At 37.0% G+C, this 57,671-nt stretch carries 50 protein-coding genes and 1 riboswitch (1 of these 51 only partly in view); of the genes, 35 read left to right on the top strand and 15 right to left on the bottom strand.

Translation table 11 applies throughout. The features are described 5' to 3' along the window. Positions 1–79 precede the first annotated feature (79 nt). From KHA95_RS03445 to KHA95_RS03410, 8 genes are all read left to right on the top strand, one after another. The gene (locus KHA95_RS03445; protein WP_213136044.1) at positions 80–1,975 is read left to right on the top strand and encodes a BglG family transcription antiterminator; all 1,896 of its coding nucleotides are present in this window, start codon (positions 80–82) and stop codon (positions 1,973–1,975) included. A gap of 285 nt (positions 1,976–2,260) precedes the next feature. Next, on the top strand, positions 2,261–3,676 hold the full coding sequence (locus tag KHA95_RS03440) for a glycoside hydrolase family 1 protein (protein WP_213136043.1): 1,416 nt from the start codon (positions 2,261–2,263) through the stop codon (positions 3,674–3,676). A gap of 88 nt (positions 3,677–3,764) precedes the next feature. Next, the gene (locus KHA95_RS03435) at positions 3,765–4,604 is read left to right on the top strand and encodes a PRD domain-containing protein (protein ID WP_213136042.1); all 840 of its coding nucleotides are present in this window, start codon (positions 3,765–3,767) and stop codon (positions 4,602–4,604) included. Between the two features lie 138 nt (positions 4,605–4,742). Further along, positions 4,743–6,617 (top strand): beta-glucoside-specific PTS transporter subunit IIABC, encoded by a 1,875-nt coding sequence (locus KHA95_RS03430; protein ID WP_213136041.1) that lies wholly within the window; start codon positions 4,743–4,745, stop codon positions 6,615–6,617. A gap of 292 nt (positions 6,618–6,909) precedes the next feature. Beyond that, positions 6,910–7,758 (top strand): MBL fold metallo-hydrolase, encoded by an 849-nt coding sequence (locus KHA95_RS03425; RefSeq protein ID WP_213136040.1) that lies wholly within the window; start codon positions 6,910–6,912, stop codon positions 7,756–7,758. 31 nt (positions 7,759–7,789) lie between these two features. Then, the gene (locus KHA95_RS03420) at positions 7,790–9,142 is read left to right on the top strand and encodes a PTS transporter subunit EIIC (protein ID WP_213136039.1); all 1,353 of its coding nucleotides are present in this window, start codon (positions 7,790–7,792) and stop codon (positions 9,140–9,142) included. Between the two features lie 761 nt (positions 9,143–9,903). Then, positions 9,904–11,028, top strand: a complete 1,125-nt coding sequence (locus tag KHA95_RS03415) for an ArgE/DapE family deacylase (protein ID WP_249316484.1) — start codon at positions 9,904–9,906, stop codon at positions 11,026–11,028. A 301-nt stretch (positions 11,029–11,329) separates the two neighbouring features. Next, positions 11,330–12,778, top strand: coding sequence for a sensor domain-containing diguanylate cyclase (locus tag KHA95_RS03410; protein ID WP_213136038.1), 1,449 nt, complete (start codon positions 11,330–11,332; stop codon positions 12,776–12,778). 275 nt (positions 12,779–13,053) lie between these two features. On the opposite strand, the gene KHA95_RS03405 is transcribed toward KHA95_RS03410, so the two are convergent. From KHA95_RS03405 to KHA95_RS03380, 6 genes are all read right to left on the bottom strand, one after another. Then, positions 13,054–13,215 (bottom strand): Fur-regulated basic protein FbpA, encoded by a 162-nt coding sequence (locus KHA95_RS03405; RefSeq protein WP_249316482.1) that lies wholly within the window; start codon positions 13,213–13,215, stop codon positions 13,054–13,056. A gap of 23 nt (positions 13,216–13,238) precedes the next feature. After that, positions 13,239–13,652 carry an IDEAL domain-containing protein gene (locus tag KHA95_RS03400; RefSeq protein ID WP_213136037.1) on the bottom strand — a complete coding sequence of 138 codons (414 nt, stop codon included), beginning with the start codon at positions 13,650–13,652 and terminating at the stop codon, positions 13,239–13,241. Positions 13,653–13,752: 100 nt separating this feature from the next. After that, on the bottom strand, positions 13,753–13,890 hold the full coding sequence (locus KHA95_RS03395) for a hypothetical protein (protein WP_213136036.1): 138 nt from the start codon (positions 13,888–13,890) through the stop codon (positions 13,753–13,755). 587 nt (positions 13,891–14,477) lie between these two features. Continuing rightward, positions 14,478–15,173, bottom strand: coding sequence for a class I SAM-dependent methyltransferase (locus KHA95_RS03390; protein WP_213136035.1), 696 nt, complete (start codon positions 15,171–15,173; stop codon positions 14,478–14,480). After that, positions 15,170–15,394 (bottom strand): P-loop NTPase family protein, encoded by a 225-nt coding sequence (locus KHA95_RS03385; protein WP_213136034.1) that lies wholly within the window; start codon positions 15,392–15,394, stop codon positions 15,170–15,172. Before KHA95_RS03385 ends, KHA95_RS03390 begins: the two co-directional genes overlap by 4 nt. A 121-nt stretch (positions 15,395–15,515) precedes the next feature. Next, positions 15,516–15,671, bottom strand: coding sequence for a hypothetical protein (locus KHA95_RS03380; RefSeq protein WP_213136033.1), 156 nt, complete (start codon positions 15,669–15,671; stop codon positions 15,516–15,518). A gap of 190 nt (positions 15,672–15,861) precedes the next feature. Between KHA95_RS03380 and KHA95_RS03375 the strand changes: the two genes are divergently transcribed. Further along, positions 15,862–16,875 carry a helix-turn-helix transcriptional regulator gene (locus tag KHA95_RS03375; protein WP_213136032.1) on the top strand — a complete coding sequence of 338 codons (1,014 nt, stop codon included), beginning with the start codon at positions 15,862–15,864 and terminating at the stop codon, positions 16,873–16,875. A gap of 376 nt (positions 16,876–17,251) precedes the next feature. Here KHA95_RS03375 and KHA95_RS03370 read toward each other — a convergent pair whose 3' ends face one another. From KHA95_RS03370 to KHA95_RS03350, 5 genes are all read right to left on the bottom strand, one after another. Then, the gene (locus KHA95_RS03370) at positions 17,252–17,416 is read right to left on the bottom strand and encodes a hypothetical protein (protein ID WP_213136031.1); all 165 of its coding nucleotides are present in this window, start codon (positions 17,414–17,416) and stop codon (positions 17,252–17,254) included. A gap of 129 nt (positions 17,417–17,545) precedes the next feature. Then, on the bottom strand, positions 17,546–18,217 hold the full coding sequence (locus KHA95_RS03365; RefSeq protein WP_213136030.1) for a GNAT family N-acetyltransferase: 672 nt from the start codon (positions 18,215–18,217) through the stop codon (positions 17,546–17,548). 11 nt (positions 18,218–18,228) lie between these two features. After that, positions 18,229–18,897, bottom strand: coding sequence for a GNAT family N-acetyltransferase (locus KHA95_RS03360; protein WP_213136029.1), 669 nt, complete (start codon positions 18,895–18,897; stop codon positions 18,229–18,231). Next, entirely contained in the window at positions 18,884–19,762 is an 879-nt protein-coding gene (locus KHA95_RS03355; RefSeq protein ID WP_213136028.1) for a carbon-nitrogen hydrolase family protein, read from the bottom strand. Before KHA95_RS03355 ends, KHA95_RS03360 begins: the two co-directional genes overlap by 14 nt. 513 nt (positions 19,763–20,275) lie before the next feature. Further along, a complete protein-coding gene (locus KHA95_RS03350; protein ID WP_213136027.1) occupies positions 20,276–20,863 on the bottom strand; it encodes a hypothetical protein in 588 nt (195 codons plus the stop codon). Positions 20,864–21,410: 547 nt separating this feature from the next. On the opposite strand from KHA95_RS03350, the gene KHA95_RS03345 reads away from it, so the two are divergent. The 6 genes from KHA95_RS03345 to KHA95_RS03320 all read left to right on the top strand — a co-directional run bounded on the left by KHA95_RS03345 (position 21,411) and on the right by KHA95_RS03320 (position 31,640). Then, entirely contained in the window at positions 21,411–23,456 is a 2,046-nt protein-coding gene (locus KHA95_RS03345) for a GAF domain-containing sensor histidine kinase (RefSeq protein ID WP_213136026.1), read from the top strand. Between the two features lie 188 nt (positions 23,457–23,644). Next, entirely contained in the window at positions 23,645–24,217 is a 573-nt protein-coding gene (locus KHA95_RS03340) for a GNAT family N-acetyltransferase (protein ID WP_481748399.1), read from the top strand. Between the two features lie 489 nt (positions 24,218–24,706). Then, positions 24,707–27,043: a helix-turn-helix domain-containing protein gene (locus tag KHA95_RS03335; protein ID WP_213136025.1), complete on the top strand. Its 2,337-nt coding sequence runs from the start codon at positions 24,707–24,709 to the stop codon at positions 27,041–27,043. Between the two features lie 238 nt (positions 27,044–27,281). Beyond that, positions 27,282–28,709, top strand: a complete 1,428-nt coding sequence (locus KHA95_RS03330; protein ID WP_213136024.1) for an MFS transporter — start codon at positions 27,282–27,284, stop codon at positions 28,707–28,709. An 84-nt stretch (positions 28,710–28,793) separates the two neighbouring features. Then, the gene (locus tag KHA95_RS03325) at positions 28,794–29,981 is read left to right on the top strand and encodes an amidohydrolase (RefSeq protein ID WP_213136023.1); all 1,188 of its coding nucleotides are present in this window, start codon (positions 28,794–28,796) and stop codon (positions 29,979–29,981) included. Positions 29,982–30,278: 297 nt separating this feature from the next. After that, positions 30,279–31,640 carry a cyclic 2,3-diphosphoglycerate synthase gene (locus KHA95_RS03320; protein ID WP_213136022.1) on the top strand — a complete coding sequence of 454 codons (1,362 nt, stop codon included), beginning with the start codon at positions 30,279–30,281 and terminating at the stop codon, positions 31,638–31,640. A gap of 78 nt (positions 31,641–31,718) precedes the next feature. Here the strand turns inward: KHA95_RS03320 and KHA95_RS03315 are convergent, their stop codons facing one another. Beyond that, entirely contained in the window at positions 31,719–31,892 is a 174-nt protein-coding gene (locus KHA95_RS03315; RefSeq protein ID WP_213136021.1) for a hypothetical protein, read from the bottom strand. A gap of 170 nt (positions 31,893–32,062) precedes the next feature. On the opposite strand from KHA95_RS03315, the gene aes reads away from it, so the two are divergent. From aes to KHA95_RS03220, 19 genes are all read left to right on the top strand, one after another. Further along, positions 32,063–33,019, top strand: a complete 957-nt coding sequence (gene aes / locus KHA95_RS03310; protein WP_249316478.1) for an acetyl esterase — start codon at positions 32,063–32,065, stop codon at positions 33,017–33,019. Positions 33,020–33,451: 432 nt separating this feature from the next. After that, on the top strand, positions 33,452–34,993 hold the full coding sequence (locus tag KHA95_RS03305) for a malate:quinone oxidoreductase (protein WP_213136020.1): 1,542 nt from the start codon (positions 33,452–33,454) through the stop codon (positions 34,991–34,993). Positions 34,994–35,368: 375 nt separating this feature from the next. Continuing rightward, positions 35,369–36,118, top strand: coding sequence for an SDR family NAD(P)-dependent oxidoreductase (locus KHA95_RS03300; protein ID WP_213136019.1), 750 nt, complete (start codon positions 35,369–35,371; stop codon positions 36,116–36,118). Positions 36,119–36,130: 12 nt separating this feature from the next. Further along, complete coding sequence (locus KHA95_RS03295; RefSeq protein ID WP_213136018.1) at positions 36,131–36,865, top strand: SDR family NAD(P)-dependent oxidoreductase; 735 nt, start codon at positions 36,131–36,133, stop codon at positions 36,863–36,865. A 67-nt stretch (positions 36,866–36,932) separates the two neighbouring features. Next, on the top strand, positions 36,933–37,349 hold the full coding sequence (locus KHA95_RS03290) for a MarR family winged helix-turn-helix transcriptional regulator (RefSeq protein ID WP_213136017.1): 417 nt from the start codon (positions 36,933–36,935) through the stop codon (positions 37,347–37,349). 208 nt (positions 37,350–37,557) lie between these two features. Continuing rightward, positions 37,558–38,535: a sugar ABC transporter substrate-binding protein gene (locus tag KHA95_RS03285; RefSeq protein ID WP_213136016.1), complete on the top strand. Its 978-nt coding sequence runs from the start codon at positions 37,558–37,560 to the stop codon at positions 38,533–38,535. Continuing rightward, the gene (locus tag KHA95_RS03280; protein ID WP_213136015.1) at positions 38,532–39,995 is read left to right on the top strand and encodes a sensor histidine kinase; all 1,464 of its coding nucleotides are present in this window, start codon (positions 38,532–38,534) and stop codon (positions 39,993–39,995) included. Before KHA95_RS03285 ends, KHA95_RS03280 begins: the two co-directional genes overlap by 4 nt. Beyond that, positions 39,973–41,508, top strand: a complete 1,536-nt coding sequence (locus tag KHA95_RS03275) for a response regulator (RefSeq protein WP_213136014.1) — start codon at positions 39,973–39,975, stop codon at positions 41,506–41,508. Before KHA95_RS03280 ends, KHA95_RS03275 begins: the two co-directional genes overlap by 23 nt. A 24-nt stretch (positions 41,509–41,532) precedes the next feature. Next, entirely contained in the window at positions 41,533–42,612 is a 1,080-nt protein-coding gene (locus KHA95_RS03270) for a sugar ABC transporter substrate-binding protein (protein ID WP_213136013.1), read from the top strand. Between the two features lie 340 nt (positions 42,613–42,952). Next, the gene (locus tag KHA95_RS03265; RefSeq protein WP_213136012.1) at positions 42,953–44,098 is read left to right on the top strand and encodes a sugar ABC transporter substrate-binding protein; all 1,146 of its coding nucleotides are present in this window, start codon (positions 42,953–42,955) and stop codon (positions 44,096–44,098) included. A 77-nt stretch (positions 44,099–44,175) separates the two neighbouring features. Beyond that, a complete protein-coding gene (locus KHA95_RS03260; protein ID WP_213136011.1) occupies positions 44,176–45,696 on the top strand; it encodes an ATP-binding cassette domain-containing protein in 1,521 nt (506 codons plus the stop codon). A 13-nt stretch (positions 45,697–45,709) separates the two neighbouring features. After that, positions 45,710–46,885: a sugar ABC transporter permease gene (locus KHA95_RS03255; RefSeq protein ID WP_213136010.1), complete on the top strand. Its 1,176-nt coding sequence runs from the start codon at positions 45,710–45,712 to the stop codon at positions 46,883–46,885. Between the two features lie 136 nt (positions 46,886–47,021). Next, positions 47,022–48,134: a hypothetical protein gene (locus KHA95_RS03250; protein ID WP_213136009.1), complete on the top strand. Its 1,113-nt coding sequence runs from the start codon at positions 47,022–47,024 to the stop codon at positions 48,132–48,134. Positions 48,135–48,625: 491 nt separating this feature from the next. Further along, positions 48,626–49,354 (top strand): amino acid ABC transporter ATP-binding protein, encoded by a 729-nt coding sequence (locus KHA95_RS03245; RefSeq protein ID WP_213136008.1) that lies wholly within the window; start codon positions 48,626–48,628, stop codon positions 49,352–49,354. A 22-nt stretch (positions 49,355–49,376) separates the two neighbouring features. Continuing rightward, the gene (locus KHA95_RS03240) at positions 49,377–50,201 is read left to right on the top strand and encodes a transporter substrate-binding domain-containing protein (protein ID WP_213136007.1); all 825 of its coding nucleotides are present in this window, start codon (positions 49,377–49,379) and stop codon (positions 50,199–50,201) included. A 60-nt stretch (positions 50,202–50,261) separates the two neighbouring features. After that, positions 50,262–50,918, top strand: coding sequence for an amino acid ABC transporter permease (locus KHA95_RS03235; protein ID WP_213136006.1), 657 nt, complete (start codon positions 50,262–50,264; stop codon positions 50,916–50,918). 12 nt (positions 50,919–50,930) lie between these two features. Continuing rightward, positions 50,931–51,581: an amino acid ABC transporter permease gene (locus KHA95_RS03230; protein WP_213136005.1), complete on the top strand. Its 651-nt coding sequence runs from the start codon at positions 50,931–50,933 to the stop codon at positions 51,579–51,581. A gap of 246 nt (positions 51,582–51,827) precedes the next feature. Continuing rightward, positions 51,828–52,280: a helix-turn-helix domain-containing protein gene (locus tag KHA95_RS03225; protein WP_213136004.1), complete on the top strand. Its 453-nt coding sequence runs from the start codon at positions 51,828–51,830 to the stop codon at positions 52,278–52,280. A 33-nt stretch (positions 52,281–52,313) separates the two neighbouring features. Continuing rightward, positions 52,314–52,775 carry a CBS domain-containing protein gene (locus tag KHA95_RS03220; protein ID WP_213136003.1) on the top strand — a complete coding sequence of 154 codons (462 nt, stop codon included), beginning with the start codon at positions 52,314–52,316 and terminating at the stop codon, positions 52,773–52,775. A gap of 419 nt (positions 52,776–53,194) precedes the next feature. Here KHA95_RS03220 and KHA95_RS03215 read toward each other — a convergent pair whose 3' ends face one another. The 3 genes from KHA95_RS03215 to KHA95_RS03205 form a co-directional block, all read right to left on the bottom strand. After that, positions 53,195–54,097 (bottom strand): hypothetical protein, encoded by a 903-nt coding sequence (locus KHA95_RS03215; RefSeq protein ID WP_213136002.1) that lies wholly within the window; start codon positions 54,095–54,097, stop codon positions 53,195–53,197. Then, positions 54,094–55,998 (bottom strand): Eco57I restriction-modification methylase domain-containing protein, encoded by a 1,905-nt coding sequence (locus KHA95_RS03210; RefSeq protein WP_213136001.1) that lies wholly within the window; start codon positions 55,996–55,998, stop codon positions 54,094–54,096. Before KHA95_RS03210 ends, KHA95_RS03215 begins: the two co-directional genes overlap by 4 nt. A gap of 205 nt (positions 55,999–56,203) precedes the next feature. After that, positions 56,204–56,908 (bottom strand): cysteine hydrolase family protein, encoded by a 705-nt coding sequence (locus KHA95_RS03205; RefSeq protein WP_213136000.1) that lies wholly within the window; start codon positions 56,906–56,908, stop codon positions 56,204–56,206. Positions 56,909–57,016: 108 nt separating this feature from the next. Continuing rightward, a riboswitch (SAM riboswitch) is annotated at positions 57,017–57,118 on the bottom strand. A gap of 182 nt (positions 57,119–57,300) precedes the next feature. On the opposite strand from KHA95_RS03205, the gene KHA95_RS03200 reads away from it, so the two are divergent. Next, positions 57,301–57,671, top strand: partial view of a DUF7010 family protein gene (locus tag KHA95_RS03200; protein ID WP_213135999.1) — the 5' portion only. It continues 208 nt past the right edge of the window; 371 of the gene's 579 nt are visible here — the first part of the coding sequence; its start codon is at positions 57,301–57,303; its stop codon lies off the right edge, out of view.

Genomic DNA, 57,671 nt, shown 5'->3' with positions numbered 1-57,671 from the left:
ACAGAGGAAATGTGATAAAAGTTAAAGTATAATAAAGGATAAGGTTATAAAAAAGCAGGATAGAAAGAAGTGGAATAGGGTGTTCAGTAAACGTCAAAAAATCATCTTATCTTATATTCTTTATACGGACATGCCCATTAAACTTGATATACTCGCTGACATTATTCATGTTTCTATTCATACCATTCGGACGGAGTTAGAAAACATTAATTTGATTCTTTCTGAAAGGGACGCTCAAGTAATCGTTTCCAAAAAGGGTCAATGCTATTTAGAAGATAAAAAGAAGGATGCTGTTCGAAGCTTATTAATCAATCCTATCTATGTAGATAAGAACAATATTGCCAATCATATTGTATGGGATAGGATTTACACAATTATTGGTATGCTTTCTTTTGAAGCTGATTACATAAGTATGGAAGAGCTCGCCGAAAGGCTTTATGTGTCCAAGTCGACGATTAATTTAGATATAACGGAAATTAAAAGGATCATTGGCAGAATATCTGGTATTAGTTTTATCGTTTCTAATACGAAGGGATTGAAGCTTAAAGGAAACGAAGAAGATTTTCGCTATTTTCTAGCTAAAATGATCGTCCAAGGCTTAAATTTAGAATCGGTTTTACAATATTTATTTCCTGCAAAGGATTTCGATATATCCGATCAGTATGAACGAATGAATAAGGTTTTAAGGGAAATCATGGTGAAGCATCAGTTTATCATATCTGGTAAAGCGTTTGGACTAGTAGGCGCAAGTCTTTTAATATGCGCGCTTCGTAATGAGCTAGGATGCCATCTAACACATACGAAAGTCGACGAAACACTATTGCCAATGACGAAGGAAATAGAGGAACGTTTAAAAAAAGAAACGGGAGTCGCTTTTACTTACTCTGATATTGTTTATATTCAGCAAATCATCATGGAACAGAACCATCTTTATACGAATGAGGAATGGAATGTAGAAGATCGGCATGTCGTTTCGATTTTTACCCATGTCGTGAAGGATTTTCTCCAAATAGATTTAAAAAACGATCCTCAATTTGCAGCGGATTTTACATTTTACATTAATCAGTTAAACCAACGGGTTAAAAATGGTCATGATTATACGAACTTTTATAAACGACAAATAAACCGATTATTTCCAATGACAGCTAGCATTGTTGCCTTTTGCCAACCACATTTGAAAGAACTCGGCATGATGTATTCGGATGCGGAGCTAGCGTATATTACGCTTTTCTTAGGTAATTTTATTGAAACGGACGAACCGGTATTAAAACTATTGTTTATTTCCGATGAACATACGGCATTAGTAAATTGGATTGCCTCTGAGGTTCAACGCCTGATGGGTTCATCTGTACAGATCGTAAAAACGATACCAAGATATTTATTTGAGGAAAATAATGACCTATTTTTACAGGATGTCGATGTGATTTTAACGACCGATAATATTCATTCGATGTACAACCGAGATGTTATTTTCATCCACTCATTGTTTAGTAAAGCGGAGCAAGATTTTTTATCCTCTCTATTAAATAAATACTTGGAACAGTTAAAAATGAAGGGGTTAAGAGATGTTGAAAACATGGCTATTGGAAAGGAGCATTTCTTTCAAACCCCTGAAAGCTGTAAGGAGCTTGATCAGTGTGTTCGTTATCTTCTCGAACAAGCAGGAGAGCAAGTGTCAGTGGATGACGGTGTTAATATGGATAATCAATTCATACCAAATGATACGAAAATTGCCTATGTTTCTTTTATGACGAGGCGCCCAGGTCAATCCAAGATCATCGTTGGTAAATTATCAAAGAGTATTTATTATAGAAACAAAGCGATAAACATGATAATTATCTCTATTTATCATGCAAATGATGATGCTTTCGCATGTTCCTTTTATCAATGTATCCGCTTTTTAATGGATCCTGTCCAAAACCATCGACTAGGAAAAGTTAAAGACTACGCCGATTTCAAACAAATATTTGACTAATAAAGACTGTTTAGTTTTTTTCTGTTCAATAGATAAAAAAACTAAATGGTCTTTTTGTATTTTCTCGGTTAAAGTAAAAACAAGCACCGAGTTTGTGGTGAATCATGATTTTCTTGTACTTTTTGGAAGCGGATATAACTTGGAATGTTACTGATACGATCAGGCATGACCTAGAATAGATAGCAATTTGCGATATTTGCATATTTGTATCTTTACTAGGTCCTTTTTTGCTTGCATGCTTCTAAATCATCATGATATTTATTCATAATAGGGAGGAACTTATTGATGGAATATAAAGCATACACCTCGTTTGCTCCAGATTTCCTATGGGGGGCGGCTACTTCGTCCTTTCAGGTGGAAGGAGCAGCCAAAGTAGATGGAAAAGGGCTTTCTGTAATCGATGTGATGCAGAAGAACCCTGCTATTACAGATTTCTCTGTTGCAATAGATCATTATAACCGTATGGAGGAAGACGTTGCTCTCATGGCAGAGTTAGGCTTGAAAGTCTATCGTTTCTCGATTGCATGGACGCGTATTTTTCCAAATGGGAATGGCGAGGTCAATGAAAAAGGGGTTGTCTTTTACAATCGATTGATTAATGAATTAGTTAAACATAATATTGAACCATTAGTGACCATCTATCACTTTGATTATCCACAAAGCCTTGTTGAGCAATATGGGGGATGGATGTCGAGGAAAAGTATCGAAGATTATCGAGCTTACGCGGAGTTTTTGTTTAAAACGTACGGTGATCGCGTAAAATATTGGTTAACGATTAATGAACAAGACCATGTTGTTCGTATCCCATCGCGCCTTGGGTTAACTGGAGATGATCATTATGAACAGCTCAGATTAGGTTATCAGGCGAATCATCATATGTGCGTCGCAACTGCACTTACGATTAAAACGTTCCATGAATTAGGCATGAAAGGTAAGATCGGTCCTGCTATATCCTATTCCATGGTTCATCCTGCCAGCTCTCATCCAGATGATATTCTTGCAAGTAAGGATGCCATGCTAATTAAACATAATTACTTAATGGATTTACATTGCTACGGGGAATATAGCCATTCGTTCCGAGAATATCTTGCAGATAGACAGTTCACACCTGTCATGGAAGACGGGGACCTGGAATTAATGAAGCAATATCCGCCAACGATGATTGGAGTAAATTACTATTTCTCTGAAGCGGTCCGTGCATTCCCTGCGACGGAAGAATTCCCAATTGGCTATCAAAAGAAGTCGCTCCTTCCTGAAGCAGAAGCAGGTGTATTCCAAGTCGTAAAAAATGAAAACCTTGATGCTACAGACTGGGGATGGGAAATCGATCCGGTTGGACTTCGATTGACATTGCGCGAGCTTCATGAACGCTATAAACTACCGATCATCATTACGGAAAATGGAATTGGTGCTTACGATAAACTGGAAGACGGGGAAATCGTCCGGGATGAATATCGAATTTCCTATTTAAGGGAACATATTAAACAAGTACAGCTGGCGATCAATGATGGAGTGACAGTGTTCGGTTATTGTGCATGGTCATTTATGGACATTGTGAGTGGACGTAATGGAATGGAGAAGCGTTACGGGTTTGTTTACATCAATCGAGAAGACTTTGACCTAAAGGACATGCGCAGAATAAAGAAAGAAAGCTTTAAATGGTATCAAAAGGTCATTGCTTCAAATGGAGAAGATCTATAATTTCCTTATGATTGGTTAAAGGTATTTCGTTTTCCTTTTTTGTATTCCGATTATTTCTCATTCCATATGATTATAAGGGGGATGGAGAATGCAAATAAAGAAAGTGTTTAATAATAATGTCGCTTTAGTTATTGATGGGACGGAAGAAAAGATTTTGATGGGCAAAGCGATAGGATTTCAAAAATATCCAGGGGATTTCCTTGATGAGATGCTTATTGAAAAAACCTTTATTCTTCATCCTACTGATCCTTTAGAAAAGTTATCTACTTTCTTTAATGAAGTTTCCTTGGAAGTCATTCGCTTAACAAGCCAATTGATTCAAAGAGGGAAAGAGCAGCTTGGTCCGCATATTACCGATAGCCTTCTTATACCATTGTCCGATCACATCGATTTTGCCCTTGCTCGTGTGGCTGATGGTATCGAGATTGAATATCCATTGAAATGGGAAATGAAGCATTTGTATCCGGAGGAAGTTGCCTTTGCCAAAGAGGCGTTAACATATATTGAGAAGGAAGCATCCGTTCAGCTTCCGGCCTCCGAAGTGGTTCCGATTGCGATGCATTTTGTAAATGCAAGATACAGTGGGACGGATATGAAGCAAACAATTGAAATGACTTCCCTAGTAGCCAAAGTGGTTGATATTATTAATTATCATTACTTTATAGAAGTAAATGAGGAATCATTACATTATGCTCGCTTTATTACCCATTTGCGTTATTTTATTTTGCGGCAAATGGAAGGTGAAACCAATCACGTTAATGACGATATACTTTATGACGTAGTGAAGAATAAATACCCGCAAGCCTTCACATGTGCTCTTAAAATAAGCCAACTATTGGAAGGTACGATGAGATGGACCGTCAATCAGGAGGAAGTGCTTTATTTGACACTTCATATTCATAGACTTACAACGAAAGCAAAAGATTAACAGCCCACCAAAGGATTGTTACTGTTAGGCAGGCATGACCTAAATGGAGGGGAAAACACTTATGGAGGATCGTCCATAGGCTTATTTCCCATACCGTTTAGGTCATTTTTATATTGTTCATCATTAGGAGGATATTGTATGAATCAACAACAACTAGCCAAAGACATTCTTGCATTCGTTGGCGGCAAAGAAAATGTGGGAAATGTTACCCATTGTTATACAAGATTGCGATTTAACTTAAAAAACGATGATCTGGCAAATAAGGAAAAGATAGAACAACTCGACGGAGTTATTCGTGTCCAAATGCAAAGTGGACAATTTCAAGTAGTAATTGGTAATGAAGTTGGAAAAGTATATAAGGAAATGGAGAAGTTAGGGAATTTCCAAACGGAAGAAAGCGATGATTCTGTGAAAGATGGTAAAAAAGGAAATCTCATCGGGCGCTTCTTTGAAAATATCGCTTCGATTTTTACACCGATTGTACCGGCTATTGCTGGTGCCGGATTGGTTAAAGGGATTTTAGGCTTAGTTACTTCTTTAAATTTAGCACCGGCGGATAGTGATATTGTAACCATTTTAAAAATCGTTTCTGATGCTGTATTCTACTTTCTACCCTTCTTTCTAGCTGTATCAGCGGCAAGGAAATTCAAAACGAACGAGTTTATTGCGCTTGCATTAGCCGGGGGGATGATGTATCCAACGTTGATTGATGGAGCTCGAGCGATTGCTGAAGGTGGAGCGAAAGGGCTGTCACTATTTGGTTTGCCTATGCCATTTATTAATTATAGTTCCACTGTTATTCCAATCATTATTTCAGTATGGTTGTTAAGCTATGTTAATCGATGGATCGATGCAAGAATGCCAAGTGCGGTGCGTATTATTTTTACGCCTACGATTATTTTACTTATTATGATTCCATTTCAATTAATAGCGGTTGGTCCACTTGGTTCATATCTTGGTTTAGGATTGGCAGATGGTGTGACGTGGCTGTTTGAAAGTGTTGGTATTCTTGCCGGAGGGATTCTCGGAGCTACACGTCCACTTCTCGTTATTGTCGGGATGCATTATGGATTAATGCCAATTGCTATTCAAAATATTGCCGTTCTTGGATATGATTATTTAGTTCCAGTATTTCTTATGGCTAATATGGGGCAGGCTGCTGCAGCCCTCGCTGTGTTTATCAAAACGAAAAATAAAGATTTAAAAACAATTGCTGCATCCTCAAGTCTTTCCGCGTTCCTCGGAATTACGGAACCGGCTATGTATGGGGTAAATTTACGGTTGAAAAAGCCATTCATCGCTGCATTAATCGGCTCAGGAGTTGGTGGTGCATTTGTAACAGGATTAGGTGTAACTTCGTCAGCGTTTGTATTACCAGGTTTAACAAGTCTTCCTGTGTTTAGCGGACCTAAATTTATTTATCTCATTATTGGATTGTTGCTAACGATAGCTGTTGCTATGATACTTACATTCATACTAGGTTTTAAAGATATAGAAAGCAAAAAAGAAAAGGTAGAGAAAAATGAGGTTGCTGCTGTGAATGACGAACGTAGACAAATAACAGTAAATAGCCCAATGAAAGGGGAAATGATTCCACTTCATAAAGTAAGTGATCCCACTTTTGCAGAAGGAATTATGGGAAAAGGAATTGCGATTGAACCGACAGATGGTAGCGTCGTTGCTCCTTTTGACGGATCGGTTGTTACATTCTTCAAAACAAAGCATGCGATTGGGTTACGTTCTGAAGAGGGGCTAGAATTATTAATTCATGTCGGTCTCGATACAGTCAATTTAGAGGGCAAATATTTTGAAGGACATGTAGAACAAGGACAAGATGTAAAAAAGGGAGATTTACTACTTACGTTTAATATAGAAAAAATTAAAAGCGCTGGATATCCGACGGTCACTCCGATCATCGTAACGAATAGCGCCGATTATCTTGACGTTCTTGCTAATGAGCAATCCGACCAAATGAAACAAGGTGAATGGCTTTTAAAAGCAGTGGACGCTTAATCAAATTATCGTTTAATAGTAAATGGACTGCGTTTCAAAGCAGTCCATTTTACTTTAGGTTTTTCTTTGTTATTGACTAACGATCTTCCTAGTTCGTACCATGAGGGCACTGAAAAAGTTGATTTACCTTCGCTTTCAGCGCTTCTACATGGTTTAATCTTATTTTGAAGGGAAGACGGCCATACTTTAAAAAGAGAATTGTTTAGTTTTCTTCTCGATGTACAGATAAAAAAACTAAATGGCGTTTTTGTCTATCATATTTTATAAATAAAGAGAGAAAGGTGGGGGAGAAATGAAGAGTACGGAAGTGAATAAAGTGTACGAGTTAGGTAATGGAAATTATTGCATAAAGGAAGCGGGCTCAACGAACTGCTATTTATTAGTAGGTGAAAGGAAAGCGCTTCTATTCGATACGGGGTACGGCTATGAAAATATTCAAGGAATTATTGAATCAATCACCGATTTACCATTAATTGTTGTGAACAGCCATGGAGATCCAGATCACGCCCTTGGCAATTGCCGATTTAATGAAGTATATATCCATGAGCTAGACTTAGGTAAATTGTTTCGAAATGACAATCCACAAATGAAAAAAGTGGCACTAGATTATCGCTTGAAAAAATTGCCGGAATTAAAAAATCATATTGATTATGAGGCCTACTTGAACACAACTGTAAAAAATGTCAATTATAAATTTGTGAAAGAGGGAGATCGATTTGATTTGGGAGGGAAGGTGCTTGAAGTCATTCATCTTCCAGGACATTCATATGGATGTATCGCCCTTTTAGATACAGTGAACAAAGATTTATTTAGCGGTGATATGGTAACTCGCTATAATATTTGGTATTTTGCTCTGTCGAATGAACAAGCTCCATTTAGTATGGCGAAAGCTTCATATAAGAAATTACAACAACGAAAAGATGAAATTTTAAATATTTACCCAGCGCACGGTGCTATTCCAATTGACAACTCTGTTATTGACGATCTACTGGCATCGTTAGAGGATATGAAAATAAATTCCGCAAATGATCGATATTTTCAGTCGTTTGCAGGTAATGGATATGAGCATCATTACAAAGATACGCTCATTATCTATTCGAGATCACGGCTACAAGAATTTATAGAGCAGGACGAAAAATAAGGAAACCGTTATAGTGAAAGGGAAGATGGGGATGAATCAAAGGAAGCTTGCAGAAGAAGTTGTCACAAGTGTTGGAGGGAAAGAAAACATCCAATCGGTTATCCACTGTATGACAAGGCTGCGATTTGTTTTGAAAGACCCGGCAATTGCAGATAGAAATAAGAAAGGAATTGAAGCGATTGAAGGGGTTTTAGGAGTAGCGAATAACGGAGGTCAATTTCAAGTCATTATCGGTAACCAAGTGAGTTCCGTTTACAATGAAGTGAGTGCATTGATCGGAAAAAATGATGATTTAGAAGAAGGCGGTGACAACAAGAAGGGGCTAGATCGCTTCTTTGATATTTTATCAGGTATTTTTGTTCCTATTATTCCTGCGATTGCTGGGGCTGGGATGTTAAAAGGTTTGTTAATATTATTAACTGCATTTGGTTGGATGTCTGATCAAACGAATACGTACATCATTCTGAATGTAATATCTGATGCTGTTTTTAGCTTCTTGCCCATCTTATTAGCATTTAATGCTGCGAAGAAGTTCCGTTGTAATCCGATGGTTGCAGCGACAGTAGGGGCGATTTTATTACATCCAGTATTTGCGGGGCTTGTGGCGGAAGGTAATGTGAAAATAGACTTTATCGGTATTCCCTTTACAATGATGAATTACGCTTCTAGTGTACTCCCCATTTTAATTGGCATTTGGTTGATGTCCTATATAGAAAGATTTATCAAATCATGGATGCCAAAAACATTGGATATTATTTTTACACCTTTATTAACATTATTAATTATTGTACCTGTCATTCTAATTGTGATAGGTCCACTAGGGATTTTAGGCGGGAACATGCTTTCAGCAGGTTTTAGCCTTATGTATAGTAAATTAACTTTTGTAGCGGGTGCTATTCTAGGTGCTCTGTATCCATTACTTGTTCTTACAGGTATGCATTACGGGTTGCTTCCGATTATGCTGCAAAATTTATCTACGAACGGGTATGATGTCATCTTGGCGCTTTGTGCCGCTGGAAATACAGCAGTAGCTGGTGCTGTGTTTGGAGTGTACTTGAAAGTAAGAAGCAAATCCACTAAAGCTGTCGCTTTATCTTCAACAATTAGTGGCTTAATTGGAGTAATGGAGCCTGGACTTTATAGTGTTGTAATTAAATATAAGAAAACCATTTATTCCGTTTTAATTGGTGGCGCAGTCGGTGGATTCATTATGGGGCTTTTCCAGGTGAAAAATTCCGGCTTTGGTCTTAATCCACTTGGCGGTCTACCAGTCTTTTTCGGCGATACCATTGTTTACTACTTGATTGGTATCAGTGTTACTTTTGTGATCAGTGCGATTACTGCTTACATCTTAGGTTATCCAGAAGCAGATCAAGAAAAATAATAGATTGATAAAACTTTCATGGTTGTTGCATAAGTGTGAAATGATCCCCATCTGACCGGATGGGGATTAAGGTTATATAAATGTATTGTTGTGCCACTTTTGTCTATGCTGCAAAATTTGTAGTTAAAACCATCACAGTGAACCGTATCATAAGTAAATGAGGTTTCTCTAATAAACTAAAACAACAAGAAGTATAGTTTTCAGTATTAAATTTTTTCACAGGAGTGTTCCTGTGTCTTTTTTTTGGTAAAAATCTGTAAATTTTAAGTTACATAAAAAAATGTCCGATAAAGGAACAGTTAAATCATAAAAGGTTATTTTGTCATTTTAATAGAGTTTTCCCTTTGTTGTAAACAAATCTTTCCCATTTTTTCCACGTGCAAGGAGAAACGAGTTTTCTATCTACTCTTTTATATCTCCTGCCTCCCTTGCCAATACTAGGATCTGAAAGTGATTCAGCAGATAATTTGCATCCTAAATGTTCCCCTGTTTTCGAATACTTTTTTCATTATGGGGGTATCGTATGTTATGACTAACATATCAAAAGTCATTCTTATGAGAAGCAATATTATATTGATTATTACTCAAAAAGGCGTTTTTATAATTATCTGTTATAAAAAGGAAATAAACTAACGATTTATTCAGAGAAAGAAATGCGATATGTAGTATGGAAAATAGTCAATTTGCCTTTTCGGGTGTGAACCAGAATATATAAACGATAGGGGACTAATAGAGTGAATAAAGAGTAGCGCATTAAAGTTTTGCAAGATGTAATAAAAATAAAATCAGTAAACGATAAGGAATCAGAAGTAGCTGATTACTTAGCAGATCTATTCCACAAATATGGAATTGAATCTGAAAAAGTAAAATATAGTGAAGGCCGCGAAAGCTTAGTAGCCATTTACAAAAAAGGTGACGGTAAAGTTTTAGGTATTAGCGGACACGAAGATGTTGTAGCAGCTGGTGACGAAGGCGAGTGGAAATTCCCACCATTCTCAGCTGAAATCGAAGGTGACAAATTATACGGCCGAGGTTCAACAGATATGAAATCTGGCCTAGTAGCTTTAGCGATCGCTATGATTGAAATGAAAGAAGAAAACGTAGACATCAACGGTACATTGAAATTCATGGGAACTGTTGGTGAAGAAGTCGGTGAATTAGGTTCTGAGCAATTAACTAAAGAAGGTTATGCAGATGATCTTGATGGATTGATTATTGGTGAACCAACTGGCCCAGCATTGATTTATACTCATAAAGGTTCAATGAACTATACAGTTGTTTCTCGTGGTAAATCTGCCCACAGCTCAATGCCTAAAGAAGGTATTAACTCAATCGCAAATATTAATGAGTTTGTGACTCGTGCGAATGCAGAAATGCAAGAAATCACTAGCAAATATAAAAATGATGTATTAGGTGAAACGGCTCATTCTATTACAATCATCAATGGCGGGGGTCAAGTTAACAGTATTCCTGCTATTACAACATTACAAGGTAATATTCGTACAATTCCTGAATTTGATAACAGCAAAGTTAAAGCATTGTTACAAAGTATTGTTGATGACTTGAACAAAAAGGAAGGATTTAACTTAGAATTGCTCGTTGATTATGATATTTACCCTGTAGAATCTAAATCTGATTCTGAACTAATTAAAGCTATCCAAGCTGTTTCAAATCGAGAATTGCCTGTGACTGGAATTTCACCAACGACAGACGCAGCTGCATTTACTAAATCTGACAATGAATTCGGCCTTGTAATCTATGGCCCTGGTGTTTCAGATTTACCTCACCAAATAGACGAATACGTATCAATTGAAAACTATTTGGAAATGATTGATAATTACAAAGCGATTTACAAAGAATACTTAAAAAAAGTTGTTAATATTTGATGAACATACACACTTCAATTAACCACAATTGAGGTGTTTTTTTAATGAATTTTTCGGCTTTGAAGGTGAAAGCATTTATTGTTCACATATTTATTATAAAATGATTAATAATGGATTTGCCAAAATAGGTGGAGGGGTGTGATTTTAAAAGACAGCCATTATTAAAGATGGAGGATCATTCCATTTAAAAATAGTGATATTGATTCTGATTTAAAAATTAGTTAGTAAAAGGGATCTATTTTAGTGACTCACAGTGTATAATATATTTTATTATTTTAAATAAAATAAAGGAATTTGAAAAATGGGATTATCTTCAATTGAAAGTATCGATGACCAAAAAGATTTTAGTGCGTACTCCGATGGGTTATTTTTTGAACGACTTAAATTGGTTTCTTTTATGCTCATTTTCACATATCCCGGCTTCTTTTACGCTGACTTTTTTCTATTAAATAAAGTGACAGTCCATCTATATAGATGGGTTCTTGCCTCTATTCACCTTACAGGATTTTTGCTTTCTATTATTTTTCTTCTCATTTATTATTTTTACAAAAGTGCGCCTAAAGGCGTCATCATCCATATTTACACTGTTTTATTTCTATTTATTGGCGCGACGGCTTCTATTAACAGCCAGTTATTAAATGGTAATATTTATGCTTATATCATTATTTTACTTGGGGCTGCTGTTATGTTCCCTATTCAGCCTGGTAAGCTTTTAATCTATTTCTGCATGAATCACATTTATTTTTTGATTGGCTTATTCTTTATGGACCCTAACAACTTCTCGCTGATTACAAAAATGATCAATTCAACCGGGACGGCCGTTATTTCCTACACGATTGCATTTATGTTCTATAGGCTGCGAAGAAGGGACTTTGATAATAAATGCAAGTTAAGAAGAAATACTGAGAGTTTTCGAAGATTATTTCATATGAATCCAAACCCATTGATTCTTACAAACCTACAAAGTGGTGAAATTTTGCTCATCAATTATCAGGCAATTGACTATTATCATTTGCAGGATCAAGACATGACGAAAATCGATGGCAAATTTTTATTCGCAAATTCTTGCGAAAAGCAGGATATTTTAAAAATGCTGGACGAGCATCAAAGTATTAAAAATTATGAATTGGAGTATCAAATAAGCCCCGATCTAAAAAAATGGGCCTTGCTAAGCCTAGAATTGATCGAGTATTTGGATCAGCCCTGCATTCTAATTGGGGTTACTGATATTACCGACCTAAAGATAAAGGAAGAAGAACTGCTAAAGCATGCCTCTTACGATACGCTAACAGGTGTGATGAACAGGCGGAGTGGAATGGTCCTGCTGGAAAATAAAATTCATGGACCTTATCAACAAGAATTCATTGTTTGTTATATTGATATAAACGGGTTAAAAGCAGTCAATGATAACCTCGGTCATTCAGTTGGAGATGATCTCATCAAGACAAGCTGCGATATCATCAACCGTAATATCGACCCTGGTGATGTGCTATTCCGATTGGGTGGTGACGAATTTATCATCATTTTCTTCGGAAAAAGTAAAGAAGAAGCGGAAGAGATATGGGAGAATATTAAACGAGATTTCCATCGTTTCAATTTGTCAGGGCAAAAGCCTTATGAACTTACAGCTAGCCACGGATTCTCTTACTATAAGCCCGGTACACTTACCACTGTTGAGGAAATCATAGATGCGGCAGATCAAACGATGTACGAAGAAAAAATTTCAAGGCGGAGGATAACGCCTAGTTAAACTTAGTCTTTCGAGAGTTTAAAGGGGCGAACGTTTTTAAAATTTGCGTCGCGGTCCTTAATGTGGACAAATTAATTTGGAATTAGCTAGTAGTATTAGAACTTCAACTCCAAGCTCAAATAAAACCCAATTTTCAAGATACTTTAATATTCGAATAGTACTATCCGAAATAGAAGAAACCAAAGATACAATGCGCTGTCTTTGGCTTCTTCTGTTTGGATATATTTCATTTAGTTTCAATTAGAGAATTTCACATAAAATCTTCCTCCAATTAGCTAAAAGATCCCCAAGTATTTATTAAATTCATCTTTCAATTCTTGTAATGTTAACTCATATAACTGGCGATCATCAGGTGATTTATAAAATTCCATGTTTAGTAATTGCTGAATAATGTACTGTTTCTCATTATCTATCATTCTGTCTGATGTACCTTTCATTTCAATCAACCCTTTAGATATGATTATTGTAAGTAATAACTTCCGAATTCGTTATTTAAAAAGTTCTCGATCTGCATTTTCAATGCAGTTGCTTCTTTTAATTGCTTTGTACTTTTTAAAAATAGCTCTTCGTCTCTCTTCACAAGAGCTTTATCTATTTGAAGTTGCAAATAATTTAAATCCAATTCTAAATCAAAAACAGACATAAGCTTTCCTTGATAAAAATATTGATCTAAATCTTCAAGGGCTATATAGAAACATCCATGATTATTAATTATAGCTTGAACATACCATCCATTATTGAAAGTGAAGCTTTGTTCACGGACTTCGAGTATGTCCATTTTGTTAATAGTTAGCGAAGTTGAGTGTATATTGCCTGGACAAAAACATTCGATTTGGTGTGTAAACGTTTCTTTTGCAATGAAATGTTGAATCATGACTTTATCTCCTTTAAAAGTAATGAAATGTTTGTGTGATTCGAAAGGGATCTTTTATAGCTCTCCAACTGAATATCTCCTTTTTTATTTATTTTTAACACTATATCTCATCGATTTCTAAAACATCTAAGCCACAACAAGGACAGGTAGTATGATGACTGTCATCATCATTTTCTATAAAATTTTTTTCGATGGTATACTTGCACCAGTCACATATCTCAATCATTGTTACTTCCATGATTGCACCTCCTATTTACTTGCCTTTTCAATATGTAAATAAATATAGGTTCGTGTAGTGATAATGATTATCAATATCAATTATATATTATTGGAGATGAATGTCCATTAATAAATATGAGGGGAATTGCTGAATAAAGCTGTACTGAAGACTGTAACACTTGTAAATATAAGGATTTTGTAGCTATTCAGCTTAATTTGGGAAAGGCTAGGGGAATGAGAAAAACATATTAAATAATTGGATAAGGAGAAATGTTTAACTCAAATCAGTAGTAGCGTCTCACATTTATTAGTTGCCAGATGAAAACGGTATTGGGAGCTCAAATAAGCGGGAGTTTTGATGCTAAGTTAAGCCACTGCTGGATATTAGAATCAGCTCAATTATGCTGATGCGTAGTTGAGCTGATTCCTTTTATCTAAATTCTCTCTTAAAGAATTAATTTTTGGATTTTAGAAACGGAGTATGCTATTGCTCGAATCTTCAAATTGCCTGAGCTTCGACTTTCATCAATGCCTTCGATGGGCTACATATATTTTTTGAAACAGTCTATCTTACGGTAAATGATGTTGCCAACTGGATCAAAATCGTTACTGATGGGTATTCGAATCTCCCTTTATACAGATATAGCCTGCTAGTAAAAAGGATTGGAAATAATGTCCAACAGATGTAAAGCCACATGAGGATAAAAGGGAAATTAGTTCGCCTTCTCGTAGTAAATGATAGGATTTTTCATACGTTTCCTCAAACTTTGTTGCATGCTCATTTGCAACTTTCTGCTGAAGCATATAATTTTTCCAAGCGCTTAGATGCAGTTTCATAAAATATTCGTCATCATTCATCATTGTCGCAATAAATAGCACAGCACCAGGCTTCAGGGAATCATAAATTTTCTTCAGAAATTGTGTTTTCTGCTCTATTCCTTCAATGAAATTAAGTACTAGTAGACAACTTGCCGCATCAAATTGGGTAGTCCCTTCATAATCTTGCCAATTGCTTAATACATACTCAACGTGGTTTCCTATTTGTTCCATTCGTTCTTTCGCTCTTGCCAACATTGGCTCAGAAGAATCGACTGCTGTAAAACAGCAGTTTGGCAGAACAGCTGAGAATGAATATAATTCTTGACCACCCCCTGCACCAATAATAAGCATTTTTTGAATCGGTTGGTGATGTTTAGAAATAAAATGATTTGTTAGGTCGTATAACAAATCATATCCGGCAATTTTTTTAGCGATTTGTTGATCATACATCTTTACATGTTTATCATGCCAACTTAAATTCATCTTATAATAGATACCTCCTCTAATAAATGAACGGGATGGTTTCCCGATAAATGCACGATGCGATGTGAAAGTCTTTCGGCTTCTTTTTCATCGTGTGTTACTAGTAAAACGGTTGGTTTATGTGTATGCCAATAATTGAGTAATAGTTGGTACATTTGTTCTTTCGTTGTTGAATCTAGTCCTTTAAATGGTTCATCTAGTAATAAAAGTACCGACTCCAATAATAATTTCCTTGCCAATTAAACACGTTGCTGTATTCCACCACTTAACTGAGAAGGATACAAATTTTTCCTTTCAACTAATCCTATTTTTTCAAGTAGCTGTTGTATTTGAAAATCTTTGTTAGGATAAAGCCAACTTCTGAATAATTGATTCAATGAAAATACCAAGAATTGCAATAACAATGGTCCAGGCTAATACCTTATCTGTTTGAATATGAATGCGAGAAGTATTAAATGAAGCCCAAATTCCAGTTTGTCCACCGATAACTACTACCATCACGATATTTTCCATTTACATAAATTCGTTGTTTTATAAACTGATGCCATTTCAACTCATAGGGACATTTTCCTTTTCTATAAATCTCATTTATAATTTAATGAGAATCATTTTCAGTTATAATAATAAACAACTATAAATTAAATACCTATCCCATAAATAGGGGGTTTTTAGTAGAGGGGGAATGTGTATGCATTTACTGCAAGTATATCCATCCAACAATTCGTACCATTTTCGAAAAAAGATTTTAGTACAAATAAAGCGCCGGATTCCTTATGAAGCTTATTGTTTTACTACTGTTGATCCCCAGACATTATTATCTACTGGTGCGATTACAGACGAACGCATCGAAGTATTGCATCCCCAATTATTTGAAAATGAATATATAGAAAAGGATATGAATCGTTATATTGAATTGTTCGAGGGAAAAACCTATTGTAATTCAATTTTTGAAGGCACGAGGGGAGAGGGAGTGAGAAGTAAGAGGTTTCGCGAAATTTTATCACCTGCTGGTTTTATTGATGAGTTACGTGCGGTATTAGTTTATAAAAACCGCTGTTACGGTTTTTTAACGTTGTATCGTACGAAAGAACAAGGGCTATTCTCTCAAACAGAAATAGGTTACTTAAAAGAAACATTGGCGTCGATTGCTAAGGGATTAAAGGAATCAATTTCCCGTTCATATCAACTAGTTAGTAGACCAGAGAATACCTCCATTGGGACCGGTCTCATTGTTCTAGATCAAAAATTAAATATTATTTCTACTAATCAAACAGGATTCAATTTTTTAGAATGGTTAAGACAGGAAGAATTTTTAGAAAATAATTGTTTACCAAGACCAATTCGTGCGATTTGTTCACAAGGAAAGAAGCGTTCTTCAAAAATTTTGATCCATGCATTTAACCATTCTTTTATGACATTAAATGTTAGTCCGTTATTTGGTTCGTCTTCTCAAATTGCTTTGTTAATCGAGAGAATCAAATTCCATGAATCTTTAATGCTATTTTCATATCTTTATGAATTAACAGATCGAGAATATGAATTATTAGAGCTATTAATCGAGGGAAAATCAACGAAATGTATGGCGAATCAACTTTCAATCTCTACATATACCGTGCAAGATCATTTAAAGTCAATCTTTATAAAAATTAAGGTAAACAGTAGGATGGAACTTATGAATAAAATAAATACGATTTCTAGATAAGTCTTCGGAAGCCTCCCTAAATTACTAACGGATGAATGTTTAGTAGATTCAGTTTCGGGAATAGTAGTATTTAAAAAAAGTAACTGAGATTTGTGTCGTTTGGTGAGACATGGTTTTCTCTAGTTAGGCGTTTAAGGTTTAGAACGAGGAAAAGAACCATAAGAAAACAAATTAAAAATAAGTAATGATATAAGGAAAACACCACTACGCCTTCTACGTTCACCCCTTAAGCCACCTAGTACGTAACAAAACTTATTTTAAAACCAAAGCGAATAATAAAATACCATCATAACGATGCCTGCCCCTGAGTACGATTATCCTTTATATACTGAGGGACAGGCATTTTTGCTCCAAAATTACCGAATTTAGTGGATCTTTAATCGCGCATGGCTCCCGCTTCCCGCGAAGTCATCGCACCTTGTCCTTGACTTACATCTTTTTTAATTTCCTGTTTTACTTTTTGGGCATCAGTTCCGGCAAATCCTGATTTCATCATAGAACCTGAATTCACATTCTGTTTAGGTTGTTGCTGCTGTTCCATACACATTCACCTCGCTTAATGTTTTACCTTCCATCTTATTATTTGCAACGACACCCAGTATATCCAGATAAAAAAATGCCTGTCACTCCCTGAATGAATCAACAAAATTTGGGAAATGACAGGCACCACTTAAAGCGGTCGCAACTGCACTTTGTCTTTCATCTTCAATTCGTCTATCATGTCGATCCAACGTGCAGGTTTGTTGGAAAGTACGGAATAATAATCTGTTAGGAAGTCGACGACTAAATTCGCATCAATTTCCGTGACAGAATCGTCGGTTGGCATAAAGCAGAAATCTAGCCCTTCAATCGCTTCGCCGTCATTTTTCCAAGAAGGATGCACGTACGGGAAATCAAGGCGTTGATAGCCAAGATGTGAAAGAACTTCGCGGCGTACATACGGGTTCATTGCCATCACACCGCCGAAGGCGAAATCCTCACGTTCGTACGGATCATAGATTTCGGCAAACATGCCATATAGCACTTTTCCATTTTCTTGAGCAAGCCTCGCCAGATCTGCCGCACGTTTCACTGCCAAGAAGCGGCCTATCCCTAGATTTGACTCTCCGATGATTGTAAAATCGGTCATGGCGATATTCCATGCGGGATAATAGCGATATTCAGTTGCCCCTACTACTTCTCCTTCATAGACTGCAACGAACACTCGAATGCTCGGGTCTTCCAACGGTTCTTTCCATAAATCAAATTCCAGCACTTCTTCAGGCGGGAAAATTTTACCTAATAATGCATGCATTTTTGCAAATAATGGGTCTTCAATTGTTGTAATACGAATATAGTCCATTTTACTCCTCCTCATCCGAGAAACGGATTTTTCCATTCCATTAATAAAGCGTAGTTGTGCGATTCTGCATCATCTAGGTAATTTTCAATGAGTGCAAGCGGCATACGTCCACATCGCAGTAAAAATGTCACGACAGGATCAACCACTTCGCCAGTGATGACAGCCTGTGAATATTGCTTCGCAGTCATTCGATCTGCGTAACGATGATATCCTGGCATACGTCCTCCGCCAACTAACCGCTCAAGCTTAAGCGCAACGACCGTTTGGTACATCGCCTGCATCATCTGTTGCCCGAGTTTTAATTTCCGGTAACGGGGGCTAATGCAAATATCGACAACATAGAGCGTATTGCCTTTCGGGTCGTGATTACGGATATACCCATTGTCCGTCATCTCTTCCCATGTATGGTGCGGATTTTTTGGGTCAAACTGCACACGAAGAGCTGTCATCGAACCGACAAGTTCCCCATCGCTCTCCACACAGATTGCCCCTTCCGGAAAAAGGGAAACATGATTTTGAAGCTGCTTTTCATTCCACCAAAGCTCGGAAGGAAAAGGCGGTGGAAAGCATTCCGCCTGCAATTCGATCATCCCTTCGAAATCGTCAGCGTTATAATTGCGAATAATGACTGGAATTGGCTTGCCATCATCAAATGCAAACAGCTCCTTATGATAAGCCATCTTTTTCTCCACTTTCCCAATCAACATATAAATCAGTTCGGCGATCACGCCATGTCGTGACAGATCCTTTTTCCCGCACCTCGTATAATAAAGACAAATCCAAATCAGCGGTCACGAGCATATCGTGGTTCAGTTCACCTTCTGCTAGCAAGCCTTGTGGCGGAAACGGGATATCATTAGGTGAAATAATTGCAGCTTGCCCAAAATTTGCCCGCATCAAATCAACGGAAATCGAACCGACTGTTCCCGTTAACACGACATATACTTGGTTTTCAATCGCCCTCGCATGACTTGTATAACGTACGCGATGGAAGCCATGGCGATCATCCGTACAAGACGGGCAAAAAATGACATCGGCACCTTTTGCTTTCGCCATCCGGACGATTTCTGGAAATTCGATATCATAGCACGTTAAAATGGCGATGCGGCCTTTCGCTGTGTCGAAAACCCGCAACTCTTCCCCAGCTGCCATATTCCATCCTTCAATTTCAAAAGGCGTAATATGCAATTTCGCTTGCTCCTCAATTTTCCCATCTGGATAAAAAAGATGAGCAACATTATACAAGCTGCCACCACGTTCAATAATATGCGTTCCACCAATGATATGCATGTTGGATTCTTTCGCTAATTTTGTAAACAATTCTTTATACTGCTCTGTAAATGCTGGCAGCGCAGTAATATCCAGTGCCTTGCCTTGCTCATTACCGATTGACATGAGTTGTGTTGTAAAAAGTTCAGGAAATAGTACAAATTCCGATTCATATTCTTGAGCATTGCGTACATAATGCTCACATTGTTTTGCAAAATCATCAAAGGAACGGATATCATGCATATGATATTGAATAGCAGAGACACGAAGTTTCAAAGATTCACTCCCCCTAATCTAAATATTTTTACAATTATCATAGCTTGAGCGGGGCATTTTGTCATGCTTTATTTTCGCATGAAATGAAAGGGAAGAGAGTCAAGCATTCATTGTGTAAGCCAATAGACGCCTGACCCTTTGTAATACTTGTCAAATGCGCTGAATTTAATATTACCTCTTCCGACATACCTAAATAATCGAGGAATAATTTAATACTTTGGGGTTACTATAATACAGCATTGTTGCTATTGAACCAAAATATAAAAAGCAACAATCACCATATACCAATAATAGCTAAAGTGACAACGGAGGGAATAACATGGTAAAGGACTCAGAAGCACCTAAAGAAAAGAGAAATAATGTAGCTAAACGACCACCTGAACAACAAAAAGGAAAAGCAAGATCAAATGCCCGTGGAGGAAGAAATTAAAGCCATCAGGGTTTAATTAAACACTCACGAATGTTTAAATATCAACGTTTGTGGGTGTCTTTTTGCTGATTACTACCGGAATTCTAATTTGTAATTTTTTCAACCTTGATAATCGTGTTTGTTACATCTAAATAAGTGAAACGATACTTCTCACCTTTATATATTAAAAAATCCTCAAAAAAGAGTGTCATTTCGCCTTCAGTCGTTTCAATCAGTACAATCTTAGAAGGACGAGATCCTCTATATATATCCGTAACTAATAAATCTTTGACTTGCCATTCGCCATTTGTATGATTTTTCATATCCTGAATAGATTTATTTGCTTCAGTAAAACCGAAAATTATTAAAAATATGGTAATTATTAAAGTGAATATCCCACCAATCGCGAATTTGATCACCGCTGATTTTTTGATTCCCTGAGGGTTATAAATGATAATCATAAAAATGTGATACAGGAAAAATGAGCAGAATGTCAAACCAGTAGCCAACAAAAAGGACGTTCCAATGAAGTCATGGACGAACGCTGTATAAAGATCCGTCGCAAACCTATTTGATACAATAAAAGTGCTTCCTATTATAACCAAAACAATAATGACCATTAAAAAGCGAAAAATGATTCGTAGTCGTTTTTCGTTCGGGTCTTTATTTAATTTTAATGATTTTTTCCTCATACACATTCACCTCGCATTCGGCTATTTCATTGAGCTAAGATTTATTACCAATAAACCATTTACTTAATTTCATAGTGTATACGAAAGAAAGTGGTAAAAGTTTCAAAGGAGAAGAATTGCTATTTGTATTATCTTAATTCTATCGGTGAGACCCCGCAGTCCCCGTTTAAGGAACGAAGCATTCGGCAACGGCTTCGTGACCAATCTCCTGTTGGCCCGAGGCTTAAACAGTCACCTGCGGAAAGCGAAGTATATTTGCGAAGCGAGTTATTTGCAGTTGCTATCATTCGTATTTTGATTTGATAAAAAATTGTCCCAGCCCCGTTCCTTATAACCCCCTTGGTGTTAAAAATCCCTCAACTATTACACTATAAATCGTTGCAGTAACCCAACCAAACGTTACAGTAAATTGCCCTAGTAAAATAGATTTTCCATGTTATATTAGACTTAAAGAGTGCGGGTAAAAAATTGGAAGTAGTGTAAATTTGATTTAAAATTGAAAATTATAATGTTGGATTTCAAAATGCCTATGATTGGAGACCTTGTGATGTTAAGTGAACAGACGAGATATTATAGGCTCGCGAATATAACAAAAGTCATTAATACAAAGTTAGAATTACATGAAGTATTGCAGCGTGTAATGGAGGCAATATCAGAAGAGATCGTTCAATGTAATTCTATCGGTATTTATTTGCCGCAGAAAGATGGTACGTTTAGAGGCTTTGTCGGCAAACCAGAAATGATGAATGAAGTCACTCTTGATATGCTCGTTATTGATCCTGAGAAAGATTTACTGGCTAAAGAAGTGATAGACACGAGAAAAACCATCTATATCCCCGATACGTCAAAGGATCATCGACCAGATCCGGGGCCAGTTGAAGCGTTTAAAATTAAATCGTTATTAGCTCTGCCTATATCATATGGGCAAGAGTTATTTGGTCTTGTTTTTTTATTTGATTATGGAACTCCAATGAATTTAACAGAGTTAGAAATTCAAAGTGTTGAGGCGTATGTAAATATGGCGGCAGTCGCCATTCAAAATGCAAATAATATTAACCAAAAGGAAAATCTTATTGCTGAAAAGCAATTATTACTTGATGTTACACGTGATTTATCGATGTGTTCCTCGAGTCAGGAAAGTCTAGACAAATGCTTTTACTACTTAAGTAAGATTTTAGATAGTAACCATATTGCCGCTCACCTCCTCGACCCATTTAAAAAGAAAACCATTAGCTTAACGAAGGTAAATAAAGATTGCATCTGGTCAGAAGCGGATTGGAATGAAAACCTTAATAACTTAAAAATGGACCTAAGCTATGAAGATATAATTCGAAAAGTGATCCATACAAAAAAGATGATTTTTACCTTAAGTGTAGATATGAAGGGTCTACTTATGATTCCATTGATTTCAATGGGGGAAGTATTAGGGATTATATCTGTTATCAATATAGAAGAGAAAACTCCCCATTACTCCGAAGCCACTATTCAACTAGCGCAATCAATTGTTGATGCTACGGCGCCTACATTTTCAAACCTGTTATATGTGGATCAGCTTGAAAACATGGTAGAAGAACGGACAAAGGAACTAGCTACCGCGAATGAAAAGGTTATAAATGTCATTGAAAGTATTACGGATGGATTTTTTACTTTGAATAAAGAGTGGGAATTTACGTACTTAAATAAACATCAATATTTGCCACAGGGAAAAACAGAAAAAGAGGTATTAGGTAAGAATATTTGGGAAGTCTACCCCAAGTTTAGGGATACAGACATATATAAAGAATTTCATCGCGCGATGTTGGAGCGAATATCCGTACATTTCGAAGCTTCCTCAACCTCTGATGATTATTGGTACGAATTAGTTGCTTATCCGTATGACGAGGGGATTTGTTGTCTTATTAAAGACATCACTGAAAAAAAGAACTATGAGAAGGAATTGAGAAGATTATCAAACTTAGATTTAATCGGGCAAATGGCGGCTGGTATCAGCCACGAGATTAGAAATCCAATGACAACCGTACGCGGATTCTTACAGTTATTACAAAAAGACGATGAATTTGAGAAACATCATCATTACTTTGATTTAATGATTGAAGAACTTGACCGTGCCAATTCGATCATTACCGAATTTCTCTCCATAGGTAATACAAGGACGTCCGATTTAGAAATGTTAAATTTAAATTCAATTATCCAAGATATTAGTCCATTAATCAAAATTGACACAATTAGCCAAAATAAACTGATTCAATTTGATACGAAGGACATACCAGAATTACTTTTAAATCGTAATGAGATCCGGCAATTAATCATCAACCTATACCGCAATGGATTAGAGGCGATGGAGACAGGAAAAGTTCTAACTATCGGCACGTATAAAGAAGAAATATATGTCGTTCTTGCTGTGCGGGATCAAGGAGAAGGCATCCCGCCTGAAATATTAGATAAGCTGGGTACCCCATTCTTCACGACCAAAGATAATGGAACGGGATTGGGACTAGGCATATGTTATGCGATTGCCGCCCGCCACAATGCAACCATTGAAATTCAGACGGGATTAGAAGGGACTACTTTTTATATTAAATTTAAAATATAAAATAAGATAAAACTTTCGTTTAGGTGAACGGGAGCGGTACTACAAGTGAATAGCATTCGACGATTATCTTCCTGAAAAGTCTTATTTATGAGATGTTGAAAAATTTTCCACTAACAGTGTTGTTCTCATTTATTCAAGTAATAGAGTGGGGATACAATTGGAAATAAAATATTTTGGGGAGGTTTATTGTGGTAGAAGTAAGTGCATTTCCTATACTTGAAACGAATAGATTAATTTTAAGACAAGTAACAAAAGATGATGCGAGCAGTCTTTTAAAGTATTTATCTGATAAAGACGTGATGAGATACGTTGGATTAGAGCCATTTAAGTCCATTGATGACGCATTGGATGAGATTTCGTGGTATAAATCAATTTACGAAAAGAAAACAGGAATAAGATGGGGAATTACGCTAAAGGACCAAGGAGAAGTAATAGGTAGCTGTGGTTTCCTTAACATGGTTTCACAGCATCACCGTTCTGAAATTGGTATTGAATTAAGTAGAGAATACTGGGGGAATGGAGTAGCAAGTGAAGCATTTGCAGCCGTTATTAATTATGGCTTTGAGCAGATGAACTTGCAACGGATCGAAGCGTTAATAGAACCTCCTAATATACCGTCACAAAAATTAGCGGAAAGACAAGGATTTACGAGAGAAGGGCTTTTGAGAAGTTATGAGTTTACTTGCGGAAAATTTGATGATTTATATATGTATTCATTGTTAAAGCAAGAATTTAATCTAAATAATAGAAGGCCAAAGTGAAGTCACTCATATCAAGGGGACTCACTTTGTTTTTTTATTTCCCTTCTAGTGACGAAGGTTGAACTATATCAATGCACGATCAATCTATGACCTATTAGGACGTAAGAAAAAAATATCATTATTTTATTATGGACTTATTAAATAATAGTTGAGTATAAAAATAATGATTGGTTGTTTTTCGTTTACTAAATTTCAAATGGGTCAATAATTATTTCATAGCCCGGCTACAACAGAAATCCCCCAAACTCCTACCGTAATCATCGCAGTGGTCCTGTTGCTCACACGTCATCCAATATCAAGTTAAACATTGCCGTATTCCATTTTTCTAAAAGAAGGGTGCTTCCAGATCTAATTTCTTTTTTTATTAGACTGCGACTTTTGCTTTTTACCCCTTCACAATAAAGTAAAGATTTTTTTGTATAAATGTGTGAGGTTCTGGTTTTTAGGGTATGCTTTTTATCGAACAAACAGGCGCTAGGGGTGATTCGATTGAGCAATCCTTTACTAGATTTTCAAATATCATTTCAACATATTGATTTGTTAGTGCCAAGGATAAATAAAGGAATCCAATTTGTTCTGGTTATTAGTGGGGAATTAAAGATTGAAACGTCCAGTCGTTTTTATCATCTGGAAGAAAATGACTTGCTTGTGCTTAATCGGAATCAGTCTTACCAAGTTCAAGGAAGCGAAGATAATCAGGTAATGATTTTATCGATTTCAGAGGGATTCATGGATCATTATTACGGGGATTATCGGAACCAGCGATTTGAGTGCTATTCAAGAGAAATTGATTTAGGTAGAGAAGAGATGATTTTGTCCCTTCGTAAGTTATTGGCAAATGTGATGATTAGTTATTATCGGCAGGATGAGTGCTATCAACTTGAGGTAATAAGCTACATCTGTCAAATGTTACTCATTTTGATTCGGAGTTTTAAAGAGGAAGGCAGTGTTCTTCAGAAGATCGATACGGCTGATCGGCGTTTAGTGCAAATCATTGACTATATGGAAAGAAATTATGATCAGATGATTACATTAGAGGAGGTTGCGAAGAAATATTTCCTTTCAACGAGCTATCTGTCCCGCTATTTTAAACAGAAAATGGGAATGGGGTTTAGTCGCTATTTAATGAATATTAGATTGAAGCGCAGTATGAAGGATTTGCTTTACACTTCAAACTCGATTTCTCAAATTGCGATGAATAATGGCTTTCCAAATACAAAGTCCTTTTCAACGTTTTTTAAAAAGGTATACGGAATGACGCCGCATGTATACCGGGATCGCCATGCTGCACAAAGTGAAGAGTCACTTCAAACTTACAGCAAAGTCGATGCTACGAATCCGATTCAATTATCTGAAATAATAGCAAAATGGAGCAGCATCCATTTAGATGATCAAAAATCATACAGTCATACAGAAACAAGATATGAAAAGCTGCCAATCCATTTATCTCTACCTGAATCGAGGCCATTGCATTATCCGAATCATACTTTGATAATTGGGGAGATTTTTGAATTATTAAAAGAAGATGTTCGCGCTCAAATTTTAGATGTGAAAAAGGATTTGAACTTAAAGTACATCGGTGTTCGCCATCCGATTAGTAATACGGCCATTCCGCCAGAAGTAGAGACAGATGAAGAGATTCCAACGACATCTCCTTATTTTAATATGGATAGTGCGCTGCAGTTTATGAAGGACCATGATTTAGCTTTGTTTATACGAGCTGATTATATGGATATTTCGCGGAATGAAGAACAATATTTTACGAAGCTTGGTCAATTTATTCGCCATTGTTTGCAGCTTTATGGGGAGTCGTTTATAAATGAATGGCATGTAATGTTTTACGAGCCGTATTATACAGGAGTTGAGGCAATGGAGCTCCAAAGGCTTTATTTAAAGCTTCATCACTTATTGAAAACGATAGCTCCTTCGATTCAGGTAGGTGTGTATATGCCTTTTTCCTTCCATAAAGAAACAACGAGCAAGCATCATCAGTGGCAGTTAGAGCACGGCGGATGTATTGATTTTATCGGTTATAATGCGAACCAAAATGAGGTTGTTGATTTTAAGGAAATGGCGGAAACGAAATTTGATTTAGTTAAAGAGTACATTAAGGAAAAAACGAATAAGCTTAAGCTCTATTTAAGAAAGAACCATATGGAAAAGCCGATTCACCTTGTTTCTTGGAATACGTTGTCGGGGAATACAAGATATACGAATGGTACCTTTTTTCGCGGAGCATTAATTTTAAAAAATGTATTGGATATATCGAATGATGTGCAAACAGTTGCTCTCTGGATTAATACAATTGTGCATGAGAAGGCAGGGAATGATCATCGTTATCGAATGGATGGCTTAGAATTATTCCATTACCTAAAAGGAAAGCGCCCTGCTTATTATGCTTTGATGTTTTTAAAACGTTTATATGGCGAAATCATTGCATATGGGCGCGATTATGTGATGACAAAGAATGAGCGGGGATATCAGTTAATTCTTATGAATTGTACGATTGTTAATCCGTATTTCTCAGTTGAAGAGGAATTTTTGCAAAAATTAAATAAAGAAATTCAAGTGACGATTTCTGGAATTCCTAAGGGGGAATATCAAATACGGAAGCATGTATTTGATAAAAATCATGGAGCATTATATACAAAGTGGTGGCAGCTAAATAGCAAGCATGGGATGGATGCTGAAATCATTGATTATATTATTCAATCCAGTAGACCTTCCTTAGAAATCTTTGATGAATGTATTGAAGAAGAGTGGTCATTTTATTCCTATTTAACAAGCAATGCGATCCACTTTTTTGATATTCGAAAAGCTTATTGATTTGTGTATCTAAACAATCCAAACAAGTGATTATATTGTCTCGATGACAAAAATCAACCACTTAATTTTTACCTAATAAAACGATAGGTTAAATATTTAGCCTTATATTGTCCCTGTTTGCATAAAAATTGACTCTAAAAATATAGGCGAAATTTTTATAATTAGGACATAGAAACTAAACAATGTTTCGTTCGTCATCGTTTTTTATTAGGCAAAAAAGTGTGGGAGGTTTTTAACGATGGAGACAAATTATAAAGGTACGGATAAGTTAATTACAGGGATTGTGTTCGGTGTAATCACCTTTTGGCTTTTTGCTCAGGCGATGGTCAATGTGGTTCCGGCCGTTCAATCTGACTTAGGGATTTCGTCTGGACCGATAAATATAGCGATTAGTTTAACAGCCTTATTCTCAGGGATGTTTATTGTGGCTGCTGGTGGGCTTGCAGATAAACTTGGTCGTAAAAAGTTTACGTATATGGGCTTAATTTTAAGCGTGATTGGCTCATTATGTCTTGTGTTTGCACAAGGAGCCACATTGTTAATTATTGGGCGTATCATTCAAGGGATTTCTGCTGCTTGTATAATGCCGGCAACCATTGCTTTAATGAAAGCTTATTTTGATGGGAAAGACAGACAACGTGCTCTTAGTTACTGGTCCATTGGTTCTTGGGGCGGTTCAGGCTTTTGTTCATTTGCGGGTGGTGCGATTGCAACATATATGGGCTGGAAATGGATTTTTATTTTTTCAATTATTTTCGCCCTTCTTGCCATGTATTTAATTAAAGATACACCTGAAAGCAAGGTGGAAGGAACAGGCTCTTTTAAATTTGATTATACTGGTTTAGCGATCTTCATCGTTACGATGATTGCATTAAACGTCTTAATTACTTTTGGTGCAGACTTAGGTTGGACAAGTCCAATTGCGATTATTTTAGCTATTGTTACACTTGGTGGCGCAGTGGTTTTTGTCAATGTTGAAAAAAGAAAAAAAATCGCGCTTATTGATTTCTCTCTATTTAAAAATAAACCATATGCGGGCGCTACGTATTCAAACTTTTTGTTAAATGCGATTGCTGGAACACTCGTTGTTGCGAATACGTACGTTCAAGTAGGACGAGGATTTACAGCATTTCAATCAGGGATGCTATCGATTGGATACTTGGTAGTCGTTCTTGCGATGATTCGCGTCGGTGAGAAAATTTTGCAAAAGGTAGGCGCGAAATTGCCGATGATTTGGGGCGCAATTATTACGACGGTTGGTGTAGCGATGATGGGTCTCACCTTCTTGCCTAATTTTGCTTATACTGTCGTCGTATTTATTGGATTTGTTTTCTTTGGTCTTGGGCTTGGAGTGTATGCAACACCATCAACAGATACATCTGTTTCCAATGCGCCATCTGACAAAGCGGGTGAAGCGGCAGGGGTTTATAAAATGGCAAGTTCATTAGGCAGTGCATTAGGTGTGGCGATTTCTGCAACAGTTTATAGTTCAGTTGCAGCGGTTGGAAGCATTGAAACTGCTGCATCAATAGGGATTATCGTCAACGTCATATTTGGTGTTCTCTCACTGCTTTCTATTATGATTATGGTTCCTAAAAATGCTGGCAAATCATCTGAAGTTTTATCGGAAAAAACATTCCAAACACCAAGTGAAGTAGCTAATTAAAGGATAGGGATTCAGCTCATTTTTATAAATGGAAACGGAATGGATGATATCGTTCCTCCATTCCGTCAAAAGGAGACGAAAATGATGAAAAATGAATTAATGAGCATGTTAGAATCACGTAAAGATGAAATCATTGAAATCCGTCGTTATTTACATGAAAATCCAGAGCTTTCATTTAAAGAGGAGAAAACAGCTCAGTATATTGCCGATTTTTATAAAGGAAAAGATGTAGAGATTCAAACAAATGTCGGCAATGGCTATGGCATTATCGTCACGATTAAAGGTGGTAAGCCAGGGAAAACGATTGGCCTGCGCGCTGATTTTGACGCCCTACCTATCGTAGAAGAAGCAGATGTCCCGTTTAAATCAAAGAATGAGGGTGTGATGCATGCGTGTGGCCATGATGGACATACTGCTTATTTGTTAGTACTAGCTGACTGCCTGATTCAATTGAAAGGGTCGATTCCAGGTACAATTAAGATCATTCATCAACATGCAGAAGAGGTGCCGCCAGGTGGAGCAAAAAGCATTGTTGAGTCTGGTTTGATCGATGACTTAGATGCAATTTACGGCATTCATTTATTACCGATGGGACCGGCGGGAACGGTCGGATATCATGCTGGATATTCGTTTAATGGACGAGCATACATGAAATTAATTGTGCAAGGTCGAGGCGGACATGGCTCCTCTCCTCATCTGGCAAATGACGCAATTGTAGCTGCTGCTCATTTTGTTACAGCTGCTCAAACGATTATTAGTCGTAGATTAAATCCTTTTGATGTCGGCGTCATCACGATTGGTTCTTTTGATGGGAAAGGTACATTTAACGTAATTAAAGATAGTGTTGAGCTTGAAGGCGATATTCGCTATATGACCGTAGAAACAAAAAAAATCATTGAAAAAGAAATGAAACGGATTGTGAGAGGGATTGAAGAACAATTTGGCGTCACATGTGAGCTTACGTATACGCCGGATTATCCGCCTTTATATAATGATCCGGAGCTTACAGCGAAGGTAGCAGCAAGTTTACAAAGCATGGATGATAAAGATATTAAAGAAGTAAAGGAATTTCCAGCATTACCGCCATCTGAGGATTTTGCTTATTATGCGGAAAAATTCCCTGCTTGCTTCTTTTACATTGCATGTTCACCTAAAGGGGTGGAAGAGCCTTACTTCAACCATCACCCGAAATTTGATATCGATGAAGATGCTTTGCTCGTAGCGGCAAAAGCGGTGGGACAAGTTGTGTGTAGTTATTACGAATTAGATTAAATAAAAGATGAAAAAAACCATATCACATACTTTTTTAGTATGAGGGATATGGTTTTTTCATTGTATTGGTGACAGATTCAATCAGACAATTAATTATTTTGGGGATTGTACCTTAGGTTCATCTAGAAAAGCCATCGCGGTTTGAGGTAGATAATCAATAAACATCTATCTAGTATTTTCCTGAAATTACTCCAAGAGTGGAAAGAGTTTATTAATTTTTTTAAAAATATGTATTGTATTAATATGCAAAGTGACTTATAATTATTTACAAGACATGCATTAATAGGAGCGAGTGCTATGAAAAAAAATATTATTATTATCGGTGCTGCTGGAAGAGATTTTCACAATTTTAATACATTTTATCGTAATAACGATTCATATAATGTCGTTGCTTTTACGGCAACGCAAATTCCGGATATTGATGGACGGAAATACCCGAGCGAATTAGCAGGTGAGTTATACCCAGAAGGAATTCCAATTTATTCACAAGAGCAATTGCCTGAGTTAATTAAAGAATTAGAAGTGGATGAATGTGTTTTTGCATATAGTGATGCTAGTTATGAAGATGTGATGGGCGTGAGCGCGATCGTTAATGCTGCTGGTGCGAACTTTACATTGCTAGGACCAAAGAGCACGATGTTAAAAAGCAATAAGCCAGTCATTTCGGTTTGTGCTGTGCGAACTGGAACGGGAAAAAGCCAAACGTCGAGAAAAATTATCGAGACACTGTTGGAGCATGATTTGAAAGTTGTTGCAGTAAGACATCCAATGCCTTACGGTGATTTAAACGCACAGCGTGTTCAGCGTTTTGCAACAGTAGAAGATTTAAAGAAACATAATTGTACGATTGAAGAGATGGAAGAGTATGAGCCGCATGTGGAGCGCGGAAATATTATATACGCTGGTGTAGATTATGCCGATATTTTAGCAGCGGCTGAAAATGATCCAGATGGCTGTGACGTTATTTTATGGGACGGAGGAAACAACGACTTTTCTTTCTTCGAGCCGGATTTAGCTGTTACGGTTTTGGACCCGCATCGCCCAGGCCATGAACTAAAATATTATCCTGGTGAAGTATGCTTGAGAACAACCGATGTAGCAATCATTAACAAGGTAGATAGTGCTGCAGAGGAAGCTGTTCAAATTGTAGAAAATAATATTAAATTCGCAAGCCCTAATAGTACAATTATTAAAGCTGAATCGACGATTACAGTGGATCATCCGGAAAGTATTGCAGGCAAGCGTGTGCTAGTTGTTGAAGATGGCCCAACTTTGACTCATGGAGAGATGAAGCTTGGCGCGGGCATCGTTGCAGCGGAGCGTTTAGGAGCGAAGGAAATCGTTGACCCACGTCCATTTGCGGTTGGTACGCTAACTGAAACGTTTAACAAATACCAACATATTGGTAACGTCCTTCCAGCGATGGGATATGGCGAACAACAATTGAAGGATCTTGAAGAAACAATTAATAAAACTGACTGTGATGTAGTGATTATCGGTACACCGATTGATCTAACACGCGTCATTTCAATTAATAAGCCTTGTACAAGAGTTCACTATGATTTAGACGAAATTAGCGATCCAAATCTTGCTGATGTTTTAAAAGATTTTATTAATACACATAAGCTATGTGATAAACAGCCAGCACCAGTTAAATAATGAGAAAAAGACTAGCGACATTTGTTGCTAGTCTTTTCATGTATGATGGACATATTTAACGAAGCGTCTTTTTCCAATTTAAGATAATGGTGTTTTCTTTTCCTCTTTCACTGAGATGATCTCGGCGTCTGCACCGAATTTTCCTCGAATCACTTTTCTAGCATTGACAGGGGTTCTGGCGTTAACTTTGTTGATCTGTTTTTCCCCATTTCGTTCAATTTCTACAAGGAAGCATTTTGATCCGCACATCATATGAATCCCTCATTTTTTAAGTTTTTTATTCCACCTCTTAATTGTAGGATAACTCTACTTTAATAGGAAATGTTCCGCTGGCTTAAGTTAGAGTAGTTTATCTTTAGGTTATAATACTTGAAAAGACACTCCCATTCCAAGACTGTCTTGATATAGGATGGAGGATAGAAATGAACAAAAAGAATGTGTACAAAATGATGACTTCTGAAATGCTAGAAACATTAAATAAACAAGCTGAACTTATTGGAGATACATTTTCAACAGATGTCACTTATGAAAAAATGCGTGAAAACTATGTGAGTGAACGAAAGTTTTGGAATAAGGGCGGCCCAGAACCTAAGCAAACTGTTGATTTAAAGATAGAAGGACCCTACGGTTCAATAGCTATTCGTATCCACTACCCGAAAAAAAGAAGAGGAAATGGCTCAATTGTTTATATTCATGGTGGCGGGTTCGTCGTTGGGAATATTGATACTCATAGTAGGATTATGCGGATGTTGATGGAAGAAACTGAATCCGTGGTCATTGGAGTAGACTATCATTTAGCACCCGAATATAAATACCCTAAGCAAGTAGAAGAATGTGTTTTCTTAGTTGAGTGGTTACGGAACCATGCGGAGAAATATAATATCGATCCCAATGATATCGCCCTTGCAGGTGATTCAGCGGGAGCAAATCTATGTTTAGCGACGGCTTTGTATTTAAGGGACAACAAGAAGCATGTTTCTTATTTACGTTGTTTGCTTCTCTATTATGGAACTTATGGACTCACTGATTCTAAGTCTATGCGTTTATTCGGAGGGGAATATGATGGATTAAGCGAGGAAGATTTAAAAACATATAGAAACATGTATATCGGAGGTGAAAATAAAGATCTACGTTATTACGATTGCCTTTCAAATGATTTAACTCATGGAATACCGCCGTGCTATATTGCCTGTGGAAATTTAGACCCGCTTCAAGATGATAGTAAATTATTAAATGATATTTTAACCTACCATCATCAAAAGGCAGTATTAGAAAAATTTAAAGGGGTTATTCATGGATTTTTGCATTATACGAGCATTGTGCCAGAGGCAAAAGAAGCTATACGAAATGGAGCAAAATTTTACAGAGGCTTGAATTAAATGTTTGCCTGTCACCATCTGCATTATATTGTTTTTCAATATGGTTCGCGAAGTGACAGGGTGTCTCTGTTACTACTAAATATTCGTCAGTTGTGTTTAGGCTATCATGTGGTTCATTTTCCCGAGCGGCGGATATATGGCTTAACCACTGTAATATATTCTAAAGAACTTCAAATCCTGCACAACGATTGGTTCTATTAAAAAAACCAGTCGGTTTTTCCTTGTATAAACCTTTCGATATCGCTCAATTTTTCATTAAATTGTAAATAACTAATGAATCCCATAAAAAAAGCGCTATTTAAATCTATTAAAAATAGTTGTATAATTAGGAATTAATAAGATATAAATAGGTGGCGCTTTAGCTTGTTTGTTATGCAAAGAGGAAGCGTCTACATCCTTTTTTGGAAATTTTATGGCTAAGGGACGGTAAAAATGAGCGACAGACAAACGAAAACAGATGTGATATTAATTGGTGCCGGAGTCATGAGTGCAACTTTGGGAGCTTTACTTAAAGAGGTAGAACCGGAATGGGAAATAAAAGTGTTTGAGAAGCTTGCGAACCCGGGAGAAGAAAGTTCGAATGAATGGAATAATGCAGGTACTGGTCATGCAGCTCTATGTGAGCTTAATTATACAACGGAAAAATCGGATGGATCGATCGATATTAGCAAGGCGATAAAAATTAATGAACAGTTTCAGCTATCAAGGCAGTTTTGGTCCTATCTTGTCAACAGTAACCTAATTCGTCATCCACAAGAATTTATTATGCCGATTCCACATATGAGCTTTGTGGAAGGAGAAAAAAACGTAGCCTTTTTGAAAAAACGTTTTGAAGCGCTTTCCAATACTCATTTATTTGAGGGGATGGAATTTTCAGATGATCCTGAGAAGCTGAAGGAATGGATTCCGCTAATGATGGAAGGGCGTACATCGAATGAACCGATAGCGGCAACAAAAATTGACTCTGGAACAGATGTAAATTTTGGCGCTTTAACACGATTATTGTTTGATCATTTAGAGAACAAAGGTGTTGAGATCCATTACAAGCATAGCGTAAAGGGGTTAAAACGTACGAGTGACGACTTATGGGAAGTAAAAGTGCATGATGCTGATAGCGATAAGATCGAATATCATACAGCGAAATTTGTATTTATCGGCGGCGGCGGTGGAAGCTTGCCTTTACTGCAAAAAACGGGTATTCCTGAAAGCAAACATATTGGAGGATTTCCAGTAAGTGGGCTATTTTTAGCGTGTAATAAACAAGAGGTTGTTGAGCAGCACCATGCAAAAGTGTACGGGAAAGCGAAGGTTGGTGCACCGCCCATGTCTGTTCCACATCTGGATACGCGCTATATCGATGATACGAAATCATTGCTATTTGGACCGTTTGCCGGCTTCTCACCAAAGTTTTTGAAAACGGGTTCCAATCTTGATCTCATTGGTTCAGTAAAACCAAATAATCTTTTAACGATGTTAGCAGCGGGAGCAAAAAATATACCGCTAACAAAATATTTGATTGAACAGTTGATGCTATCGAAAGAACAGCGGATTGAAGAATTACGAGAGTTTATTCCCAACGCTAAAAGCGAAGATTGGGACATCGTTGTGGCGGGCCAACGTGTTCAAGTAATAAAAGATACAGAAGCCGGCGGAAAAGGAACCCTTCAATTTGGGACAGAAGTTGTCAGTGCTGCTGATGGTTCGGTTGCTGCATTGCTCGGAGCTTCTCCAGGTGCATCTACCGCTGTTCATGTAATGCTTGAGGTAATCGAAAAATGTTTCCCGCAACATATGAATGAGTGGGAGCCTAAATTAAAAGAAATGATTCCTTCATATGGCGTGTCACTAATGGAAGACCGAGAGCTTTTCCGGGAAATTCATACGTTGACGGCGCTGACGCTCGGTCTTAGCGAAAGCTTACCTGTACAAGATGAAGAGAATGAGTTGTGTGAAAAGGAAGCCGTACTTGTTTAAGTAAAATGAACTTAGGTACTTAGGAAAGTAAAAATATATAAGTAGAAATAAGCATTGAATCTATTCATGCTTATTTTTTTGTCTATAAGATTATTCGATTGAAATTTCTCCGTTATTTTGATATTATTTAGTTGCGAAATAGTTAGATGTCTAAATAAATAGAGAGAAAATTAGCATGGTAGGAAGATACAGAGAATTTTACGATCGTTCTATACAGCATTAATGCGATATTAATTATTAATATTTTTGTGTAATGGTTGCTTATAAAGGGAAGAATAAATTGTTACAAGCAGGGGATTGGAACTGAATATTTTAATATGATTCGATCGGACAATTAATTAGATATCTAATTAATGCTGATAAGGAGCAATGATAATGAAATTACAAGGAAAAGTAGGCATTGTAACAGGTGGTGCTTCAGGAATCGGAAGAGGAATTGCCATTGCCTTGGCAAAAGAAGGGGCTCACATTGCAATCGTAGATGTGAATGAGGAAAAGGGCAGAGAAACGCTTGCGGAAGTGGATCAATATACAAAAGGCTTCCTTTTTATTAAAGATATTTCAGTGAAGGAAAATACGTATGAAATCGTGGAAAAAGTCGTGGAAACCTTTGGTAAGTTGGATATTTTGGTCAATAACGCGCATGTATCTAGACAGGCATCGTTTACGGAAACAACAGAAGAGCTATTTAATCTGTCCTTTGGCACAGGCTTCTATCCTACGGTCCATTTTATGCAAGCGGCATATCCAGAATTAAAGAAATCCCAAGGTAAAGTCATTAATTTTGCCTCAGGTGCTGGACTGGATGGTCAAGTTACCCAAACTTCTTATGCGGCTGCGAAGGAAGCGATTCGCGCAGTTTCACGTGTGGCAGCAAATGAGTGGGGACCGGATGGAATTAATGTGAATTTAATCTCGCCGATTGCCCTTACACCTGGTGTAGAGCAATGGCGTGAAAACGCCCCGGAAATGTATGATGCGATGATTCAACGCATTCCATTGCGTCGTCTTGGTGATCCTGAGCAAGATATTGGTCAAGTAGCTGTATTTTTAGCAAGCAAGGCTTCGGATTATATTACAGGTCAAACGATTATGGTTGATGGTGGCTCAATTAAACTACGTTAAGGAGTGAGTTAAATGGGAAGATTAGATCATAAAGTGGCAATTATAACTGGAGGAGCATCAGGTATTGGTGAAGGCATCGTTGATTTATTCAGCAAAGAAGGAGCGATCGTCATAGCTGCCGATATTAATGATGAAGCGTTAGAAAAAGTTAGTCAGAAAGAAAATGTATATGGCATGAAATTAAACGTTGCTTCAGATGAACAATGGGCAGCATTTGCTAAAGAAGTGAATGATCGCTTTGGTACAATCGATATCCTTGTAAATAATGCAGGCATTTCTTCAGAAAAGTCTTACCAAGACATTGATCTAGATGATTGGCAAAAAATGCTTGCAATTAACGGGTTTGGGCCATTTGCTGGAATTAAACATGTGGCACCTTATATGGCGGCAAAAGCAAAAGGGTCGATCATTAATATTTCCTCTTATACAGCACAAATTGGCCAAGGATTTAACCATTATTCTGCATCTAAAGGGGCGGTGCGCGCCATTTCTAAAGCAGCTGCAACCACGTTTGGTAGGCAAGGTGTACGTGTAAATGCACTATTCCCAGGAATTATCGAAACACCAATGACACAAGCTTTAAAATCCTCGAAGGAACTGCTTGGTCATTTAATCCAAGCAACCCCTTTGCAACGCTTAGGCCAACCAGCCGATATTGCGAATGCTGCTTTATTTTTAGCATCGGATGAATCATCGTATATTACAGGTGCTGAATTGGTCATCGATGGTGGATTCTCAGCTCAATAGCATGTTATGATAAAAAGGCCTCTAATCATGATTAGAGGCCTTTTTTGGAAAGTAGGGATGGACGTTTATGAAAGAGCAGACGATTTTTGAAATCATTCATAACATGGATAAAGTGACAAATAACTTGATCATTCAGTGGAATAAAATATTTTATGAAGACCTTGGTGTTTCACATATTCTTGTACTTGGGCATTTAATAGAAAGGGGCAAAAGTCGCCCCTCGGATATTGCGAAAACGTTAGGGCTCACACCTCCAACATTAACCCATTTATCGGAAAAGCTAGTACTGAAAGAATTAGCAATTAGAATAGTCGACCAAACTGACCGTCGGATTATTTATTTAGCCATTACTGATAAAGGCATGGAAGTGGTCAAGAGAGCGAACGAAGAAGGACAAAAACTTCGTAGAAAGCTATTTGAAAAGCTGTCGGATGAAGAAAGACAACAGTTATTAAACATTTATAAAAAGTTAAATGACCGTTGATGAATTTCTTTCTATTTGTATATGTAATTCTGTATTGCCCCCACTAGATTCTCAAAAGTAAATTGTCTCATATCGGAAGGCGTCAAAGCACAAAACATTGTCTTTGACGTCTTTTAGTTTGAAATTTCATTGCTATAAACTTGGAAAACTGAAATTCTATGAGTTATGCTAAAATGGATATAAAGTAATAGGTGAAAGGGGATACATCTTGCGTAAATTAGTAATCATGCTGCTTAGTCTTGTTTGTGTCATCCTTTTTTATTTTACCGTCGTTTCAGGAAGTAAAGTGTTTACATCTGATTGGGAGTTGCCGCGAACTCCAGAGCAAGCGGATCGTAACCAACGTCTTGTATTAATTACGCAAGAGCTAGACACACCTTTTTGGAATAAGGTAGCGAAAGGTGCAATCGAACAGGCGAAGGAAGAAAATGCGAGCCTTGAAGTTTGGGGAAGTTACGGTAACAATCGTGAGGATTTTTTAAAGAAAATTGAAATCGCTATCTATTCAAAAATGGATGGAATCATCGTTCAAGGATTAGATATAGATGAATTTAAAATGCTGACTAAAATTAAAGCGGCTTCTTATGGAATTCCTATTATTACTGTCGCAAATGATGTTCCTATGGGAGATAGTCTTAGAAAGTCGTATGTAGGCTCTGACCAGTATAAGGCCGGAAAAATGATTGCGGAACAATTAGTTGCTGACATGGGAACCGAAGGGAAAGTAGCAATTATGATTGATATTCAACATCAATACTTTCAAGAACAACGATTACAAGGGATCAAAGAAGTACTACAAAATTATCCGCAAATCGTAATCAATGAAATAGAAACTGAAAATGCGAGAGAAGAAGTGATTACAAAAACAAAGGATGTATTAAATCGGAACCCAGATATTGATGCATTTATAGCGATAAATGCTAGTATACTACCGGCGATGATTCAGGAAATTGAAGGTAGATCACAAATTGAGCCTTACTATATATATTCATGTGATGCTGATTATGAGGCCATTTCATTGCTAACCCAGGGAAAGATCGATGGCATTATTGAGGAAGCTCCGGAAGAGATGGGGACAATGAGTGTGAAACTCATATTACAATGGCTTAATAATGAGAAATTTCCTCTAGATTTAGAAGGATACCAAACCGATATTCGGATTGTGAAGGCGACGGATGTAAGATGAACAGTATTCAAAAGAAAATATTAGCACTTGTCATAGCTGTTTTATTTATTATGATCGTCATTTGGATATCACTTACTTATTACAATCAGAAAATGCAAAACCAATACAATGATATATTGGAAAGATATTTAATGATGAACGAAGTTTCAACTGAAAGCCAACAAATTGTAGCAACTCTTAATAACTACTTAATCGAACCAACATTATCAAATTTAGAAGAACTTAATCGGAATAAGGATAAGATTTTAAGAATTAAGGAAGAAGTTTCGAAGTTTCGAAATAGTAATAACGATTCTGCATTGACAAGCTACGAAAACTTAATCGATGGTTTGCTTGAGACGGCCAACCAATCTGTTTTGGCGCGTACCGATCAACAAACAGAAGATTACTTGAGCGCATTTTCCGAAGCGAGTCGTATTTCAAAATATATTTCAGAAATGACACTTACCTTAATTGATACGGAACTGAAAACGTATGACCAATTTTACCGTACGATTATCGAGCGTTCACAAGAATTAAGAATACTAGGAATTTGGTTACTGCTTTTGATTACCTTGCTCGTGTTGTTATTGGCTCATTGGTTTTCAAAAAGAATTACAAGCCCAATAAATAAGCTGACGCAAGCAGCACATGAATTATCTTTAGGGCGATTTGATTTAAAAATAGAGGTTGACTCGGATGATGAAATCTCATTTCTGGCGAAAATGTTTGATAAGATGCGGATAAATATTAATAACTATTTATCAGAAATAAAACAGAAAGCGCAATTAGAAAATGAGCTTCAACAAAGTAAGTTGCTTTTACAGGAAAGTCAGCTTCGAAGTCTGCAAAGCCAGATTAACCCTCATTTCCTTTATAACACACTAGATATATTATCTAAAAAGGCGTATTTAGAAGGGTCTGAAGAAACAAGTGATTTATTAGTTAGTGTTGCGGGACTTTTACGCTATAACCTTAATAAACTAGAAAATTCCGCAGCCTTATTTGAAGAAGTACAAGTGCTTAAGCAATATATTGATATTCAAAATGCTAGATTCATGGATCGGCTCCATTTTCAAATGGAGATTGATCATTCATGTTTATTCATCCAAATCCCTCGCTTAACATTACAACCGATCGTTGAAAATGCGGTGATCCATGCGATCGAGCCAAAAGAGGATGGTGGAACAATATCCTTTCGTGTTCAAGATGGTGGTGATCACGTGAGAATAGAGATAGAAGATGATGGACCCGGAATGACAGAAGAGAAAGTTAAACAAATTCTTCAAGTTAGATCTAAAAAGGCAGAGGGGCATTTTACTGGTCTAGGCATTAATAACGTAGAAAAGAGATTGCGTTTATTCTATAACTGTAATGATGTATTTGACATTGAAAGTGAGCTTGGAGTAGGAACGAAGGTCATTTTAAAAATATCTAAAGCAAAGAGGGGGGAAGGCAATGAAGCGACTCCTAATCGTTGATGATGAACAAATTGTAAGAGAAGGTCTTCATGCAATATTATTAAAGAACTTTCCTGAGCTGGAAATTGAAGAAGCAAAAAACGGAAAGATCGCATTAGAGAAGGCTGATTCCTTTATGCCTGATTTAGTATTAATGGATATTAAAATGCCTGGAATGAATGGGCTTGAAACAATACAGAAAATGAAGGAAAAAAACCAAAATAGTAAGTTTATCATGATTTCTGCCTATGCAGAATTCGAATACGCACAATCAGCGATGAAGCTAGGTGTAAACGACTATTTGCTTAAACCAAGTAAAGCAAGTGAAGTTGTACAAACGGTTAGTAAGGTGATTAACAAAATTAAGGAAGAAAGAAGATCTCAACAAGAGAGTATCATTCAGCAATATGCATTACAAAAAGCACTTACCATTGTTGAGACAGATGTTGTCACGCAATTATTATTCGATCATGTACATGAAGTCCATTTAGATGAGCTAGTTGAGCTTTTAGGCACACCGATGACAAATGAAAAGTTTGTAATTAGTGTCTTATTGCCACAGAACTCTGAGAACTTGTATGCAGAAATTAAACAACGTGCTAGAAAAATCGGTAATACATGGGTTGGCGCATTGTACGGACGGCAAATTCCGATTATCGTGTTTAGACAAAAGGCGGATTCTTTTCGCCATCAGGCCATTACGCTTGCAAGGGAGATTCTGTCTGTATCGAGAGAAAGGGAAGGTTGGTTCATTGGGATTGGCAACGTTTGCGATTCTTTGGAGTATATACGTCAATCCTATCAAGAGTCACTGATCGCAACGAAAAATACGTCGCTTCCAGTTAAATATCGCTTTTATTCAGATATTCCTTTGGAGGACAAGCGAATCGACGGATACAATCCGAAAAAATTAGAAAATCAATTTTTCGACCAAATTCGGAATGGACAGTGGCAAAATATTATCAAAGAAGTTTCTGAGCTTATTGGATTTTTTGAAAATAAGGGTGTTCAGGTTATTGAAGCACAGCAACGTGTTTTAGAGTTACTTTGGATTGCATCACGGGTGTTAAATGAAATGGGCATTGCGCCGGAAACTCCATTATATTCTTTCCAAATAAATGATTTCAGGCAATTGCGCTCTGAAACGAATCAGTTGCTTAATCAAATGTGGCAGTCGCATATAGAGTATCATAACCAAGTTGAGGATGACACAATTAAACAAATTAGACAGTATATTATTGACCACTCGCATGAGGAAATTTCGCTAGACAGCATCGCGCAAAAATATGAACTAAGTCCGATTTATATTAGCAAACTATTTAAAGAACAATTAGGTGTGAATTATATTACCTTTTTGACGGAATGCCGATTAGAGAAAGCAAAGAAATTGATGTTGAATCCAGATAAGAGTTTAAAGGAAATTACATTTGAAGTAGGCTACCAAGATCCAAATTATTTTAGCAAAGTGTTTAGAAGAACAGTTGGTGCATCACCAACTGAATATAGAAAGTCTTTACTTGGAGCAAAAGTTTAACAAGATGGAAAAGGTGTGAAATGGATGAAACGACCTCTGATGAAGCTGACTTTTTTATGGTGTATGCTTATTTTCATCTTTGTTGTTACTGCTTGTGATCAAAACAATCGCCCTGTAAATCAAGAAGAATTAAACCGAGGCACGGAAACGGATGAGGAACATTTAGAAGTGGATGATAAAATCACGATTGGTTTTGCTATGGATACGTTAGCTGAAGAAAGATGGCTAAGAGATCGTGAATTATTTAAAGAAGCAGTAGAGGCCTTAGGTGCTGAAGTGAAAATTTTTGCATCACGGGGAGATGACGCCTTACAAATCTTGCAAGCAGAAACGCTCATTAATGAAGGCATTGATGTATTAGTTATTGTCCCGCATAATGCAGAGTCGACGGCGATGATTGTGAATAAGGCTCATTCAGCAGGAATTAAAGTACTGTCGTATGATCGATTAGTACGCAATTCCGAAATTGATTTATATGTTTCATACGACAATGAACTAGTTGGTGAACTTCAAGCAAAGGCGATCACCCAAATCGCCCCGAAAGGAAAGTATGTGTATATTGGTGGAGCAGAAACAGATTATAATGCCCACTTATTAAAAAAAGGTGTATTTAATATCCTCCAACCACTTATTGATAAAGGAGATATTACGATTGTATATGATCAGTGGACAAAGGAATGGGTACCTGACCACGCTTTTGCAAATATGAGAGAGGCTCTAAATGCGAATAATAATGAAGTGGATGCAGTGATTGCTGCAAATGATGCAACCGCAGGCAAAGCGATTCAAGCATTGGCTGAACAGGGGCTTACGAACATTCCTGTTGTAGGACAAGACGCGGACTTAGCTGGTGCACAGAGAATCGTTGAAGGCACGCAAACGATGACGATATATAAACCATTGAAAGATTTAGCTGAACAAGCAGCCGATTTGGCCATCCGACTTGCTAAAGGGGAAGAGATCGTCGTAGACAGAATAATAAATAATGGGAAATCAGAAGTACCGTCGATGCTTCTTTCTCCTATTGCTGTCGACAAGGGAAATATTGAGGATACAATTATTGCAGATGGTTTTCATTCGAGAGAAGAAGTATACAAAGACTAAATGATTAAAATATGAGATTGCAAAATGAAAACGACTTAAAAATTCTGATGCGAATTTTTAAGTCGTTTTTTAGGTCATAATTCTTGTCGAGATTAAGCGTCTTCCTCGAAATTACGCAATTATACCCAAAAGTGGCGCAATTATCCCTCGAATTCGCGCAATTATTCAAAAAATAAATTGAAAACGGTGCTTTTACACACTAATTTTACGAAAACATTAAAAAAAGACAGATGATACTAAGAAATTACCATAAGAAAGCGTTTTTACACATTATTTGAGCTGATATATTTAAAGTGAGATAGGGAGTAAATAACTAAGGTTGAAAGGGGTTACAGTTAGTATGAAAAAATTTAAAATGATTGCAGCTTTACTCGTTGCAATGCTCATGGCAGTTCTAGTCGGGTGTAGTAGTGAGGGTGCCTCAAATAGCAAAGAGGGAGATACAGGTGACAACAAGCCTAAGGGTGGTAAGGTAAACGTTGGGATTGTATTGCCTACGAAAGACGAGCCAAGATGGGTACAAGATGAAGCACGTTTTTATGCTGCGTTACAGGATTCTGATTATTACGCGGAAATTTTATTTAGCCAAGGTTCTTCTGCAAAAGAAAAAGAGAATGTTGAAACACTTCTTAACAAAGGCATTGATGTATTAATTATTGCACCACATGATGGTCCAGCTGCTGGTGCCGCAGTAGAAGCAGCCAAAAAGGATGGCGTTACTGTCATTGCATACGACCGTCTCATTACAGATACGGATGCAATTGATTATTATGTAACATTTGATAGTGTTGCTGTTGGTGAAGCACAAGGACAATATTTAATTGATCATGCAGGAGATGGAAAAGACATTCCTTTATATTTATATGCTGGAGCTGCTTCTGATAATAATGCATTCTTATTCTTTGAAGGTGCTTGGAAAGTTCTACAACCCAAAATTGCTGATGGGACGTTTGTAATCGCTAACTCAAGTGAAGCGGAAGCTTTAAAAGACAAACCAGAACTTTCACGTGATGAATTAGGTAAAATTCTTGGACAAGTAACGACAAACTGGGATCCAAACGAAGCGAAAAACAAAGCGCAAACACATTTGACTGCTGCTAGCGCCGACCTTAAAGGCGAAGTTGTTGTTCTTGCTCCAAATGACGGGACATCCCGTTCGATTGCGGATGTGTTTGGATCAGACCCAGATATTTCAAACTATGTAATTACTGGACAAGACGCTGAAAAAGCTTCAATTCAATACATTATTGATGGAAAACAATCAATGACCGTATTTAAAGATGTTCGTACACTTGTTACAGATGCGATGGGAATGGCTGTTGACATTCTTGATGGAAAAACACCTGAAACAACAGGTACTTATGATAATGGTGAAATCGAAGTTCCAGCAAAACAAACAGATGTAATCGTCGTTGAGCAAGAGAATGTGAAGAGTGAACTTATCGAATCCGAATACTACGATGAGAGTGAATTCACCGGTCTATAAAAAATTAGAGCAGGGCTTTAAAAATAGTGATAGATGAACGTCTATCACTATTTCCTAATGGTTAAGGAGGAAAGAACATGAGCGAATATATTCTGGAAATGAAACAGATTACGAAGGAGTTTACAGGAGTCAAAGCGCTCAGTAATGTTAATTTCAAAGTGAAAAAAGGTGAGATTCACTTCCTTGTTGGTGAAAATGGAGCCGGTAAATCTACATTGATGAAGATACTTAGCGGCGTTTACCCATACGGTTCATATGAGGGAGATATCGTTTTTAACGGCGAGGTTCAACAATTCAATAAAATCAATGACAGTGTTGAAACGGGGATTGTCATTATTTATCAGGAGCTGGCTTTATTTCCAGATCTATCTGTTTATGAAAATATATTTATTGGTAATGAAGTAAATCATGGCGGAGTATTAGATTTTAACAAAACGATTGTTGAATCTAAAAAATTGCTTGAAAAGGTAAATCTGAAGGTTAATCCAGAAACATTGATTAAAGATTTAGGAGTCGGTAAACAGCAGTTAGTTGAAATTGCCAAAGCATTGAGTAAAGACGTAAAACTGCTTATTTTAGATGAACCGACTGCTGCGCTTAATGAAGACGATAGCGAGAACCTTTTACAATTATTGCTTGAATTAAAAAAGCAAGGCATCACATGCATTATGATTTCCCATAAATTGAAGGAAGTCATTGCGATTGCCGATAAGGCAACGGTGATTCGAGATGGAGAGACGATCTGTACGCTAGACGCTTCTAAAGGTGAAGTTAATGAAGCGGCAATTATTAAAAACATGGTTGGTCGCGAAATTGAAGATATTTATCCAAAGCGAGAGAATAAATCCTTTGGTGATAAAATACTCGAGTTAAACAATTGGACTGCCTTCGATCCACAATTAGGTCGCGATGTTTCTAAAGGAATCAATTTACACGTTAGAAAAGGCGAAATTGTTGGGATTGCAGGATTAATGGGCTCCGGTCGAACCGAACTTGCTCTCAGTATTTTTGGAAACTCCAAATCATATAAAATACAGGGTGATTTATTCGTAGAAGGTCGTCCTGTCACCTTTAGACATACGAGTCAGGCAATTCAAGCAGGGATCGCGTATGTTACGGAAGATCGTAAAGGGGACGGATTGTTTTTATTACAAGATATAAAAAATAATATTTCTGCTGCAAATTTAAAAGGAATCTCTTCAAGTGGGATTGTAAATGAAAATGAAGAAATCAAAGTGGCGGATCATTATAAAGCTTCATTAGGAATTAAAGCTACATCGTTACAACAACTTGTTGGTAATTTAAGTGGTGGTAACCAGCAAAAAGTATCATTAGGTAAATGGTTATTTGTCGGACCTAAATTATTAATTTTGGATGAACCAACACGGGGAATTGACGTTGGTGCTAAATTTGAAATTTATTCAGTGATGAATGAACTTATAGAGCAAGGTATGAGTATTATTATGATTTCTTCGGAGCTTGGTGAAGTTCTTGGAATGAGTGACCGTATCTATGTGATGGCTGAAGGAGAAATCAAAGGTGAGTTATTAGCTGAGGAAGCTGATCAGGAAAAAATCATGGAACTCGCTACGCAATAGGGAGGTAAAACATATGAAATTAGTGAATGAAGCGAAGCATTTAATTAAAGATAATATTCGTGATTACGGCATGTATATTGCTTTAATCGTTATTATGGTCACTTTTACAATTTTAACAGATGGATTATTTATTTCCTCAAGAAATATTAGTAACTTACTAGATTCTGCTGGATATATTGCCGTTTTAGCAGTTGGAGTTATGCTCGTCATTGTCATTCGGCATATTGACTTATCGATCGGCTTCTTAGCTGGATTTCTCGGAGCGATTGCCGCAATTTTACTCATGCATGTAGGATTGCCGGTCTATATCGTTATCCCGATTATTTTGATCCTTGGTCTATTAGCAGGTTCAATTACAGGTTTCCTAGTAGCGAAAATAGGAATCCCAGCTTTCGTTGCTACACTAGCAGGCTGGCTCATTTATCGAGGGGCGATTCTTTTAGCGACAGAAAAGACAGGAACAATTATCATTAATAATGATGCATTTAATGCAATCGGCAATGGCTATATTCCATCACTTATGGTAATTAGCGGTTTACATCTATTAACATTGCTCGTTGGCGCATTGGCGATCGTATTCTACATTTACAGCACGATCAACAACCGAAGAAATAAATTAAAATACAATTTTGAAGTTGTTTCAAAAGAGATTTTTACTTTGCAATTAATCTTCGTATCAGCAATTATTGGATATATTACATGGATTTTAGCTAGCTATAATGGATTATCTTGGACTGTTATTATAATGCTTCTTGTTGTGATGGTTTATCATTTTATTACAACAAAAACAGTTGTAGGGCGTCATATTTATGCGGTAGGTAGCAATCCCGAGGCAGCACATTTAAGTGGGATTAATGTAAGTAAAATTACATTTCTAGTTTTTGGTTCGATGGGGATGCTATCCGCCTTGTCAGGTATTCTATTTACTTCGCGTTTACAATCTGCTACAACGACCGCAGGTACTTTATTCGAACTTGATGCGATTGCGGCTGCATTCGTTGGCGGGGTTTCCGCTGCTGGTGGTGTTGGTAAAGTAACAGGAGCAATCATTGGGGCGCTCGTGATGGCCACTTTAACTAATGGCATGAACTTGATGGGGGTTGGAATAGCCCCTCAATACATTATCCGTGGTGGTGTATTAGCACTAGCTGTTATTTTTGATGTGTACACTCGTAAACAGAGAGCTTAATATAAATGACGAAAAGACCTTCCAGTTGTTGAAGGTCTTTTTGCCTGTTTAAAAAGGGGTCTAAATTCTTAGAAACTTCCCTGTTTTCCCTCCGTAAATATAAGGGAAGAAGGGCGTCCTTAGGAGGGAACCAATTTTGATTGAAATGCGTGAAAAGGAAGGGTTAAAGTATTCAAACGATATCCCGAAATGGGCAAAAATAGCTCATGTGGTCTTTTTCTTGTTTTTTTGTTTGCTTGGGGTTGTAGCGTTTGGCTTCGGGGTCTTTTTAATATTAGGGCCGTATTGGCCCGGAGGGATCATTTGTTTTGCGTGTGCCCTGTTGCTCGCTTGGCTTACATCGATTATTTATAAATCCAACAAAATGTATACAGACATTGTTATGAAATGTGAGTTGCGAGAGGATGGTTATTTTACATTTGTTAGGAATGTTAAAACCGGAGAGGAATGGGAGAATTTTGTTGCTTTCGAGCAAATGCAAGAGGTATTAATTGCTCGGACAACCCGCTATATGTCTAGGGGGAGCAATAGTCCCGGCTATCACATTATTGGAGCAAAAATTATCATGAAATGGATAAATAAGCAAGGGCATCATAAATATTCATTGTTCGGGGTGGAGAATGCTGACAAATTGAATGAGTGGGTGCAGCGTTTCAAACAAAAGGATATTCCCGTTTTTAGTTCAGGAGCAAATGTGACTGGATTACAATTAGAAGATTACGAGAGGGCATACGAGGAATTACCTAAGCTGCCTTATGATCAGGACAAAAGTTCACCAATAATTGGCACGGCCCATTACAGAAATTTAAAGCAATGGCTTAGTTCAGAAATGAAAGAGAAAAAGAAGGAAAGACAATTAAAGAATGATAGAAGGGTCTTCTATCCTATTTTACTAGCGCTTTTCATTTTTAATTTTATCGTTACAGTCAATTGGATGCCATCGTGGGAGTTGGCTGATGGCATGTTCGGGATAGAATCCCCATCGTTTTTGGTCGCTAGCATAAATTTTATGCTTCTTTTTTTCGTAGGGACTTATTGGCGTGAAAAAGTAAAGTGGTATCGTTCTGTAAGGGATGTCGGACTGATTCTTCTGGCACAGCTAATAGGCTGGGTATGTTTATGGTTGTTTCAAACTGTCCCAGCCGGAATGCTAGATGCGGTCATCGTTGATGGACTTACACTAGCACTTTTCAACGGATTTTTCTTTATCCTCTTTCGAGCATTAAAGAAGATTTTGGTGAAAGGGTAACATGGTGCCAGACTTTATGCAGTTTGTCGGGTAAATATGTCGGTGGACGCCTCGTTTTTTTGTCCTAGGTCTGTTTACTTATTTTGGGATAAATAGCTAAACTTGGTTGTAAGTGAAATTATTAATAAGTAGACTGAAGATAAGATGTGGGAATGTTCAAGATGAAAGTAATTTATCACGTGGTGAAACGGGGCGAAAGATGGATGATATAAAGTGGAGAAATATGATCATTGAGGTGTTGTGACATCTGCTAGAAGGTAAGTATATAAAGATGTACATATGAAAGTAGATTGTACTGATGATGAAGAACTGGCGTACATCGAACTGCCGTTTTAATTCGGATGATCAATAGGATGTTCCCACCTTGTCAGCAAGCAGATGCTGAGAAGACGGCCCATTTTACTGCGTTGTAAAAGAATCTACCTGAGATACTTAATCGTATTGTATGGAGGAACGTCCTGTATACTGTTTTGAATTGGAAGGAGAATGACATGATTTCATTTCAACGGGTTAATAAATATTTTGGAGATTTTCATGTTCTTAAAGATATTAATCTAACGATTCAAGCTGGAGAAGTTGTTGTCATTATCGGACCATCGGGATCCGGAAAGAGTACACTGCTAAGATGTATTAATCGGCTAGAATCAATCTCTGACGGTTCACTGATCATTAATGGCATCCAACTGAATGATAAGAAAACAGATATTAATCAAGTAAGACGTAATATAGGAATGGTGTTTCAGCATTTCAATTTATACCCTCACAAAACCGTCCTTGATAATATTACGCTTGCCCCGATCAATGTATTAGGCGTATCAAAAGAAGAGGCGAAAAAGACGGCAGAGTTCTATTTGGAAAAGGTCGGAATCCCCGACAAAGCAGGATCCTTTCCATCCCAGCTATCAGGTGGACAGCAACAGCGTGTGGCGATCGCAAGAGGATTAGCAATGAAGCCTGATATTATGTTATTTGATGAACCCACTTCTGCTCTTGACCCGGAGATGGTAGGAGAAGTGCTCGATGTAATGAAAGCGTTAGCAAAAGAAGGGATGACAATGGTTGTTGTTACACATGAAATGGGATTTGCGAAAGAAGTAGGCGACCGAATTGTGTTTATCGATCAAGGCAAAATTTTAGAAGAGGCTGCTCCGGTTGAGTTTTTCAAAAATCCAAAAGAAGAGCGAGCGCAAATTTTTCTCAGCCGTATTTTAAATCATTAAAAACAAAAGGGGAGTTGTGTATATGTTTAAGATGAAAAAGATTCTTTTGTTAACAGTGATAGCGATGCTATCGGCTATGATCCTAGTTGCATGTAGTTCGAAAGACGGAAAAACGGATAGTGCAACAGATGGAAAAAATGTCCTTGAAACGATAAAAAAACGGGATAAAATCATTTTCGGAGTAAAACACGATACAAAATTATTCGGTTTGAAAAATCCGACGACAGGAGATGTGGAGGGGTTCGACATTGACCTTGCAAAACAATTAGCGAAGGAAATTCTAGGGGATGAAAATAAAGTTGAATTTGTAGAAGTAACGTCAAAAACAAGAATCCCACTATTGAATAAAGGCGATATTGATGCAATTATAGCGACAATGACGATTACAAAAGAACGCAAACAAGAGGTTGATTTTACAGATGTTTACTTTGAAGCAGGTCAATCCCTGCTTGTGAAAAAAGGGAGTCCTGTTCAAAGCATTGACAACCTTACAAAAGATACAACCGTACTTGCTGTCAAAGGGTCTACATCAACAGATAATATACGTGAAAAGGCTCCAGATGCTCCTGTATTGGAATTTGAAAACTATGCGGAAGCATTTACAGCACTGAAAGCTGGAAAAGGAGAAGCATTAACGACAGATAACTCGATCTTGATGGGAATGGCTTCTGATGATGATTCTTATGAATTGGTCGGGGGAATTTTTACAGATGAGCCTTATGGGATTGCCGTGAAAAAGGGCGAGAAGGAATTCCTGGATGCGCTAAATGATGGACTTGAATCACTAAAGGCGAATGGAGAATTCGATAAAGTTTTTGAACAATGGTTTAGTGAATTCGAATTCTAAGTCCATTTTAAGATCAGGGTGGGCGTTCACGCTCACCCTGATATGTAAAGTGAGGTGGAGATGAACGTGAGATTTTCTATTTTAACAAAGTACTTCGACATGTATTGGGAAGGGTTTTTAGCGACATTAACAATTAGTATAATTGCGTTAATAGCAAGCTTTTTAATAGGGGCGATCATTGCAGTTATGAGAATTACACCCATCGCACCACTCCGATGGATAGGAACTGCATATGTAGAGTTCTTCCGAAATATTCCCCTGCTTGTCATTGCCTTTTTCTTTTATTTTGGGACCCCTGCTTTAGGGTTGCAGTTATCCGGATTTACATCTGGAACGATTGCATTAACGATTTATACATCTGCATTTATAGGGGAAGCGATTCGATCAGGAATTTTATCCGTGCCAAAAGGGCAAACGGAAGCTGCCAGATCTTCGGGACTCACCTATCTTCAAACGATGAGAATGATTATTTTGCCACAAGCGATAAAAATAGTCATCCCTCCAATTGGCAACCAATTTATTAATTTAGTGAAAAACTCATCTATTTTGGCACTCATTGCGGGTACTGAACTTATGTATCAAGCCGATCTTATTTCAGCCAAGACATATGTAGTCTTTGACGTATACATATTCGTAGCACTATTTTATTTAGTCATTACCATTCCATTAAGTTTTGGCGTCGGGTATCTTGAAAAGCGCCTTGCAACTACTAACTGAGGAGGTGTTTGAATGGATTTTTCGAGTGCATTTTCTTCAGAAAATCTCACATTTTTAATGCAAGGTTTTTATATTACGTTAAAAGTAGCCCTTATTTCGATCATTTTAAGTTTTATCCTTGGAGGAGCGATTGGTACGTTACGATTTGCCAAAATACCAATTCTCTCTAAAGTATTAGCAATCGCTGTGGAATCAATCCGGAACTTGCCGCTTCTCCTTATCATTTTATTTACGTATCTAGCATTGCCGGAGCTCGGTATTAATCTTAGTAAAACAGGTGCTGCAATCGTCGCGTTAACTGTTTTTGAATCAGCCATGCTTGCCGAAATCGTCCGGGGTGGATTGAACTCGATTGAAAAAGGCCAAATGGAGGCTGCGCGATCCTCCGGTCTTACGTATATTCAAGCAATGCGATTTGTTATTTTGCCTCAAGCACTTCGCAGAATGGTACCCAATCTTGTCAGCCAATTCATTTCACTGTTAAAAGATACATCACTTGCGGTTGTTATCGCTCTTCCAGAACTACTTCATAACGCAAGAATCATTCAAGCGCACAATCCGCAAGACACGATTCCGATCTTCATTACGATCGCCATCATGTACTTCGTAGTAAATTATGGGTTATCCCTGCTTGCAAAGAGATTGGAGTTGAAAACTGTATAAATGATTTAAAAAGGTGATTTAAGAGATGAAAGATAAAAAAAGTCATCTGGATTAAAGTGATCGGGGTGTGTACGAATCAGATGATGATTCGTACACACCCTCTTTTTACGTTAAATTCCTTGATGAAATAGGGATTTTACTCATTGCAACCATAGGGTGCGGAAGAGTGCAACGAATTCTTTCTTTACTTCCAGAATCATTTTTAAGCATAATGAGATATAAATGCATGGAAGGTGATTGCCTCAAATGAATTTTGCGGAGAAGTTGAAAAAAGAGAGAAAAGAAAAAGGATGGTCTCAAGAAGAATTAGCGGAAAAGCTTTTCGTTAGTCGCCAATCCGTTTCAAAATGGGAGAATGGTCAAAATTATCCTAGTATAGAAATCATTATTAATATAAGTGATCTTTTTGATGTAACCATTGATGAGTTATTGAGGAGTGATGAAGAATTGAAAGAGAAGGTCATTAATGACAGCAAGCATTTGGCATATCCAAAATTAAAATTTATGTTTGATGTTTTATTTTTAATAGGGATTGCCTTTTTAGTCATAAAATTAGGCGTTCTTATGTTAAATAAGTTAATGGCGTTCGACATCCCTCTATATGGCGGATCGTTCTTTTGGAACTTTGGTCCTTTAATTTTAATGGTAGGGGGAGGCATTGGTTCTGGGGTTCTAAAGGAGAAATATAAAGTGGAATAAGTTTAGAATGATTATTGAAAGGTGGGATTTGCAATGAAAGTAAGAGACTTTATGATTACAAAGGTTTTTACTGTGAAACCTTCGAATACCATCAAAGAATTATTACAGGTGCTCACATCCAATCGAATTGGTGGTGTTCCAGTCGTTGATGATAAAGATCATTTGGTAGGTATGGTATCGGATGGTGATGTATTACGTTATTTATCTCCAAAGCCTCCATGGCCGATAGGTATTGCGGGCCTAGTTTATATAATTGAGGAAGGAGATTTTGAAGATGTATTACGGAAAAAGCTAGATACTCAAGTGAAAGAAATTATGACTAAAAGAAACCTTCTCTTTGCATCACCTGATGATGATTTTGAGGTAACGCTCCGTTTATTATCCAGGCATCATTACAAAAAACTTCCAGTCATCAATGGCGCTGGTCGTGTAATTGGTGTTTTGAGCAGAGGAGACTTGATCAATAATATTTCCAAAAAGATTATTTCATACTGAAAACATCAAATAAGAATTAAAGAGGCTGGGACATAACTAAAGTAATCAATGTGATAGACGAAAAATGCACTATCTTAGTGTAGGAAATATATGTAGACTCCTGCGGGAGGAAAGGCATCGCAGTGCGTATTTAAGGAATGAAGCAAAATTCGCCACATCGTGTGGCAACTGGCCCCGTGACCAACATCCTGTTGGCCCGATGCTCAACAGCCGCCCGCGGAAAGCGAAGTATATTTCCAGTTACTATCGTTCGTATTTTGATTTGATAAAAAACTTTTGTCCCAGCCTCCGAAACTAGATAAAAAAATCTATTATCCGCGTACTGGCTTTGTGGCCTTCACTCCAATCCCATTCTTCGCCATTTACTTTACAAAAACGGCTAATGGATGCCAATTTGTTAAGTTCAACGATACGTTCTATTAAATTTCATTATAAATATCAAGATTATTAAATCGATCGATATAGATTTGAAGTAAATCATCAACAAAATTTGTCATAGAAATATTTGCAAGTTCTATCGGAAAATCTTGAGGGAGAAGGCCATCATGTTTTAATTCATCTGTTGTATTGTATAGCTTAGGTATTTCCGTACTGAAGTCGACGATGAGCAAAGCACATCTTTCATACATATGATGATCTTTAGTAGGATCTACTCTCCCATTTATAAAGTCAAAAAAGCTAATATACTTTGCGATATTCGTAATATTGTTTTTAAATTTAACTTCGTTTTTCGTCATGGCAGCATCATCGTACTCCCTCACAGGGATCATGTATACTTCGCCAAGACATAGATTCGGGTTTAGATTATGAAGGTTTAAAGCTTCAGCAAACGTTCTTTCAAACAACGTATCGGCGTTTTTGGCTAGACTACTCATTTGACTTCGAATATTGATGACTAATGTTTGTTCTGTAAGTTCCTTCCCTAAGTAACAAGTTATGTTTTCATGTACTAACGGACCCCAGCTAATCTTTTCTTGTTTAGGTTGAATATTTGTAGGTTTAACACAAATATCTTGATCTTTTTGCTTTAGCAAGCCCGCGATCTTTAATTCAGGTTTGCTATGCCCTAGTGGGGGGAAAATTTTCGATGGATCGATCTTTTCCTTAATCAGTTCAGATTTAACTAATTCGTGTAAATGATTGATTAATCCTTGTGAGCGGATCAGCGCTTCCTTCGCCTTTTGTCCATTCCCATATGGCTGCCCTTTTGAATTGACAGGCGATCCTTTTACGGTAGCGGTTTTAATCGATGTTTCAAGATCATTTTTCATATTGATCAACGTGCTGTTTATGTCTAGAAGATTGTTCGTATTATAAATCACAAGTATCCGCCTTTCGTTAATACAGGGAATTCTAAATCATATTTTTTAATTAAAAATTGATCGAGCTCTTTCGAATCGTTGCACGAACGAATATATGCCATATCTTCGGAGCTCAACGGTGGGATTGAAAAGTTGTTAATGTATTTCTTTTGATAGCAATAATAGCCACCACTGATCATATAGCTAGTTAGCTTAATATAGTAATCCATTATGATGGAGTTTAGTATTTTAGCTAAGACATTTAAGTCTGGTAAGTGATCGTGAAAAATACTATCAGATGCTATTCCATAAATCGCGTATCCGTTATTAAAAAGTGCAGTTTCCTCAAATAATGTAAACTTTGGTCTATTAGAGTTTGTTGGTGAAATTAACTTAGCTCCAAAGCTATCAAGCGCTTGGCTTCTTCCGTATTCATACCAGACGGAAACAGAAGGGGTGCCTCCGTTACGGGTTTGTAGCTCCTCACGTGCCACTTTTAAATAGGAATAAGCAAATGGATATTTCTCTTGTAATTGATCCTCTTGGATAACCTTGATGCTTCCATTATTGTCGCGAACATAAGGGTAAATGATTTGTACTTTTTTCTTCACAGAGCCAGAATCATGATCAATATTTGTTCCTCCCTTGATTAAGGGGACGGTAATGTCTGTTTCAATTTTATAAGCTTTTCCATCATAATATTTTGTGTAATAGCCTTTATCTTCCTCGATCGAATCATTTTTATTTAACCCGATCATGTATACTCCATCTTTCTGAGTAGCGATTCCTGTACTGATTTTTAATTTTAATCCGGCATTTTCAATTTTATATACATTCCGTTTTTCAACTTCATTTAATAAATTGATTGTTTCAGAGTTTACTTTGCTATAATTTATTTCTTTTAATGTTTCATTTATATCCGTAAGATTTTCACTTTTAACACTCGTAATGATGTTATATGATATATTCTCTTTTTTTGTTCGATCTAGTGTAATAATGGCCGAATACGTTTGAGCATTGGGGAAAAGTTGACAATCCTTAAAATCAATCACTTTTTTCAATAATCTTTCCTTAAGTAAAAATTCCCTTAAAGGTTGCGCTGATTTTAATTTAAGAAAATGGTTCGGCACGATATAGCCTAATGTTCCTTTTTGTTTTAAATGGTTGGCTCCTAGCTCGATGAAAGCAAAATAAATATTAAAACTGCCTGATGTCGTTGTTTTAAAATCAGCTTTAAGCTTACTTCTAACCTCAGGGCTTAAATCTTGAACCTTTATATAAGGAGGGTTTCCAACAACGCAGTCAAAGCCATCTATAACTTTTTCATTCGAAAATTGATGAAGAACATCATGCTCAAGGCCATCATAGCAAATGATATTCAGTTGAATATGTTCGACGTCCACATTTTCTCTATATGCTAGTAACGTCAATAATATTTTCGTTCCTCTTACATTTTCAGCTAATAAATCAACGCCAAAAATGTGATTTTCTATGATTTCAACGATGCTTTTAGACTTATCTTTAGCATATAAATGTTCAGCTGCTCTTACTAAGAATGCTCCACATCCACATGAAAAGTCGCATATTGTAGGGGCGTTATATCGATCAATCGTTTCTGATAAAATGTAATCAACAATAAAATTGGGTGTAAAAATGATTCCATTCTTATCGATCATTTCTTTATTTAAAAAGGAGTAAAAGTAATCTTCAATATCTTTTAATGTCCAAATACTTTTCATTTTTAATAATTTTTTTTCAGTTTCAGGACATGAATCTTGAAGGCAACTTTTTAAAAAGTTGTTTTTAATGCTTTGAGCGTCCATTCCTAATTGGTTTAAAAAGATCCTTATTAATTGGCTTTCAACTAATAATTCCTTTGAATGAACAACTTTATTGGTTGTTTCAGCCAGTAATGTAGCCAAATGATCACCTCATCGATAGTATTCATTTTAAAGGAAATACGGGGAAATTAAAATAGAGGAGAGTATGGGATAAACTGGTATATTTGGTGGGGAATGTTCGTTCTTGTTTATTGTACTACATGTGTGAAACAAAATGTAGTGATAGAGAGCAAAAAACAGCACGTTTATGACCGGAATTGGTCATAAACGTGCTACCTTTTTATTTTTAAACGGGTTCCTCTAAAAGATTAACAAACGTTTCCGCCGAAATGACAGGGGCGAAATAATTATTAATACGTCTCATAGCCGCTGCCTCTTCTTCCGGATATTTACAGCCAGTCGCATCGCCAATGACAATTGGCAAATAACCGTGATCGCGCGCGGAACGAACATTTCCTTCAATACACCAGTCAAGGTGAATGCCGGTAAAAATAATTACTTCTACCTTTTTTCTCGCTAATTCAAGGGGAAAAGGTGTCCCAACAAACGCGGTTTGTAAAGCAAGTTCATTAAACTGTAAATCTCCGGGTCTAACCAAGGTCTGTAATTCATCTACAAGCTCATTGTCCCGCTGCTTTTGCTCCTCTGTAAAATCAAGTCCCTCCACCCATGTTTCATATTGTACTTGATCAAAAATCGTTTGCGGATAGTTTTCTCGGAAAAGGCTATAGCCTACCCAGCTAAAAGATAGGAAATTACTTGCTTTTCGAGCGGCTTGGACAACCTTTATCGTCGCAGGTAAATTCCCTCTTTCACGGTGGTTCTCAGCTCCTTGTACGCCCCATGGTTCATACAAAGATTTACTTTGACTAATCGAAACAAATGCTGCATTTCTCTTAACGATTTCCGCTAAGTTTAATTTTTGCCATTGTGGTGCTAACTCAGGAATCGCATGAATACCACCGATTTTTTCTTTTACTAATTGAGTCATTTAAATCCCCTCCGAATAAAAGTAATCATATGTTTTTACTAGGAAAGGGGCAGATAAAAAACACCCCTTCCAAATAAGAAGAGGTGTCAACAGTCACGTACGTTTCTCTTCTCATCTTTCAAGCGTAATGCTTGCTGGAATTGGCACAGTGCGAAATCGCCTGTTGCCGAGGTTTCATAGGGCCAGTCCCTCAACCTCTCTTGATAAGAATTAATATTTAATTAATCAGAATAATACAGCAAAGGGATGGCGATGTCAACCCATAATTGATTGTTCTTCTTCTCAATGTTACTATCTCTTTTCATCTAAGATAGCTATAATCATAATTAGTTATAAAATATTCTGAATGTTAGAGGGGGAAAAGTATAAAACAATAATCGGAGGAATTTCATATGGATCTGAATGAAACAATGTTGGACTTAATGAAACGAACAAAAAAAGGGATAGCCATGTTTTATGTTGGGACGGTCTACTGGTTGCTTTTAGGAGTTATTAGTTTTGTAAATATCGATGTGAAATTATTAGGTCTCATTTATCTTATTGGCGCAGGTTCACTATTTCCTTTAGGGATACTTATTTCAAAGCTTCTTAAAATTGATTTCTTTGCAAAGGATAATCCTTTATCAACAATGGCTGGGGTGCTTGGTGGGATGCAGATCCTTTTCGCACCGATTTTGATTCTTATTTTTATGGAAAAGGTTGAATGGCTGCCATTTTTTGTCGCGATTTTAACAGGAGCTCATTTTTTACCATTCGCAATCTT

It is taken from the genome of Bacillus sp. FJAT-50079, assembly GCF_018343515.1.
Classification (GTDB): Bacteria; Bacillota; Bacilli; order Bacillales; family Bacillaceae_C; genus Lederbergia.
This window is presented reverse-complemented; position numbering and strand designations above follow the sequence as displayed.

Excerpts from the sequence above, each read along its gene's own strand:
- KHA95_RS03440 (WP_213136043.1), top strand. The coding sequence starts at position 2,261 with ATGGAATATAAAGCATACACCTCGTTTGCTCCAGATTTCCTATGGGGG.
- KHA95_RS03435 (WP_213136042.1), top strand. The coding sequence starts at position 3,765 with ATGCAAATAAAGAAAGTGTTTAATAATAATGTCGCTTTAGTTATTGAT.
- KHA95_RS03430 (WP_213136041.1), top strand. The coding sequence starts at position 4,743 with ATGAATCAACAACAACTAGCCAAAGACATTCTTGCATTCGTTGGCGGC.
- KHA95_RS03425 (WP_213136040.1), top strand. The coding sequence starts at position 6,910 with ATGAAGAGTACGGAAGTGAATAAAGTGTACGAGTTAGGTAATGGAAAT.
- KHA95_RS03420 (WP_213136039.1), top strand. The coding sequence starts at position 7,790 with ATGAATCAAAGGAAGCTTGCAGAAGAAGTTGTCACAAGTGTTGGAGGG.
- KHA95_RS03410 (WP_213136038.1), top strand. The coding sequence starts at position 11,330 with ATGGGATTATCTTCAATTGAAAGTATCGATGACCAAAAAGATTTTAGT.
- KHA95_RS03405 (WP_249316482.1), bottom strand. The coding sequence starts at position 13,215 with ATGAAAGGTACATCAGACAGAATGATAGATAATGAGAAACAGTACATT.
- KHA95_RS03400 (WP_213136037.1), bottom strand. The coding sequence starts at position 13,652 with ATGATTCAACATTTCATTGCAAAAGAAACGTTTACACACCAAATCGAA.
- KHA95_RS03395 (WP_213136036.1), bottom strand. The coding sequence starts at position 13,890 with ATGGAAGTAACAATGATTGAGATATGTGACTGGTGCAAGTATACCATC.
- KHA95_RS03390 (WP_213136035.1), bottom strand. The coding sequence starts at position 15,173 with ATGAATTTAAGTTGGCATGATAAACATGTAAAGATGTATGATCAACAA.
- KHA95_RS03380 (WP_213136033.1), bottom strand. The coding sequence starts at position 15,671 with ATGGTAGTAGTTATCGGTGGACAAACTGGAATTTGGGCTTCATTTAAT.
- KHA95_RS03375 (WP_213136032.1), top strand. The coding sequence starts at position 15,862 with ATGCATTTACTGCAAGTATATCCATCCAACAATTCGTACCATTTTCGA.
- KHA95_RS03370 (WP_213136031.1), bottom strand. The coding sequence starts at position 17,416 with ATGGAACAGCAGCAACAACCTAAACAGAATGTGAATTCAGGTTCTATG.
- KHA95_RS03365 (WP_213136030.1), bottom strand. The coding sequence starts at position 18,217 with ATGGACTATATTCGTATTACAACAATTGAAGACCCATTATTTGCAAAA.
- KHA95_RS03360 (WP_213136029.1), bottom strand. The coding sequence starts at position 18,897 with ATGGCTTATCATAAGGAGCTGTTTGCATTTGATGATGGCAAGCCAATT.
- KHA95_RS03350 (WP_213136027.1), bottom strand. The coding sequence starts at position 20,863 with ATGAGGAAAAAATCATTAAAATTAAATAAAGACCCGAACGAAAAACGA.
- KHA95_RS03345 (WP_213136026.1), top strand. The coding sequence starts at position 21,411 with ATGTTAAGTGAACAGACGAGATATTATAGGCTCGCGAATATAACAAAA.
- KHA95_RS03330 (WP_213136024.1), top strand. The coding sequence starts at position 27,282 with ATGGAGACAAATTATAAAGGTACGGATAAGTTAATTACAGGGATTGTG.
- KHA95_RS03325 (WP_213136023.1), top strand. The coding sequence starts at position 28,794 with ATGAAAAATGAATTAATGAGCATGTTAGAATCACGTAAAGATGAAATC.
- KHA95_RS03320 (WP_213136022.1), top strand. The coding sequence starts at position 30,279 with ATGAAAAAAAATATTATTATTATCGGTGCTGCTGGAAGAGATTTTCAC.
- KHA95_RS03315 (WP_213136021.1), bottom strand. The coding sequence starts at position 31,892 with ATGATGTGCGGATCAAAATGCTTCCTTGTAGAAATTGAACGAAATGGG.
- aes (WP_249316478.1), top strand. The coding sequence starts at position 32,063 with ATGAACAAAAAGAATGTGTACAAAATGATGACTTCTGAAATGCTAGAA.
- KHA95_RS03305 (WP_213136020.1), top strand. The coding sequence starts at position 33,452 with ATGAGCGACAGACAAACGAAAACAGATGTGATATTAATTGGTGCCGGA.
- KHA95_RS03300 (WP_213136019.1), top strand. The coding sequence starts at position 35,369 with ATGAAATTACAAGGAAAAGTAGGCATTGTAACAGGTGGTGCTTCAGGA.
- KHA95_RS03295 (WP_213136018.1), top strand. The coding sequence starts at position 36,131 with ATGGGAAGATTAGATCATAAAGTGGCAATTATAACTGGAGGAGCATCA.
- KHA95_RS03290 (WP_213136017.1), top strand. The coding sequence starts at position 36,933 with ATGAAAGAGCAGACGATTTTTGAAATCATTCATAACATGGATAAAGTG.
- KHA95_RS03280 (WP_213136015.1), top strand. The coding sequence starts at position 38,532 with ATGAACAGTATTCAAAAGAAAATATTAGCACTTGTCATAGCTGTTTTA.
- KHA95_RS03275 (WP_213136014.1), top strand. The coding sequence starts at position 39,973 with ATGAAGCGACTCCTAATCGTTGATGATGAACAAATTGTAAGAGAAGGT.
- KHA95_RS03270 (WP_213136013.1), top strand. The coding sequence starts at position 41,533 with ATGAAACGACCTCTGATGAAGCTGACTTTTTTATGGTGTATGCTTATT.
- KHA95_RS03265 (WP_213136012.1), top strand. The coding sequence starts at position 42,953 with ATGAAAAAATTTAAAATGATTGCAGCTTTACTCGTTGCAATGCTCATG.
- KHA95_RS03260 (WP_213136011.1), top strand. The coding sequence starts at position 44,176 with ATGAGCGAATATATTCTGGAAATGAAACAGATTACGAAGGAGTTTACA.
- KHA95_RS03255 (WP_213136010.1), top strand. The coding sequence starts at position 45,710 with ATGAAATTAGTGAATGAAGCGAAGCATTTAATTAAAGATAATATTCGT.
- KHA95_RS03245 (WP_213136008.1), top strand. The coding sequence starts at position 48,626 with ATGATTTCATTTCAACGGGTTAATAAATATTTTGGAGATTTTCATGTT.
- KHA95_RS03240 (WP_213136007.1), top strand. The coding sequence starts at position 49,377 with ATGTTTAAGATGAAAAAGATTCTTTTGTTAACAGTGATAGCGATGCTA.
- KHA95_RS03235 (WP_213136006.1), top strand. The coding sequence starts at position 50,262 with ATGAACGTGAGATTTTCTATTTTAACAAAGTACTTCGACATGTATTGG.
- KHA95_RS03230 (WP_213136005.1), top strand. The coding sequence starts at position 50,931 with ATGGATTTTTCGAGTGCATTTTCTTCAGAAAATCTCACATTTTTAATG.
- KHA95_RS03225 (WP_213136004.1), top strand. The coding sequence starts at position 51,828 with ATGAATTTTGCGGAGAAGTTGAAAAAAGAGAGAAAAGAAAAAGGATGG.
- KHA95_RS03220 (WP_213136003.1), top strand. The coding sequence starts at position 52,314 with ATGAAAGTAAGAGACTTTATGATTACAAAGGTTTTTACTGTGAAACCT.
- KHA95_RS03205 (WP_213136000.1), bottom strand. The coding sequence starts at position 56,908 with ATGACTCAATTAGTAAAAGAAAAAATCGGTGGTATTCATGCGATTCCT.